The sequence below is a fragment of the Synechococcus sp. CS-1333 genome (assembly GCF_025128015.1).
Classification (GTDB): domain Bacteria; phylum Cyanobacteriota; class Cyanobacteriia; order PCC-6307; family Cyanobiaceae; genus MW101C3.
On the sequence record NZ_JAHLYO010000016.1, the window covers coordinates 109,618 to 157,489 of the forward strand.

The 47,872-nt window shown below is 68.1% G+C and carries 49 protein-coding genes and 2 pseudogenes; 28 read left to right on the forward strand and 23 right to left on the reverse strand.

What is annotated here, in order from left to right; translation table 11 throughout:
* Positions 1–242 precede the first annotated feature (242 nt).
* Both rpmA and rplU read right to left on the reverse strand, forming a co-directional pair.
* Positions 243–506 carry a 50S ribosomal protein L27 gene (rpmA, locus tag KQ303_RS07555; RefSeq protein WP_094512693.1) on the reverse strand — a complete coding sequence of 88 codons (264 nt, stop codon included), beginning with the start codon at positions 504–506 and terminating at the stop codon, positions 243–245.
* Positions 507–557: 51 nt separating this feature from the next.
* Positions 558–956: a 50S ribosomal protein L21 gene (gene rplU, locus KQ303_RS07560; RefSeq protein ID WP_259729814.1), complete on the reverse strand. Its 399-nt coding sequence runs from the start codon at positions 954–956 to the stop codon at positions 558–560.
* Between the two features lie 177 nt (positions 957–1,133).
* On the opposite strand from rplU, the gene KQ303_RS07565 reads away from it, so the two are divergent.
* The 3 genes from KQ303_RS07565 (at position 1,134) to kaiC (ending at position 3,973) form a co-directional block, all read left to right on the forward strand.
* Positions 1,134–2,012, forward strand: a complete 879-nt coding sequence (locus KQ303_RS07565) for a circadian clock protein KaiA (protein ID WP_259729815.1) — start codon at positions 1,134–1,136, stop codon at positions 2,010–2,012.
* Positions 2,009–2,365, forward strand: coding sequence for a circadian clock protein KaiB (gene kaiB, locus KQ303_RS07570; RefSeq protein ID WP_094512690.1), 357 nt, complete (start codon positions 2,009–2,011; stop codon positions 2,363–2,365). The genes KQ303_RS07565 and kaiB overlap by 4 nt, the downstream gene beginning before the upstream one ends.
* 66 nt (positions 2,366–2,431) lie before the next feature.
* Complete coding sequence (gene kaiC / locus KQ303_RS07575; RefSeq protein WP_094512689.1) at positions 2,432–3,973, forward strand: circadian clock protein KaiC; 1,542 nt, start codon at positions 2,432–2,434, stop codon at positions 3,971–3,973.
* Positions 3,974–3,999: 26 nt separating this feature from the next.
* Here the strand turns inward: kaiC and nblS are convergent, their stop codons facing one another.
* Both nblS and purD read right to left on the reverse strand, forming a co-directional pair.
* Positions 4,000–6,036, reverse strand: coding sequence for a two-component system sensor histidine kinase NblS (nblS, locus tag KQ303_RS07580; protein WP_259729853.1), 2,037 nt, complete (start codon positions 6,034–6,036; stop codon positions 4,000–4,002).
* 140 nt (positions 6,037–6,176) lie between these two features.
* Entirely contained in the window at positions 6,177–7,487 is a 1,311-nt protein-coding gene (gene purD / locus KQ303_RS07585) for a phosphoribosylamine--glycine ligase (protein WP_259729816.1), read from the reverse strand.
* Between the two features lie 59 nt (positions 7,488–7,546).
* Here purD and KQ303_RS07590 point away from each other — a divergent pair, with 59 nt between their 5' ends.
* The 9 genes from KQ303_RS07590 to KQ303_RS07630 all read left to right on the forward strand — a co-directional run bounded on the left by KQ303_RS07590 (position 7,547) and on the right by KQ303_RS07630 (position 16,189).
* On the forward strand, positions 7,547–8,674 hold the full coding sequence (locus KQ303_RS07590; protein WP_259729817.1) for a hypothetical protein: 1,128 nt from the start codon (positions 7,547–7,549) through the stop codon (positions 8,672–8,674).
* On the forward strand, positions 8,671–9,426 hold the full coding sequence (gene purC, locus KQ303_RS07595; RefSeq protein WP_259729818.1) for a phosphoribosylaminoimidazolesuccinocarboxamide synthase: 756 nt from the start codon (positions 8,671–8,673) through the stop codon (positions 9,424–9,426). Before KQ303_RS07590 ends, purC begins: the two co-directional genes overlap by 4 nt.
* Before the next feature lie 43 nt (positions 9,427–9,469).
* On the forward strand, positions 9,470–11,875 hold the full coding sequence (locus KQ303_RS07600; protein ID WP_259729819.1) for a BamA/TamA family outer membrane protein: 2,406 nt from the start codon (positions 9,470–9,472) through the stop codon (positions 11,873–11,875).
* Positions 11,875–12,726 (forward strand): UDP-3-O-acyl-N-acetylglucosamine deacetylase, encoded by an 852-nt coding sequence (lpxC, locus tag KQ303_RS07605; protein ID WP_259729820.1) that lies wholly within the window; start codon positions 11,875–11,877, stop codon positions 12,724–12,726. Before KQ303_RS07600 ends, lpxC begins: the two co-directional genes overlap by 1 nt.
* Positions 12,719–13,192 carry a 3-hydroxyacyl-ACP dehydratase FabZ gene (fabZ, locus tag KQ303_RS07610; RefSeq protein WP_369803020.1) on the forward strand — a complete coding sequence of 158 codons (474 nt, stop codon included), beginning with the start codon at positions 12,719–12,721 and terminating at the stop codon, positions 13,190–13,192. The genes lpxC and fabZ overlap by 8 nt, the downstream gene beginning before the upstream one ends.
* A 4-nt stretch (positions 13,193–13,196) precedes the next feature.
* Positions 13,197–14,018: an acyl-ACP--UDP-N-acetylglucosamine O-acyltransferase gene (gene lpxA, locus KQ303_RS07615; RefSeq protein ID WP_094512683.1), complete on the forward strand. Its 822-nt coding sequence runs from the start codon at positions 13,197–13,199 to the stop codon at positions 14,016–14,018.
* Positions 14,018–15,244, forward strand: coding sequence for a lipid-A-disaccharide synthase (gene lpxB, locus KQ303_RS07620; RefSeq protein WP_094512682.1), 1,227 nt, complete (start codon positions 14,018–14,020; stop codon positions 15,242–15,244). The genes lpxA and lpxB overlap by 1 nt, the downstream gene beginning before the upstream one ends.
* Positions 15,241–15,921, forward strand: coding sequence for a peptide-methionine (S)-S-oxide reductase MsrA (msrA, locus tag KQ303_RS07625; RefSeq protein ID WP_259729821.1), 681 nt, complete (start codon positions 15,241–15,243; stop codon positions 15,919–15,921). Before lpxB ends, msrA begins: the two co-directional genes overlap by 4 nt.
* Positions 15,922–16,000: 79 nt before the next feature.
* The gene (locus tag KQ303_RS07630; RefSeq protein ID WP_255145411.1) at positions 16,001–16,189 is read left to right on the forward strand and encodes a hypothetical protein; all 189 of its coding nucleotides are present in this window, start codon (positions 16,001–16,003) and stop codon (positions 16,187–16,189) included.
* Between the two features lie 228 nt (positions 16,190–16,417).
* On the opposite strand, the gene KQ303_RS07635 is transcribed toward KQ303_RS07630, so the two are convergent.
* From KQ303_RS07635 to KQ303_RS07650, 4 genes are read right to left on the reverse strand one after another with little or no spacing between them, the layout of a single operon-like run.
* On the reverse strand, positions 16,418–16,666 hold the full coding sequence (locus KQ303_RS07635) for a hypothetical protein (protein ID WP_094512679.1): 249 nt from the start codon (positions 16,664–16,666) through the stop codon (positions 16,418–16,420).
* A 30-nt stretch (positions 16,667–16,696) separates the two neighbouring features.
* Positions 16,697–18,175, reverse strand: a complete 1,479-nt coding sequence (locus tag KQ303_RS07640) for a leucyl aminopeptidase (RefSeq protein WP_259729822.1) — start codon at positions 18,173–18,175, stop codon at positions 16,697–16,699.
* 59 nt (positions 18,176–18,234) lie between these two features.
* Positions 18,235–18,846, reverse strand: coding sequence for a GIY-YIG nuclease family protein (locus tag KQ303_RS07645; RefSeq protein ID WP_259729823.1), 612 nt, complete (start codon positions 18,844–18,846; stop codon positions 18,235–18,237).
* A 2-nt stretch (positions 18,847–18,848) separates the two neighbouring features.
* Positions 18,849–19,583 (reverse strand): type II secretion system protein GspK, encoded by a 735-nt coding sequence (locus tag KQ303_RS07650; protein ID WP_259729824.1) that lies wholly within the window; start codon positions 19,581–19,583, stop codon positions 18,849–18,851.
* Between the two features lie 132 nt (positions 19,584–19,715).
* On the opposite strand from KQ303_RS07650, the gene KQ303_RS07655 reads away from it, so the two are divergent.
* The 4 genes from KQ303_RS07655 (at position 19,716) to KQ303_RS07670 (ending at position 23,876) form a co-directional block, all read left to right on the forward strand.
* Positions 19,716–20,039 (forward strand): DUF1825 family protein, encoded by a 324-nt coding sequence (locus KQ303_RS07655; RefSeq protein ID WP_094512806.1) that lies wholly within the window; start codon positions 19,716–19,718, stop codon positions 20,037–20,039.
* A gap of 51 nt (positions 20,040–20,090) precedes the next feature.
* Positions 20,091–21,395 carry a tyrosine--tRNA ligase gene (gene tyrS / locus KQ303_RS07660; protein WP_259729825.1) on the forward strand — a complete coding sequence of 435 codons (1,305 nt, stop codon included), beginning with the start codon at positions 20,091–20,093 and terminating at the stop codon, positions 21,393–21,395.
* A complete protein-coding gene (gene pyrF / locus KQ303_RS07665) occupies positions 21,395–22,156 on the forward strand; it encodes an orotidine-5'-phosphate decarboxylase (RefSeq protein WP_259729826.1) in 762 nt (253 codons plus the stop codon). Before tyrS ends, pyrF begins: the two co-directional genes overlap by 1 nt.
* 208 nt (positions 22,157–22,364) lie before the next feature.
* Positions 22,365–23,876, forward strand: coding sequence for a 1-acyl-sn-glycerol-3-phosphate acyltransferase (locus KQ303_RS07670; RefSeq protein ID WP_259729827.1), 1,512 nt, complete (start codon positions 22,365–22,367; stop codon positions 23,874–23,876).
* Here the strand turns inward: KQ303_RS07670 and KQ303_RS07675 are convergent.
* From KQ303_RS07675 to hpf, 5 genes are read right to left on the reverse strand one after another with little or no spacing between them, the layout of a single operon-like run.
* The gene (locus KQ303_RS07675; RefSeq protein ID WP_259729828.1) at positions 23,837–25,108 is read right to left on the reverse strand and encodes a glycosyltransferase family 4 protein; all 1,272 of its coding nucleotides are present in this window, start codon (positions 25,106–25,108) and stop codon (positions 23,837–23,839) included. The genes KQ303_RS07670 and KQ303_RS07675 overlap by 40 nt on opposite strands.
* Before the next feature lie 27 nt (positions 25,109–25,135).
* Positions 25,136–26,635 (reverse strand): MFS transporter, encoded by a 1,500-nt coding sequence (locus KQ303_RS07680; RefSeq protein ID WP_399233213.1) that lies wholly within the window; start codon positions 26,633–26,635, stop codon positions 25,136–25,138.
* Positions 26,607–27,443, reverse strand: a complete 837-nt coding sequence (recO, locus tag KQ303_RS07685) for a DNA repair protein RecO (protein ID WP_259729830.1) — start codon at positions 27,441–27,443, stop codon at positions 26,607–26,609. Before recO ends, KQ303_RS07680 begins: the two co-directional genes overlap by 29 nt.
* Positions 27,440–28,120: a deoxyribose-phosphate aldolase gene (gene deoC / locus KQ303_RS07690; RefSeq protein WP_259729831.1), complete on the reverse strand. Its 681-nt coding sequence runs from the start codon at positions 28,118–28,120 to the stop codon at positions 27,440–27,442. Before deoC ends, recO begins: the two co-directional genes overlap by 4 nt.
* Before the next feature lie 4 nt (positions 28,121–28,124).
* The gene (hpf, locus tag KQ303_RS07695; RefSeq protein WP_094512669.1) at positions 28,125–28,709 is read right to left on the reverse strand and encodes a ribosome hibernation-promoting factor, HPF/YfiA family; all 585 of its coding nucleotides are present in this window, start codon (positions 28,707–28,709) and stop codon (positions 28,125–28,127) included.
* A 51-nt stretch (positions 28,710–28,760) separates the two neighbouring features.
* On the opposite strand from hpf, the gene lipB reads away from it, so the two are divergent.
* The 5 genes from lipB (at position 28,761) to queA (ending at position 34,501) form a co-directional block, all read left to right on the forward strand.
* The gene (gene lipB, locus KQ303_RS07700; protein ID WP_259729832.1) at positions 28,761–29,441 is read left to right on the forward strand and encodes a lipoyl(octanoyl) transferase LipB; all 681 of its coding nucleotides are present in this window, start codon (positions 28,761–28,763) and stop codon (positions 29,439–29,441) included.
* A gap of 27 nt (positions 29,442–29,468) precedes the next feature.
* On the forward strand, positions 29,469–31,427 hold the full coding sequence (locus KQ303_RS07705; RefSeq protein WP_259729833.1) for an AMP-binding protein: 1,959 nt from the start codon (positions 29,469–29,471) through the stop codon (positions 31,425–31,427).
* 46 nt (positions 31,428–31,473) lie between these two features.
* Positions 31,474–31,917, forward strand: coding sequence for a YlqD family protein (locus KQ303_RS07710; RefSeq protein ID WP_094512666.1), 444 nt, complete (start codon positions 31,474–31,476; stop codon positions 31,915–31,917).
* A 63-nt stretch (positions 31,918–31,980) separates the two neighbouring features.
* Positions 31,981–33,345, forward strand: coding sequence for a dihydrolipoamide acetyltransferase family protein (locus tag KQ303_RS07715; RefSeq protein ID WP_259729834.1), 1,365 nt, complete (start codon positions 31,981–31,983; stop codon positions 33,343–33,345).
* A 31-nt stretch (positions 33,346–33,376) separates the two neighbouring features.
* Positions 33,377–34,501 (forward strand): tRNA preQ1(34) S-adenosylmethionine ribosyltransferase-isomerase QueA, encoded by a 1,125-nt coding sequence (queA, locus tag KQ303_RS07720; protein ID WP_259729854.1) that lies wholly within the window; start codon positions 33,377–33,379, stop codon positions 34,499–34,501.
* A gap of 12 nt (positions 34,502–34,513) precedes the next feature.
* On the opposite strand, the gene KQ303_RS07725 is transcribed toward queA, so the two are convergent.
* The 3 genes from KQ303_RS07725 to KQ303_RS07735 all read right to left on the reverse strand — a co-directional run bounded on the left by KQ303_RS07725 (position 34,514) and on the right by KQ303_RS07735 (position 36,343).
* Positions 34,514–35,113: a superoxide dismutase gene (locus tag KQ303_RS07725; RefSeq protein ID WP_259729835.1), complete on the reverse strand. Its 600-nt coding sequence runs from the start codon at positions 35,111–35,113 to the stop codon at positions 34,514–34,516.
* Between the two features lie 150 nt (positions 35,114–35,263).
* Positions 35,264–35,920: an FKBP-type peptidyl-prolyl cis-trans isomerase gene (locus tag KQ303_RS07730; RefSeq protein ID WP_255101150.1), complete on the reverse strand. Its 657-nt coding sequence runs from the start codon at positions 35,918–35,920 to the stop codon at positions 35,264–35,266.
* 81 nt (positions 35,921–36,001) lie between these two features.
* Positions 36,002–36,343 carry a phasin family protein gene (locus KQ303_RS07735; RefSeq protein ID WP_259729836.1) on the reverse strand — a complete coding sequence of 114 codons (342 nt, stop codon included), beginning with the start codon at positions 36,341–36,343 and terminating at the stop codon, positions 36,002–36,004.
* 50 nt (positions 36,344–36,393) lie between these two features.
* On the opposite strand from KQ303_RS07735, the gene KQ303_RS07740 reads away from it, so the two are divergent.
* Complete coding sequence (locus KQ303_RS07740; RefSeq protein WP_259729837.1) at positions 36,394–37,977, forward strand: apolipoprotein N-acyltransferase; 1,584 nt, start codon at positions 36,394–36,396, stop codon at positions 37,975–37,977.
* A gap of 92 nt (positions 37,978–38,069) precedes the next feature.
* Here the strand turns inward: KQ303_RS07740 and KQ303_RS07745 are convergent, their stop codons facing one another.
* Positions 38,070–38,438: an RNA-binding protein gene (locus tag KQ303_RS07745; protein WP_094512660.1), complete on the reverse strand. Its 369-nt coding sequence runs from the start codon at positions 38,436–38,438 to the stop codon at positions 38,070–38,072.
* A gap of 164 nt (positions 38,439–38,602) precedes the next feature.
* Here KQ303_RS07745 and KQ303_RS07750 point away from each other — a divergent pair, with 164 nt between their 5' ends.
* Entirely contained in the window at positions 38,603–39,166 is a 564-nt protein-coding gene (locus KQ303_RS07750; protein WP_259729838.1) for a PAP/fibrillin family protein, read from the forward strand.
* A gap of 61 nt (positions 39,167–39,227) precedes the next feature.
* Positions 39,228–39,485, forward strand: a pseudogene (locus KQ303_RS07755) (cell division protein SepF); the annotation flags it as partial.
* Between the two features lie 30 nt (positions 39,486–39,515).
* Here KQ303_RS07755 and KQ303_RS07760 read toward each other — a convergent pair.
* Positions 39,516–41,768 (reverse strand): beta-glucosidase, encoded by a 2,253-nt coding sequence (locus KQ303_RS07760; protein ID WP_259729839.1) that lies wholly within the window; start codon positions 41,766–41,768, stop codon positions 39,516–39,518.
* A gap of 83 nt (positions 41,769–41,851) precedes the next feature.
* Between KQ303_RS07760 and KQ303_RS07765 the strand changes: the two genes are divergently transcribed.
* Positions 41,852–42,019, forward strand: coding sequence for a hypothetical protein (locus KQ303_RS07765; protein ID WP_399233200.1), 168 nt, complete (start codon positions 41,852–41,854; stop codon positions 42,017–42,019).
* Positions 42,020–42,027: 8 nt separating this feature from the next.
* Here KQ303_RS07765 and KQ303_RS07770 read toward each other — a convergent pair whose 3' ends face one another.
* A complete protein-coding gene (locus tag KQ303_RS07770; protein ID WP_259729840.1) occupies positions 42,028–42,315 on the reverse strand; it encodes a WYL domain-containing protein in 288 nt (95 codons plus the stop codon).
* Positions 42,316–42,992: 677 nt separating this feature from the next.
* On the opposite strand from KQ303_RS07770, the gene KQ303_RS07775 reads away from it, so the two are divergent.
* Complete coding sequence (locus KQ303_RS07775; RefSeq protein ID WP_259729841.1) at positions 42,993–43,352, forward strand: hypothetical protein; 360 nt, start codon at positions 42,993–42,995, stop codon at positions 43,350–43,352.
* A gap of 286 nt (positions 43,353–43,638) precedes the next feature.
* Here the strand turns inward: KQ303_RS07775 and KQ303_RS07780 are convergent, their stop codons facing one another.
* Positions 43,639–44,328: an SDR family oxidoreductase gene (locus tag KQ303_RS07780; RefSeq protein WP_259729842.1), complete on the reverse strand. Its 690-nt coding sequence runs from the start codon at positions 44,326–44,328 to the stop codon at positions 43,639–43,641.
* 68 nt (positions 44,329–44,396) lie between these two features.
* Here KQ303_RS07780 and KQ303_RS07785 point away from each other — a divergent pair, with 68 nt between their 5' ends.
* Both KQ303_RS07785 and KQ303_RS07790 read left to right on the forward strand, forming a co-directional pair.
* Positions 44,397–44,561 carry a hypothetical protein gene (locus KQ303_RS07785; protein WP_259729843.1) on the forward strand — a complete coding sequence of 55 codons (165 nt, stop codon included), beginning with the start codon at positions 44,397–44,399 and terminating at the stop codon, positions 44,559–44,561.
* A 54-nt stretch (positions 44,562–44,615) separates the two neighbouring features.
* Positions 44,616–44,963 carry a hypothetical protein gene (locus KQ303_RS07790; protein WP_259729844.1) on the forward strand — a complete coding sequence of 116 codons (348 nt, stop codon included), beginning with the start codon at positions 44,616–44,618 and terminating at the stop codon, positions 44,961–44,963.
* Positions 44,964–45,244: 281 nt separating this feature from the next.
* On the opposite strand, the gene KQ303_RS07795 is transcribed toward KQ303_RS07790, so the two are convergent.
* The 3 genes and pseudogenes from KQ303_RS07795 to KQ303_RS07805 all read right to left on the reverse strand — a co-directional run.
* Positions 45,245–46,342 (reverse strand): type III polyketide synthase, encoded by a 1,098-nt coding sequence (locus tag KQ303_RS07795; protein WP_259729845.1) that lies wholly within the window; start codon positions 46,340–46,342, stop codon positions 45,245–45,247.
* Positions 46,333–47,469, reverse strand: coding sequence for an NAD(P)/FAD-dependent oxidoreductase (locus tag KQ303_RS07800; RefSeq protein WP_259729846.1), 1,137 nt, complete (start codon positions 47,467–47,469; stop codon positions 46,333–46,335). Before KQ303_RS07800 ends, KQ303_RS07795 begins: the two co-directional genes overlap by 10 nt.
* A pseudogene (locus KQ303_RS07805) lies at positions 47,462–47,872 on the reverse strand (nucleotide-binding protein); the annotation flags it as partial. The pseudogene KQ303_RS07805 and the gene KQ303_RS07800, both read right to left, overlap by 8 nt.

Consider the following 47,872-nt stretch of genomic DNA (forward strand, 5'->3'; position numbering starts at 1 on the left):
GGAGGAGAAAGACTGACCCCGGAGCGAAGCCAGACACCACAGCGGAGCCAGATCCTGTCCCACCCGGGTGTGAGCACGCACCAGGCTGGCACCCGCACCCAAACGAAAAGACCGGGAGGCTGGAGAAACAGCAGTCCCGGTCTTGAGCTGCAGTCCTGTGGCTTTCAGGATAGATGGGCCTTTTACGTTGAGCCCAGCCAGCCCTGGCCTGTGTGTTCAAGGCCAAGGCTGGCCGTTGGCGTTCAGCCCAGGGCCACGTGGATGCGCTTGCGGTTGCGGAGGCCGCGCTTGATGGTCTCGAAGTTCACGACGCCATCGATGAGGGCAAAGAGGGTGTCGTCGGAGCCGCGGCCGACGTTGTTGCCAGGCAGCACGGAGGTGCCGCGCTGACGAATCAGGATCGAACCGGCGCTCACGGTTTCACCGCCATAGCGCTTGACACCCAGCCGTTTGGAATTGGAATCGCGGCCGTTGCGGGTGGAGCCTGTGCCTTTCTTGTGGGCCATGGGGGCGAGAAAACGAAGGGTGGGCGAAAGAAGGAGGAAGTGGAGCCGGGATCAGGCGAGCGCCTTGCCCGCCACGGTGATCGACTCGACCCGCACACGGGTGAGCTCCTGGCGGTGGCCGTTTTTGCGGCGGGTTTTCTTCTTGGGCCGCATTTTGTAGACGATGATCTTGGGGCCGCGGCGATGCTCAAGCACCTTGAGCTGAACGGTGACACCACTCACATAAGGGTGGCCCAGTGTGGTGGCGCCGCTGGCGTCACGCACGAGCAGCACGTTCTCCAGGGTGACGCTCTCGTCGACCTCTGCCGCGATGCGGTCAAGGTCGTAGTAGCGGTTCGGCTGGAGCCAGAACTGCTGGCCTGAGGCCTCAGCGATCACGTAGGAGCCGGCGCCCGGCGCTGGAGAGTCTGTGCTCGGCGCTGAGGTGCCGGTGGCGGGGGTGGTGCTCATGGGTGCGAAGGCGTGGACAGGCTGCCCGCTCCTGGCCAGCGACCCTGTTGGGGATCACCGGACGGCTCGGCATTCAGGCCTGGCGCACATCCTGAAGAATGGACAAGTGTCCATCCTCCACTCCCAGAGCCCCGCCCGTCAACCTTAAGGTCTCCCAAACGTGGTTCCACGCGCCGCATGTCCCAGCCGGCCTTCACGATCGCCTCGCTGATTCGCGATCCCGGCCTTGATGCTGCCTGCGGGCAGTGGCTGCAGGAGGGGCGCTACGACGTGGTGGCGCTCGGCCTGGCCCCTGACCCCTGCGCGTTGCTGGCCGAGAGCTGGGAGAACTTTGACGCGGTGCTGCTGGAACAGGGTGCCCTGCCTGAGGCACTCGATGGTTTACGCCATCAGGGTTTGCTGCTTCCCGCCGTGGTGGTGGGCCCGGTGAGTGGGCAGCTGGATTACCACGATGCCGAGGTGCATCTGCCCGCCGACCAACTGGAACAGCTCAGCTACAGCCTGGATGCGGCGATCTCCCGCTTCCTGCGACGTGGCAACGTGGAGGGGGCTCTACCGAGCGAGCCCGGCGGCGATGGCTCCTGGAGGCTGTCAAGCCGCCTGCAGGAGCGGCTTGGCTATCTGGGGGTTTTCTATAAGAGGGACCCTTCGCGGTTTCTCCGCAATCTGCCTCCCCTGGAGCAGAAGGAGTTGTTTCTCTCCCTGGAGCGCACGTACAGAGATCTGCTGGTGAGCTACTTCAAGGACGAGGCCGCAGCGAATCAGGCATTGGAAAGCTTCGTGAACACCGCATTTTTCAGTGATCTCTCCATCACCAAGACCGTGGCCATCCATGCAAATCTGATCGACGAATTCTGGAAATTGCTCAAGCTCAAAGGACAGAAAGACGATTTCCTTCGTGATTACCGCCTGGCCCTCCTTGACGTGATGGCCCATCTCTGCGAGATGTACCGTCGATCCCTGCCCGTCAACGAGCCGGCCCCAGGGCCGCGCGCCGTCGCTGCCACCACGCTTCAGGACCTTCGATCCAACCAACCTTCTGAGGTGCACCCTTGAGCATTCGCAAGACCTACATCCTCAAGCTCTATGTGGCGGGGAACACTCCCAATTCCATGCGCGCCCTCAAGACCCTGCGCAACATTCTGGAGCAGGAGTTCAAGGGGGTGTATGCCCTGAAGGTGATTGATGTGCTCAAGAATCCCCAGCTGGCCGAAGACGACAAGATTCTGGCCACCCCCACGCTCGCCAAGATCCTCCCACCGCCGGTGCGACGCATCATCGGCGATCTCTCTGATCGGGAGCGGGTGCTGATCGGCCTTGATTTGCTTTACGACGAGCTCACCGAAAATGATCTCTTCAATCCTGAACCCCAGGCTGATGATGCCGGAGGCACGGGCCAGATTCTGTAGATCCTCCTAGTAATTTCCGGGCTTTGTTCAGCTGGGCCTTAGGTTGATGCAGGCACCAGACCAGCCATGACGGATTCTCCTTCCCATCCCCATTCGCAGATGCAGGTTCAGAAGCTTCCGACCGGGGTGGAAGGCCTTGATGACATCTGCCAGGGCGGCCTGCCGATTGGGCGTTCCACGCTGATCAGCGGCACATCCGGCACGGGCAAGACCGTTTTCTCGCTGCACTTTCTCTACAACGGCATTCATCATTTTGATGAGCCAGGCATCTTCGTTACCTTTGAGGAATCGCCCCGGGACATCATCCGCAATGCTTCCAGCTTTGGTTGGAATCTGCAGGAGCTGGTGGATCAAGGCAAGTTGTTCATCCTTGATGCTTCCCCGGACCCCGATGGCCAGGATGTGGCTGGAAGCTTCGATCTCTCGGGATTGATTGAGCGAATCAACTACGCGATCAGAAAATACAAGGCCCGGCGCGTGGCCATCGATTCAATCACGGCTGTTTTCCAGCAATATGATGCTGTGTCGGTGGTGCGTCGGGAGATTTTTCGCCTGATTGCCCGGCTCAAAGAAATCGGCGTCACCACGGTGATGACCACCGAACGCATCGATGAGTACGGCCCGATCGCCAGATACGGCGTCGAAGAGTTTGTCTCCGACAACGTGATCATTCTGCGCAATGTCCTGGATGTGGAGCGCCGCCGCCGCACGGTGGAGATCCTCAAGCTGAGGGGAACCACCCACATGAAAGGAGAGTTCCCCTTCACCATGGGGCCACAGGGTGTAGCGATCTTCCCGCTGGGCGCGATGCGCCTCACGCAGCGCTCTTCAAATGTGCGCCTGAGCTCGGGAGTACCGCGCCTCGATGAGATGTGTGGCGGTGGTTTCTTCAAGGATTCGATCATCCTCGCCACCGGTGCCACCGGCACTGGCAAGACACTGCTGGTGAGCAAGTTCATTGAAAACGCCTACAGAAACAAAGAACGGGCCATCCTCTTTGCCTACGAAGAGTCAAGGGCGCAATTGCTTCGCAATGCCACCAGCTGGGGCATTGACTTTGAGCAGATGGAGCAAGATGGCATGCTCAAGATCATCTGTGCTTATCCCGAATCCACCGGCCTGGAAGATCATCTCCAGATCATCAAAACCGAGATTGCCGAGTTCAAACCCTCCAGAATGGCGATTGATTCGCTATCTGCCCTCTCCCGTGGGGTGAGCCACAACGCTTTCCGGCAGTTTGTGATCGGTGTGACGGGATACGCGAAACAGGAAGAGATTGCTGGCTTCTTCACCAACACCTCCGAAGAATTCATGGGGAGTCACTCCATCACGGATTCCCACATCTCCACGATCACTGATACGATTCTGCTGCTGCAGTATGTGGAGATCCGCGGTGAGATGGCCCGCGCGATCAACGTGTTCAAGATGCGTGGCTCCTGGCACGACAAGGGCATCCGTGAATTCGTTATCACAGGCAACGGCCCAGAAATACGCGATTCCTTCTCCAATTTCGAGCGTATCATCAGCGGCGTGCCCCACCGTGTCACCTCCGATGAACGGGTGGAACTCTCCCGCATTGTGCGTGGTGTGGAGGATGACGCTTTCTGATCGGGATCTCTGTTCTGAGCCAGATCTCAGACAGCGCTGGCAGCGGGTGGTGATGGATGTGAGAACGCAGCACTGAATGTAGACGTGACGGCGGCTGCGTTACTTCGCTCGCCTGCAATCGCCAGTTCATCGCTGTCGGCTTGCTCCAGGGGTAGATCGAACCAGAAGGTGGTGCCAACGCCCAGTTCGCTCACCATGTGGATGCGGCTGCCGTGCTTCTCAATAATGCCTCTCACGATCGATAGCCCCAGACCCGTTCCCACTTCGGTGTGCACGGCATTCTCGACCCGGTAGAAGCGATCGAAGATCCGGGCCTGGTCTTCGCGGGAGATGCCGGCTCCTGTGTCGGCGATCTCCACCCGCAGCCGCGGCAGGGGTGAGGACAGACCGCAGCTGAGGCTGTCTTTGTCATGGACGGGGATGGAGAGGTCGATGTGGCAGGAATCAGGCCACGGATAGGCGCGCAGCCTCAGGCAGCCACCCGGCTGGGTGAACTTGAGCCCATTGCCCACCAGGTTGTCGAAGACCTGAAGCAGGAGGTCCCAGTTGCCACGTACGCGGGGCAACTGGGCATCCACATCCATCGCCAGCGTCACCCCTTTCTCATCGGCATTGAGGCGGTAATTGCGAAGGGTCTGCTCGATCGCCGGGCGCAGTTCAATCGGCTCGAGCACCCAGGTACGGTCGGATTCCAGCCTCGACAGATCGAGAACATCGTTCACGAGGCGTGTGAGACGGTCGGTTTCAGCGTTGGCGATGCCGAGGAACTCCTGGGTTTCCTCCTCACTCAGCTGGTCACGCATGTCGTGGAGGGTTTCCACATAGCTCTTGATGTTGAACAGCGGCGTGCGCAATTCATGCGACACATTGCTGATGAAGCGGCTCTGGGCGGCGTTCAGTTCAACTTCCCGGGTGAGGTCCTGGATCGTCATGGCAATCCCCTTCAGGCTTTCGCCGCTGGCATCACGCACGCTCTGCAGCACGATGCGCAGGGTGCGGGGCGGCTCGCCGAAAGTGCAGCGCACATCGCAGCTGTCCCGCTCACCGGCCAGCAAGCCATCAAGCGGGGCTTGCAGTTCCATCGCCAGGAGATCGGGCAGTTCGCTGCAGAGATCACTGCCTTCCAGGTTGCGGCCTTCCCAGCGGAACAGGCGGCGGGCCGTGGGATTCACCAGCACGATCTGACCATCGCCATCGAGCAGGGCAGCGCCGTCGGCCATGCTGGCGATCAGGGTCTGCTGTTTCACCTGGGCGGCGGTGAGTTCCTCGATGTTGGCGGCGTCGTACACCTCCAGCTGGGAGGCCATGTCGTTGAAACCATTCAGCAGTTCCCCCAGCTCGCCGCCCACAGGCAGGGCGATGCGGGCCTGGAAATCACCGCCGGCGATCGCCCGCACGCCGCGCAGCAATTCCTTCACCGGGCGGGTGATCGTGAGCGCGTTGAACACCGCCCCGAGGATCACCAGCACCCAGATCGAGATGAACACCGCCACGGTGACTTCCCGCGTCAATGCCGCACTGGCCAGCACCGCTTCATTGGGATTGATACCAAGCGCGAGTACGCCGAGGTAGCGCCCTTCGCTCACCATCGGCACGAACACATCGGTGACCTGGCCGTCTGGGCTGAGGTGCTGACGGATCAGCGGATTCTGGGAACGGCGTTGCAGATCGGCGGGCAGTTCAAGCCGGCGGCTGAGCAGCAGTTCACTGCTGCCGTTGCTGCCGCCGATCGGGATGCCGAGGTAGATCACTCCATCGGGATCGGCGAAGAAGATGTAACGCAGACTTCGGCTCGAGCGCCAGAAGCGCTCCGCCACCGCCGCCAGTTCGCGGTCGTTGGCTTCGGCCACCAGCGGGGTGACGTTCGCGGCCAGCAGCAGACCCAGGTCGCGGGCGAAGCGGGTGTCGCTCATGCGCGCATCGCGTTGGATGCCGTTGAGCGCGATGAAGGTGATGCTGGTCATCATCAGGCTCACCACCAGGGTGGCCACAGCCAGCAGCTTGGTCTGCAGGCTGAATTCGGCCCACCACAGGCCGAGCCGCTGCTGCCAGCTGAGCGGCATGGCGGCCGCGCCAGTGGTGGCGCCGCGAGCGGGGGCAGGGGACGGAGGGGTCGGGGCGGAGGCTGGAGAGGCAGACACCGGCCGGTCAGAAGAGGGCGGAAGCTCGGCGGTCACGCGCGGAACCGTCGGATAGACGCACCCTAGGGGCGGCGCACCTGGTGGCCGATGTCACGCCGGAAGCTGAGGCCTTCGAAGTGCACCTGCTCCAGGCCGCCGTAAGCGGCGGCGAAGGCCGCATCGAAATCGTCGGCCTGCGCCACCACCGCCAGCACCCGACCTCCTGCCGTGACGCAGACACCATCGGCGCCGGCCCGGCTACCGGCATGGAAGAGCTGCAGATCCGGATCCGGCGTAAGGCTGGTGGTGATCGCGTCACCGCTGCGCACCGGGCCGGGGTAGCCGGCGGCGGCAGCCACGACGCAGGCGCTGCAGCGGCCCGAGATCGTGAGCGGCGGGGCGGCATCAAGGCGGCCGCTGGCACAGGCCATCAGCACCTCGGCCAGTTCATCGCCCAGCAGGGGCATCAGCGTCTGGCACTCGGGATCGCCGAAGCGGCAGTTGAATTCGATCACCTTCGGTCCGTCGTCGGTGAGCATCAGGCCCGCGTAGATCACGCCGCGGTAATCGATGCCCCGGCCCCGCAGGGTGGCCAGGATCGGCAGCAGCACCTGCTGACGCACCAGCTCGAGCCCGGCCGCGTCCAGCAGGGGGGCCGGCGCATAGGCCCCCATGCCGCCCGTGTTTGCGCCGGTGTCCCCTTCGCCGATGCGCTTGTGGTCCTGAGCGGGAGGCAGCAGCACCATGCGCACCCCGTCGGTGAGCGCGAACACCGACACCTCCGGTCCGCTCAGGCGCTCCTCCAGCACCAGGGCGTCGCCGGCACTGCCGAAGCGCCCCGCAAAGATCTCCTCGATCGCGGCACGGGCCTCCTCAAGGCTGTCGGCCACCGTCACCCCCTTGCCGGCCGCCAGCCCATCGGCCTTCACCACCAGGGGCCGGCCATGGGACTCCAGGGCCTGCAGCGCCTGCTCGCGGCTGGTGGCGGCCCAGTAGCCCGCCGTGGGTACGCCGGCCTCCTGCATCAGCGCCTTCGCCCATTGCTTGCTGGCCTCCAGTTGGGCGCCGCCGGCCCCTGGACCGAACACCGCCAGTCCGGCGGCGCGCAGCTCGTCGGCGAGGCCAGCGGCCAGGGGTGCTTCCGGGCCCACCACCACCAGATCCACCTGCCGCTCCAGGCAGGCGGCGACCAGCCCAGGCCCATCGCTCTCGGCGATCGGCAGCGGCTCGCAGCCCTCCTGTCCGGCGGTGCCGCCGTTGCCCGGGGCTACCCACACCCGTTCCACGCCGCGGCAGCGCCGCAGGGCCCAGCCCAGGGCGTTCTCCCGGCCCCCCGCCCCCACCACCAGCACCCGGCGTGGAGACGGCAGGCCATCGGTCAGGGGTGCGGACATGGAGCGGAGCGGGTGATGGGGGGCGGTTCCCTTAGGTTGTGGCCCGGTGGCCGCCTGCCGTGACCCTTCCTCTTTACATGCCGGTGGGTCCCCGCCGAAGGCTGGCCCTGCTGCTGATGGCCGGGTTGGTCATCGCCGGCAACGTTCCCGTCCAGGCCCAGACCGCGCTCCCAACCCAGCGCCAGCCCGGGTCTGCTGCCCCGGCGGCCCAGGCTCCGCCGATGGCTGCAGAACTGGCAACGCCCCAGGCCCCGGTGACGCCTGCGGTCCCGGGGCCTGGCGTACTGCCGGGAATGCCCGACGAGGACTTCGATGCTGCGCTGCGCTCCGAGGATTTCGCGGCCCTCGAGCGGGCCTGTCAGGACTCCGCCCGGTTCGATCGCAGCGACCGGCTGCGCCTGCTGCGTGAGCGCCTGGTGACCATGCGCCCGGCGCCCCAGCCCTTCGCCGTGATCCTGGTCAATGCCAATGCCCTGATCAGCTGCCTGGCACCAGAGTCGGCGCTCACCGTGCTCGACCGTTACGGCCCCGGGCAGGGCCGCGAGCGGGAGCAGTGGCTGGTGCAGCAGTGGCGCGCCGCCAACGCCGCCCTCGATCACCGCCGGGCCGCCGAGGCGCTGCGGCGGCTGGCGGCGGGCCGCGTCGCCCAGCTGGAAACGATGCCCCTGCCCCTGCGGCTACGCGAAGACGGCAGTCTCGACACCCGCTCGGCCCTTGATGTACTCGCCGGCCACCTGGAGGTGCTGGGCCGCTCGCGGGAGGCGGCGGAGGTGCTGCTGGCCGGACGGCTGCCCGGCACGGTGGCAGCCGAGCGGCTGGAGCGGGCGGTGATCTTGCTGGTGGCGGTGCCGCTGGCTGAGCGCAATGCCCTGCTGGAGCTGGCCCTCAACCAGGCGGCTGCGGATGGGGCCTGGGGGCTGGCGGCGCAGCTGCTGGATCTACAGCAGTTCGTGCAGCGCGCAGCCGGTGCCGATCCGCGCGCGGCCGCCGACCGGCGCCTGAGGCTCGCCCGTCGCATCGACGACGCCTATGGCGAATGGCTGCTGGAGCGCGCCAATCCCGAGGCGAAGCAACGCGCAGCTGCTCTTGAACGTGAGCTGCGCTCCCCCCGGGCCGCCGGTGGGCACGCCAGCCCCGCACCCGCAAACGGCCCTACCCCACCACAACCCAACTCCCTCCTGCCATGACGGCCTTTTCGATCGGTGCGCTCCTGTATGAGGGCAAGGCCAAGCGGGTGTTCGCCACCCAGGACCCCGACCTGGTGGCGGTGGACTACAAGGACGACGCCACTGCCTTCAATGCGCTGAAGAAAGCGCAGCTGCAGGGGAAGGGCGCCCTCAACTGCCGCATCTCCGCGCTGCTGTTCGAAGCGCTCGAGGCCGCCGGCGTTCCCACCCACTACCTGGGTGTGGAGGGCAGCGCCTGGATGCTGGTGCGGCCCGTGGCGGTGATTCCCCTGGAGGTGGTGATCCGAAACCGCGCGGCCGGTTCCCTCTGCCGGGAGATGCCGATCGCGCCCGGTACCCCCCTGGAGCCACCGCTGCTGGATCTTTATTACAAGGACGATGCCTACGGCGATCCGTTTCTGAGCGAGGCACGGCTGGCGAGGCTGGCGCTGGTCACGGCGCAGCAGCGCGCCGATCTGGAGGCCCTCGCCCACCGGGTGAATGGTGTGCTCCGCCCGTTGTTCGCCGGCGTAGGGCTCGAACTGGTGGATTTCAAGCTGGAGCTTGGCTTCACGGCGGATCAGCAGCTGGTGGTGGCCGATGAGATCAGCCCGGACACCTGCCGGCTCTGGGACCTCGCCACTGAGGACGCCAGCGACCGGATTCTGGACAAGGACCGCTTCCGCCAGGACCTCGGCGGCGTGATCGAGGCCTATGGGGAGGTCCTCAAACGGGTCCAAGGGGTTTGCCCTTCCCCCCGGGTCTACGGGTAAGGTCACGCCAATTTGCGGCCCGTCCGCCTTCTTCCGGAGAACCATGGGTGTCCCCCGCAACGCCCTCACCGGCGATCTCCTCTCCGTATTGGCGCGCCGGCCCAACTCCGTGGCCCTCGCCCTGAGTCTGCCGCTGCTGGGCGGCGCCACCTTGCTGGCACCGGCCAGCACTGAAGCCAAGCCGGTTGCTGGTGCTGCAGCTGCTGCCACATCACCGGCCACTTCCAGAACTGCAACCACCTCTGGTGCTCTGGCACCGACGGCCGGGATCCCGCAGGCTCCGTCCGGTGTTCTCCAGGCTCAGGCCACCCCACCGGCCTCCGGAGCCCCGGCCAGCCCAGACCCTGCCGCCCAGCCCGCACCCGCCGAGGCTCCCTCTGCCACTCCGGCCCCGGCCCCGGCCCCGGCGGCGGAGATTGCTCCGCCGGCCTCCCCCAGCGAACCGCGCGTATTGATCAGCGAGGTGGTGGTGGAGGGCCTGGACGGCCACCCGGAGCGGGAGCGGCTTGAACTCGCCGTCTACGACGCCATGACGGTGCGTCCCGGCAGCCGGGTCACCCGCTCTGAGCTGCAGACCGACCTGTCGGCCATCTATGCCAGCGGCTGGTTCTCCGATGTGCGCATCCAGCCCAAGGACGGCCCCCTGGGCGTGCAGGTGGTGGTGATCACCACAGCCAATCCCGTGCTCTCCCAGGTGGCGCTGGACACGCCCAAGGCCAAGCTGCCTCCTCAGGTGATTCAGGAGACCTTCGCCCCCGATTACGGCAAGACCCTGAATCTCAATGTGCTCAAGGGCCGCATCGACGAGCTCCAGAAGTGGTACGCCGACCAGGGCTACTCCCTGGCCCGGATCACCGGCCCCAACCGCGTCAGCCCCGAGGGCGTGGTGGAGCTCACGGTGAGGGAAGGCACCGTGCAGGGCGTGGAGGTGCAGTTTCTCAACAAGGAGGGTTCCGCCACCAACGACAAGAACGAGCCGATCCGTGGCAAGACCAAGCCATGGGTGATCACCCGGGAGATCTCGATCGAGCAGGGCGAGATCTTCAACCGCCGCCAGCTGGAAGACGACATCAAACGCCTCTATGGCACCGGCCTGTTCGGTGACATCAAGGTGACCCTGCGGCCGGTGCCGGCCCAGCCCGGCGAAGTGGTGATCGTGCTCGGGATCGTGGAGCAGTCCACCGGTTCACTCTCCGGCGGCCTCGGCTACAGCCAGAGCCAGGGGGTGTTCGGTCAGGTGCAGCTGCAGGACAGCAACCTGCTTGGCCGGGCCTGGGACCTGGCGCTGAACTTCACCTACGGCCAGTTCGGCGCCCTCACCGATCTCTCCTTCACCGATCCCTGGATCAAGGGCGACCGGTTCCGCACCGCGTTTCGCGCCCGACTGTTCGTCAGCCGCGACGTGCCCCAGATCTTCCAGTCGCAGGACGGCGGCAACATCAACACTGCCTCCGACTTCTACAAAGCGCCGGGCACCGATGTGGCCTTCAACATCAACGATTCCAATAACCCCGCCGACCGCAGCTTCAACTCGGTGGATTCCGCTGAGAACGCCTTCCCCGATACGAGCTGGTTCGACTTTGACGGCAACTCGGTGGTGTTGCAGCGCATCGGCGGCAACTTCCAGTTCGCCCGTCCGCTCAACGGCGGCGATCCCTTCAAGCGGGCCACCTGGAGCGTCGTGGTGGGTGCCAGCGTCCAGGAGGTGCGGCCGATCAACTTCGGCGGTACGTCCATGCCTTTCGGCGTGAGTACCAACAACTTCAACGGCCGCAGTGCCCCCACCGAAGACGTCATCTGCATCGCCTTCAACTGTGCCACCACCAACCAGCTGGTGGGTATCCGCTTCGCCGCCACTCGCAACACCCTCAACGATCCCCGTAACCCAACCGACGGCAACTTTCTCTCTCTGAGCACCGAACAGTTCGTATCGGTGGGCCCCGATTCCCCCACCTTCAACCGGGTCCGGGGCAGCTACTCCCACTTCATCCCGGTCAACTGGCTGAGGTTCTATAAGGGTTGCCGACCGCGGCCAGGTGAGCCCTTCGACTGCAAGCAGGCTCTGGCCTTCCAGGTGTCCGCCGGCTCCACGATCGGTTCGCTGCCCCCTTATGAAGCCTTCTGCCTGGGCGGCTCCAATTCGGTGCGGGGCTTTTTCGACTGTGACCTCGGGGTGGGGCGCAGCTTTGGTGAAGCCACGATCGAGTACCGCTTCCCGCTGTTCAGCGTGGTGAGTGGTGAGCTGTTCATCGATGGCGGCACCACCTTCGGTACCCAGGCGAACGTGCCGGGCAACCCCGGTGGGCTGCTGGGCAAACCCGGCAGTGGCTTCTCGGTGGGCACCGGCCTGATCGTGACCACACCGGTGGGGCCCCTGCGCCTGGAGGTTGCCAGCCGTGATTTCACCGGCGAGTGGCGTTTCAACCTCGGCGTGGGCTGGAAGTTCTGATGAGCCCGTGGCCGGCGGACTATGCCCGTGCCTGGACGCTGGCTTCCCCGGTCGAGATCACCGGGGTGGGACTGCACAGTGGTGCGGTGGCGCGGGTGCGACTGGAGCCCACCGAGCGCCCGGGGTTCGCGGTGGGCTGGCTGGGTCAGCCCAGCCAACCTCCAGTGCCTCTCCATCCCCGCCAAGTGGCCGACACACGTCTATGCACGGCGCTGCGCTTCGATCAGGGCCGCCTGGCCACCGTGGAACACCTGCTGGCAGCGCTGGTGGGCACGGGCCTGAGTCACGTGGACATCCTGGTTGAGGGGGAAGAAATCCCGCTACTCGATGGCTCCGGCCTGCCCTGGGTGGAGGCGATTGCGGCGGCGGGCCTGCACGAGATCGGCGAGCGGGAGCCGCTGCAGACCCTGGCAGCACCGCTCACCGTCCAGCAGGGCGTGAGCTTCGCTGTGGCCCTGCCCAGCGAGCAGCCGCGCCTCAGCGCCGCTGTGGCCTATCCCCAGGCGGCCATCGGCCAGCAATTGTTCACTCTTGAACTCACCCCACCGCGGTTCGTGGCCGAGATCGCCCCCGCCCGCACCTTCGGCTTCCTCGAGCAGATCGAACAGTTGCGCGCCGCCGGATTGATCCAGGGAGGCGCCCTTGACAACGCCCTGGTCTGCGATGGCGAGGGCTGGGTGAACCCTCCGCTGCGCTTCAGCGATGAACCAGTGCGCCATAAGCTCTTGGACTTGCTGGGGGATCTGGCGCTGGTGGGCTTGCCCATGGCCCAGGTGTTCGCCTTCCGCGGGTCCCACGGCCTGCACACGGCACTGGCGGGCGCCCTGGCCTCCCTCCCCCGAACTGCCTGACGCTCCCTTGTCCGTCTTCTCTCCCCCCGAGACCTCGCTGCTGACGAGCGAGCAGATTCTCAACCTGCTGCCGCATCGCTACCCCTTCGCCCTCGTCGATCGGGTGATCGAGCAGGAGATGGGCGTGCGCGCCGTGGCGATCAAGAACGTCACCCTCAACGAGCCCCAGTTCCAGGGGCATTTCCCCGGCCGCCCACTGATGCCCGGTGTGCTGATCGTTGAAGCGATGGCCCAGGTGGGGGGCCTGATCATCAGCCAGATGCCTGAACTTCCCAAGGGGCTGTTCGTGTTCGCCGGCATCGATGGTGTGCGCTTCCGACGTCCGGTGGTGCCGGGTGATCAGTTGCGGATCACCTGCGAGCTGATCGCCCTCAAACGCAAGCGCTTCGGCAAAGTGAAGGGGACCGTCACCGTCGATGGAGACCTGGTGTGTTCAGGGGAACTCATGTTCTCTTTGGTGGACTGAGGGAATGACGAGCTCCGCCGTGACGACCAAGATCCATCCCAGTGCTCTGGTGGATCCCCGCGCCCGGCTGGCCGAAGGGGTGGCGATCGGCCCGTTCGCCGTGATCGGTCCCGATGTCCAGATCGGTGCGGGCAGCACCATCGGCCCACACGTGGTGATCGATGGCCGGGTCACGATGGGCGCGCGCAACCGGGTGTTTCCGGGAGCCTGCATCGGCCTCGAGCCCCAGGATCTCAAGTACAACGGCGCTGACACCGAGGTAGTGATCGGGGACGACAACGCGTTTCGTGAATGCGTCACGATCAATCGGGCCACCGCCGCCGGCGAGCAGACACGCATCGGCAGCGGCAACCTGTTGATGGCTTACAGCCACGTGGGTCACAACTGCGAACTGGGCGACCGGATCGTGGTGGCGAATGGGGTGGCGATCGCCGGCCATGTGGTGATCGGTGATCGGGCCGTGATCGGTGGCGTGCTGGGCATCCACCAGTTCGTGCACATCGGCAAGCTGGCGATGGTGGGTGGCATGAGCCGCATCGATCGCGACGTCCCCCCCTTCGCGATCGTGGAAGGGCACCCGGGCCGGCTACGGGGCCTCAACCGCATCGGCCTGCGCCGCAGCGGCCTTGCCGACCGCGAGGACGGCGCCGAGCTGCGCCAGTTGCGGGAGGTGTGGGACCGCCTCTACCGCGGCGATGAGGTGCTGATGGAGGCGCTGCGGCAATTGCGTCAGCAGCACCTGCTGCCGGCAGCCGAGGAGCTGTGCAGCTTCCTCGAGGCCTCGATTGCGCCCGGGCGCCGCGGCCCATTGCCGCCGCAGCGCTGATGGCGCGGTTGCTGATCAGCACCGGCGAGGTGTCGGGTGATCTGCAGGGGGGGCTGTTGATCCAGGCGCTGCATGCGGAGGCGGAACGCCGCCACCTGCCGCTGGAGATCGTGGCCTTGGGCGGCGAGCGGATGGAGCGTGCCGGCGCCCGGCTGATCGCCAACACGGCGCCGATGGGGGCGATCGGACTCTGGGAAGCCCTGCCCCTGGTGCTCCCCACCCTGCGCCTGCAGCGCAAGGTGGGCCAATGGCTGCGCCAGTCGCCGCCTGATGGGCTGGTGCTGATCGATTACATGGGCGCCAATGTGAATCTGGGCCTGCGCATCCGCCGCGACTACCCCTGGGTGCCGATCACCTACTACATCGCGCCGCAGGAGTGGGCCTTCCGCTTCGGCGATGGCGGCACCACGCGCCTGATCGGCTTCACCGACCGGATCCTGGCCATCTTTCCCCAGGAAGCCAGCTTCTACGCCGCCCGCGGCGCTGACGTCACCTGGGTGGGCCATCCGCTGGTGGACACGCTCACCGAACAGCCCGATCCGGCCGAAGCCAGGCGCGAGCTGGGTCTCACCCCGGACCAGCCCCTGCTGCTGCTGATGCCGGCCTCCCGGCCCCAGGAGTTGCGCTACCTGCTGCCGCCCCTGGCCGCCGCCGCCGCAAGGCTGCAGCAGTTGCGCCCCAGCCTCAAGGTGATCGTTCCGGCCGGCCTGCCCAGCTTCGAGCAACCCCTGGCCAGCCGCCTGGCGGCTGCGGGCGTGGAGGCCACCGTGGTGCCGGCCGCCCGCTGCGACGCGCTCAAGCCCACCCTGTGTGCCGCCGCCACCCTGGCCTTCACCAAGTCGGGAACGGTGAACCTGGAGATGGCGCTGCGGGGGGTCCCCCAGGTGGTGGGTTACCGACTCAGCCGGCCCACCGCCTTCATCGCCAAGCGGCTGCTGGGCTTCAACGTGCCCCACATCTCCCCGGTGAACCTCCTGCTGGGGGAACGGCTGCTGCCGGAACTGCTGCAGAACGACCTCACCGCCGACACGATCGTGGCGGAGGCCTTGCCGCTGCTGGAGCAAGGCCCCGAGCGGCAGCGGATGCTGGACGGCTACAGCCGCCTGCGCGGCATCCTGGGCGAGCCGGGCGTCACACGCAGAGCGGCGGCGGCCATCCTGGATCAGATCGCCGCGGCGGCCACCCACGGCGCCGCCACCGCCCGCAGCGTTCCTGAACCGGCATGAACCCGCTCCCTTCCCCCCCGCCCTCGCGGAGCCTGCTGCAGCGCCCCTGGCACCACTGGCTGGCACCGCTGCTGCTGGTGGTCACCCTGCTGATCGCCGCCGTTCCGCCCGCGCAGGCGGCGGTGGAGGAGGCGGTGTTCGCCGGTGGCTGCTTCTGGTGCCTGGAGCACGACCTTGAGCAGCTCCCCGGTGTGCTCGATGCGGTGAGCGGCTACAGCGGCGGTGCCCAGGCCAACCCCACCTACAAGCAGGTGTCGGCCGGTGGCACTGGGCACCTCGAAGCCGTGCTGGTGCGCTTCGACGCCGACCGGATCAGCTATCCGGCGCTACTGCGCTCCTTCTGGCGCAACGTGGATCCGCTGGATGGGGGCGGCCAGTTCTGCGATCGCGGCTCGTCGTATCAGCCGGCCATCTTCGTGCGCGGTGCCCGTCAGGACCAGCAGGCCCGTGCCAGCCAGGCCGCGGCCGCCCGCGAACTGAAGCGCAAGCCCGCTGAGCTGCGGGTGCCGGTGCGGCCGCTGCAGCGCTTCTGGCCCGCCGAGAGCTATCACCAGAATTACGCGGAACGCAACAAGGCGAAGTACTCCTATTACCGCTGGTCGTGCGGCCGTGACCGGCGCCTCGACGAGCGTTGGGGCAAGGCCGCCCGCAGCGGCACGCCCTGGCGTTCCCCCTGACACCCCGGTGGGGGTTTCAGCCCTTCCCAGAAGCGGGCCGCCTGCTTACGTTGACTGCAGGCGACATGTCGGTGCCTGTATGTATCTGCTGACGATCAAGGACGGCCTGGCCACCCGCCACATCGGCCCCTACGAAAGCCCGAAACAGGCGGTCGACGATCTCGACCGCCTGTTGATGAGCTTCGGCGACCGGGCCCGCTGGCAGATCCACGAGCTTGAATCGCCCGCCGTGCTCCTGGGCGGCGCTGCGCCGGTGGCGGCGGCCTGAGGCGCCACCACCACGAGGTTCCAGCACTGCAGCGATCCAGCGGATCTTGGCAGGGGAGCAACCGGAACAGCACAGCGCCGAAACGATGCCGCACCCGTTCGGACCAGTCCTCAAAGGGCTCCCAGGGTTGGGTGCATGGACACACCGCCTGCGTCGTGCTGCTCTGTCCGTGCTGTTCAGCCTCTGTGTGGCCGCTCCGCCTCTGACCTGATGAACAGACAGGCAGGCCTACCGGGCCTGGCGGGGGTAGCCGCTCAACAGGCCGCTCTCCACCATCAGGCCCACACCCGCGGTCACGCAGATCAGCCCCAGGGCGCCGTACCAGAACCAGGGGCCGGTGGCGGGCGCTTTCACCAGAAGGGCCACCTGCTGCACCGTGCGCCGGCTGATCGCTTCACCGACCAGGCAGAGGCCCAGCGGCAACAGCAGCACGCCCAGTTGCGCGCGGATGTACCAGCGGATCTTCTTGGCGGCCATGGCGTCGGCAAGCGGCGTCAGTGGACAACCCTAAGCCGGGCCCCCGAGGCACACCCAGTTCACCAGGGTGCGCACGCCGAAGCCGGTGGCACCGGCGGGGTCGAGCCCCCGGCCCTTGTCGCTCCACACGGTGCCGGCGATGTCGAGATGGGCCCAGGGGAGATCGGGCGTGACGAAATCCTTGAGGAACAGGGCCGCCGTGATCGACCCTCCCGGCCGTGGCCCGGTGTTCTTGAGGTCCGCCACCGGGCTTTTCAGGCCCTGCTTGTAGGCGGCATGCAGCGGCATGCGCCAGAACAGCTCGCCGCCCTGCTGACCGGCGTCCACTAGGGCCGCCGCCAGCGAGTCGCTGACAGACCAGAGCCCGGCGATCTCCTCGCCCAGGGCGATCACGCAGGCACCGGTGAGCGTGGCCAGATCCACCACCGCATCCGGTTCGAGGTTGCAGGCGTACACCAGGGCATCGGCCAGGGTGAGCCGCCCTTCGGCATCGGTGTTGTTGATTTCGATCGTCTTGCCGTTGGAGGCGGTGAGGATGTCGCCGGGGTGGATGGCGTTGCCGCTGATCATGTTTTCGCAGGCGGCCACGATCACGTGCACCTCCACATCCGCCGGCTTGAGCTCGGCGATGGCCCGCGCCGCACCCAGCACCGCCGCGCTGCCGCCCATGTCGTACTTCATCATCTCGATCTGGGAGCCGGCGGTTTTGAGGTTGTAGCCGCCCGAATCGAACGTGAGCCCCTTGCCGATCAACACCAGCCGTCGGCTGGAGCCCCCGGCGGGGCGGTAGGTGAGGTGGATGAACTTCGGCGGCAGATCCGAGCCCTGTGCCACGCCCAGGTAGGCCCCCATGCCGAGCGCTTCGCAGTCGTCGCGCTCCAGCACCTTCAGCTCCAGGCCGAAGTCGGTGGCGATGCGGGCGGCGGTGTCGGCCAGGGCCTGGGGGGTGACCGCATTGGGCGGGGCGGCCACCAGTTCGCGGGCCAGCTCCACACCGGCGCAGGTGGCGGCCACGGCGCTCAGGCCAGCACCGGCCGCTTCCTGCAGGCCCAGCAGGGTGACGCTCTCCGGCAGCGGCTGGGGCTCGGCCTCGCTCTTGAAGCGTTGATCCTTGTAGAGGCTCAGCCGCACCGCTTCGGCGATGGCCGTGGCGGCCGCGGCGGGATCAAGGCCCTCGCTGGGAAGGGCCAGCCCCAGCGCGCCCCCGGCGGCGGCGGCGGCCTTGGCGCTGGCGGCTGCGGCGCTGCGCAGGGCGGCCCCGTCGAGGCTGCCAGCCTCCCCCAGTCCCACCAGCACCAGCAGGCTGGGGGTGTGGGCGGGCAGATGCAGGGCCAGGCAGTCGCCGGGTTTGCTCTTGAAGCGTCGCTTCTCCAGCAGCGCGGGCAGGTCGAGGCTGAAGCGGGCTGACAGGAGCGGCAGCCAACCGGCGGGATCCCCCTGCAGCACTCCCACCGCCAGGGTGTCGCCTTCCCACTGCGTGAAGGCGGTGGGGCTGGTGCGGAACTCCATGGAGCGTCAACCTTGGAGGCGCGATCGTAGCCATGCCGCCCCGGACTCCCCGCTGGTGCTCAGGCCGGATCGGCGGTGAAGGGGGTGGCCCAGCGCTGCCGCGTTTCCTTGTTGAAAGGGGGCTGCCAACGGCGGATCAGCGCCTGCTCCAGAGCCCGGCGCGGCCTGACCGCCCCGGGTACGTCGCTGCAGAAGCGGATGCTCAGCCCGCTGGCGAGCCCGCAGCGGCGCAGGGCTTCGTCGTAGGCCGCCAGGTAGGTCTTGCAGTCGTGGTCGCCTTTCCAGCGACGATCGGCACAGCCGGTCTCACCCACGTACAGCAACAGGGGGTGCTCCAGCTGGGGTTGGCGGTCCATCACCACATACAGGGCCGCCCCCTGCTGCGGCGGCTCCGGCCAGCGCCAGAACTGCAGGTTGAGCGGCGCCAGCGCCAGCGGGTCGAAGACGGCAGCCTGCGCGGCGGCGGTATCGGCCCCGCCGGCTCCGAACAGCGAGCGCTGCGCCACTCCGGCCCCGCTGCCGTGCAAGGGACGCTGAAAGTCGGCCAGGCCCTGCTGCCAGCGCAACAGTTGGTGGCGCGCCAACGGCAGAGCCGTGGGCACGTGCTCGCCGGCGGCGGACGCCGGCCCGGCGCCGAACAGGTCGAGCTGGCCCTGGCGCGGCAGGCCCATGCTCAGGGCCGCTGCCGCTGTGGCGCCGGTGTCGGCCGTGGCAGATCCGGCCCCACCGGCCCCCGGCCGAAACTCACCTTGCCGATCAGGGCCTCCACCAGGTGGGGGGGCAGTTGCAGCCGTTGCTGCAGATCGGCGAGATCCTGAAAGGGCCCCCGCCCCCGTTCGCGCACCAGCCGCTGGCAACGGGGGGGATCAAGCGGCAGCCGCGCCTGCAGCTGTTCGGCGCTGCAGCGGTTCACATCCAGCGGCACCGGCCGCAGCGGAGCGGGCTCCCCATACCAGCGGAACTCCAGCAGTGGCAGCCAGCACTGCAGCTGGGCGTCGCTGAGGCCCAGCAACCGTTGCAGGTCGTCCTCACCGCTGAGCTGCACACCGCCGGCCTGCAGACGCAAGAGCAGATCCACCTGGTGGGGCTCACAGCCGGGCAGCCGCAGCCAGTCGGCGGGGGTGGCGCGGTTCACATCCAACCGCCAGCCCAGGGCGGCGGCGTGGCGCACCTGGGCGGCATCCCGCAGCCGCAGGCCAGGGTTCTGCTTCAGCTTCAAGGCCATCAGCTCCCGTTCCACGGCCGCGTCGGCGCCGACAGGCTCAGGGCCGCCACCGGCCCCGGCCGTATCTGTTGCGGCGTTCGATGACGCCGGCTCACGACGAAGCGGTGGTGGCGGCGGCGCAATCTGCCCAGTGGCGATCAGCAGGCGGCGCGCCAGTGGATCCAACCAGTGCCCTCTGGCCATGGCGGCCCCCTTCAGCCACGACGGACTGGGCCGAAGTTAGCGGCAGGGGGCGGTCGATACGTCAATCCGTACTCACCGGCAGACAGGCAGGCGCCGCAGAATCGTTCCGATCGCTCTGTGTTCGGCAGCTTGATGGGCTTCTTTGAATCCGAAATCGTGCAGGACGAAGCCCGGCGCCTGTTCACCGATTACCAGCAGCTCACCCAGCTGGGCTCCGACTACGGCAAGTTCGACCGCGAGGGCAAGAAGCTCTTCATCGAGCGGATGGAGGAGCTGATGGACCGCTACCGGGTGTTCATGAAGCGCTTCGAGCTCTCTGAGGATTTCCAGGCCAAGCTCACCGTCGAGCAGCTGCGCACGCAGCTGGGCCAGTTCGGCATGACGCCTGAGCAGATGTTCAGCCAGATGCATCTCACGCTCGAGCGCATGAAGAGCGAGCTGAGCTCGTCCTGCTGACGCCTGCCTACGATCCGCCGCGACGGGTCGTGGCACGGGTGGGGTGAACGGATGGGGCAGGCGCAGGTGTGGCCGGACGTGCCGGCATGGCTGAGCCGGGGCCTGGCGGATCTCTTTCCGCACGAGGCGGGTCCGTTGGCCGGCAGCGCCACCTCCCTGGCCGCGCGCCTGGCGGAAGCCGAGCGGGAGGGCATGCCGCTGCGCATCAAGCTCGGCATCGATCCCACCGGCTCCGACATCCATCTGGGGCACAGCCTGCTGTTCCGCAAGCTGCGGGCCTTCCAGGACGCTGGCCACACCGCCGTGCTGATCATCGGCGACTTCACCGCCCGCATCGGTGATCCCACCGGCAAGAGCGCCACCCGCGTGCAGCTCAGCGCCGAGGCGGTGGCCGCCCATGCCACCACCTATCTGGAGCAGCTGGGCCAGGGACAGCCGCGGCAGCGCGCCCTGCTCGACTTCGAAACCCCCGGCCGGCTGGAGGTGCGCCGCAACAGCGAGTGGTTGGCGGCCCTGGATCTGCCGCAGGTGATCGAGCTGCTGGGCACCAGCACCGTGGGGCAGATGCTCGCCAAGGACGACTTCTCCAAGCGCTATGGCGGCGGCACGCCGATCGCCCTGCATGAGTTCCTGTACCCGCTGCTGCAGGGCTATGACTCAGTGGCGGTGCGCTCCGACCTGGAGCTGGGCGGCACCGATCAGAAGTTCAATGTGGCCATGGGCCGCGATCTGCAGCGCCACTTCGGCCAGCCGCCCCAGTTCGGCCTGCTGCTGCCGATCCTGCCGGGGCTCGATGGTATGCAAAAGATGAGCAAGAGCCTGGGCAACACCGTGGGGCTCCAGGACGACCCGCTCTCGATGTATTCAAAGCTGGAGAAGGTGCCCGACGCTGCGGTGAACGCCTACCTCACCCTGCTCACGGATCTCGAGCTCGAGGCGCTGCCGGCCAATCCGCGGGAGCGCCAGAAGGCGATGGCCCTGGAGGTGACCGCCACACGCCATGGCCAGCAGGCGGCGCTGCAGGCCCAGGCCGATGCCGCCGGACTGGTGGGAGTGGGGGCAGGGCGGAACCCCGGGCTCGATGGTGAAGCAGGCGGCTCGCCCCGTGCCGAGGCTGTCGACGTGCTGGAGGCGTCACTGGCGTCGGTGAGCTTTCCCGCCAAGGCCTTTTTCCTGCTCAGTGCCATCGGGGTCTGCGCCAGCAGCAGTGAAGGACGGCGCCAGATCCAGGGGGGCGGCGTGAAGCTGGATGGCGAGAAGCTGAGCGATCCCAACCTGGAATTCAGCAGCCCGGCGGAGCTGGACGGCAAGGTGCTGCAGCTCGGCAAGAAGACCTTCCGGCGGCTGGTGCCCTGATGGCCACCACAGTGCGAACCACGGTGGGCACCACGGCGTTGGCCGATCCTGCAGAGCGGATCATCGTGGCCCTTGACCGGCCCGATGCCGGCAGCGCCCTGGCATTGGCCGCCTCGATTCCGGAGCTGCGCTGGGTGAAGGTGGGCCTGGAGCTGTTCACCGCCGCCGGGCCGGATGTGGTGCGCGAGCTGCGCCGGTGTGGCCTGCGCGTGTTTCTGGATCTGAAGTTCCACGACATCCCCGCCACCATGGCTGGCGCCTGCCACAGCGCCGCCGCTCTGGGTGCCGAGCTGATCACCGTGCATGCCAGCGCAGGTCGCCGGGCTCTGGCGGCGGCCCAGGCGGCGGCGGAGCAGGGTGCTGCTGCCCAGGGCATGGCTCCGCCCACCCTGCTGGCGGTCACGGTGCTCACCAGCTGGGAGGCCGACCGCTTCGCCGCCGAACTGCAGGTTCCGGTGGCGATGGCCGCCCACGTGAGCCACCTGGCGGCCCTGGCGGCTGCCGCCGGGCTGCGCGGTGCCGTGTGTTCACCGCTGGAGGTGGCCGAGCTGCGCGCGCGGCATCCACTGCCCTTCACCCTGGTGACCCCGGGCATCCGCCCCGCCGGCGCCGCCACGGGCGACCAGGCCCGCGTGCTCACGCCGGCCCAGGCGATCGCCGCTGGTGCCAGCCAGCTGGTGATCGGCCGGCCGATCACGGCAGTACCCGATCCGGCGGCGGCGTTCGCGGCCTGTTGCGCCGAACTGACCGCATCGCCCTGAGCCACCGCCCCGCTGTCTGAGGCTTGGCCTGGCCCAGCGGCCCACACCAGACCCACTCCCGCCGGCTGCCCCGCAGACCACCCACCCAGCCCGCCAGGAGCGGGTCCCGTTTTCCCCTGGTCCGCCAGCCGCTGATCCCGCCGGCCCGTGGCGCACAGACAGCCGGGCCGCAACGGGGGATGCTGCAGGCACGCTCTGCCCCCCGACCATGCCCCGCGCCGGGATCCAGCCGGCCCAGTCGGGCCTTCGCTTCCTCCCCGCCCACTTCAGCCCCTGGGTGCACCGGCTCAGCCGCTGGGCGCTGCCGCTGCTGTTGCGCACGCGGGAGATTGTGGACTGTCAGGTGGAGGGGGCGGAGCGGCTGGCTCAGCTGTTTTCGGAGCACCAGCAGGGCCGCGTGCGGCTGCTGATCGCCTTTCGCCACCCCACCACCACCGATCCGCTCACGATGGCCAGGCTGATCTGGGAGGAGGTGCCCCGGGCCGCCCGGGCGGCAGGGCTGACCCTGCGCAGACCGGTGCACAGCCAGTTCCTCTACGACCGAGGCATTCCCCTGTGGGCGGGAGAGGCTGCCGGCTGGATCCTGGGCGCGCTGGGAGGCATCCCGATTCAGCGCGGCAAGCTCGACCGGGTGGCGCTCAAGGCCGCCCGCGAGGTGCTGGCCCAGGGCCCGTTCCCGCTGGCGATCGCTCCGGAGGGTGCCACCAACAACCACGGCGAGCTGCTTGGCCCCCTGGAGCCGGGGCTGGCCCAGATGGCCTTCTGGTGCTGCGACGACCTGGCGGCCGCCGGCCGTCAGGAGCGGGTGCTGATCGTGCCGATCGCCCTCAAGTACGTGACGCAGGGCCGCGACTGGCCGGCGATCGATACGCTCCTCGATCGCCTCGAAGCCCAGCTCCGCCGGCGTCCGGGCCGGCATGGTGCCGAAGGCTCAGAAGGTGCGGAAGGTTCAGAAGCATCAGACAACACAGCACACCCTGCAGGAGCAGGCAGCTCCATGGGAGATGGCAGCGTGGCGGAAGCGCTGCGCTACCGCCGCCTGATCCAGCTGGGCGACAACGTGATCACCCTGCTGGAGGCCTTCTACCGGGAGGCCCATGGCCTGGACCTGCCTCCTCTTTCGGCCCCGGCGCTGTACCCGTCCTGCCTCGAGAACGGCTTCATCACCAGGCTCGAGCGGATTCGCAACGCGGCGCTGGGGGTGGCTGAAAGCCGTTTGCAGCTCTTGCGTCCGAAGGGGAGCCTCGGTGAGCGCTGCCGGCGCGTGGAGCAGGCGGGCTGGGACCGCATCTACCGCGACGACCTGAAGGCGATGACGCCCCTGGAGCGCAGCCTGGCCGACTGGCAGGCCACCGAGGCCCGCCTGGCCATGGACCATATGCGCCTGGTGGAATACTTCTCCACGCTCAGCGGTTCCTACGTGGCTGAGAAGCCCAGCTTCGATCGCTACACCGAAGTGCTGCAGATCCTGTGGCGAGCGATCACCTGGATCAACGGCACCAGCCACGACAAGACACCCGAGCTGGGCTCCCGGCTCGCCCGGCTGTCGGTGGGGGAGCCGATCGATGTGACCGAGCGGCACGGCCGCTACCTCAGCGGTCGCCGTGAGGCTGTGGAGGAACTGATGGCCGACCTGCGCGCCCGCATGCTGGCGGAACTGGAGGGAGCCGGCCCTGGCTCTCAGGCCGCCAGGGCGGGACGAGGAACCAGTTCGGCGTAAACGCGCTCCAACGCCTCGATGTTGCGTGTGAGCGTGTAGCGCTGCAGCGCCCGCTCCCTGGCACGGCGCCCGAGTTCGGCGGTGAGCACCGGCTGGTCGCGCAGCACCGGCAGCAGGGTGCGCAGCTGGGTGGTGACCCCCTGGGTGCTGATCACGATGCCGGCCCCTCCCTCCAGCACCTCACCATCGGCGCCAGCATCGGTGGCCACACAGGCGGTGCCGCTGGCCATAGCTTCCAGCAACGACAACGACAACCCCTCCACCAGCGACGGCAGCAGGAACACCTCCGAGGCCTGCAGCAGCGCCACCCGTCGCTCCAGCGCAGGTTCATAGCCCCACCAGAGGATGCCCGGGTCTTCATGGGCGGCCTGCAGCGATCCCCGCAGCGGCCCATCGCCCACGATCACCAGCACGCAGCCGGCTGGCCGCACCAACCGCCAGGCGCGCAGCAGGGCCTCCACGTTCTTCTCGGTGGCCAGCCGGCCCATGTACAGAAACGGGCGGCGGCCTTCGCAGCGCGCCTGCACCTCACGGCGCAGAGCGCTGCTGCCACGCTCGGAGCCTCTCCGCTCTGAACCTCCTCGCTCAGAGTCCGCGGGCTTCCACACATCGGTGTCTACGCCGTTGGGGATCACCGCCAACCGGTCTTCCTTGACCCCCAGCCGGGACAGCACCTCGGCCTGCAGCTCGGAGAAGACGATCACCCGGTTGAAGCGGGCCAGAGCCGGGGCATAGAGCTGGTAAGTGAGCTGCTGGGTACCGCCCGCCAGGTTACGAAGGCCGGCGTCGAAGGCGGGATGGAAGGTGGCGACAAGCGGCACGCCCAGCTGCTGGCAGAGATCGGGCAGCAGGAAATCGAGCGGCGAGAGCGTGAGGCTGGCGTGCACCAGATCCGGTTTGAGCTGCTCCAGCGATTCCCGCAACTCCCGCTGGGCGCCCGGCGCGGGGACCGTGTACACCTGCGACTTCAGCAGGTAGGGCAGGGCTACTTCGCTCTCATCGCCCGCCAGCGCGGCCCGGCGCGAGGCCCGCAACGCCTCCTTGGTGAGCGTCAGGCCTTTGCCGTTGACGCTCGGAGGATCCCAGGGCAGCCCGGGGCCCGTGGCGGGTGTGTCGAAGTGGATGAAGCTGATGCGGTGGCCCCGTTGCCGCAACTGCTCCGTGGTGGTGAGCCCGTAGGTGACGTTGCCGCAGAAGGGTGATTTCTTGCCCAGCCAGGCGATATGCGCCAACTGCTGTCGCCCATTTCTGCCAAAACGCTAGCAGCGCTGCCAGGGACGCTCCAGCAGGGCCGCCAGCAGGGTGATGCCCGCAAGTACCCAGAGCACGGGCTGCAGCCCGTAGCGGCTCACCACCGTGCCCGCCAGCACAAGCGGCAGGCTCAGGGCAATGTTGATCAGGTTGTTCTGCAGGCCAAACACCTTGCCGCGCAGTTCTTCCGGGGTGTCTTCCTGGATGGTGGTCTGGGCGGGGATGGCCAGCAGGGCGGCGCCCACCCCCAGCGCCACGCACAAGCCGAGTGTGAGCGACAGGCTGCCGCGCACCTGGCCCAGCAGCACCAGCGCAAAGGCGATCAGGCCCAGGCCCGAGGCCGAGAGCAGGCGGCGGGTGAAGCCGCGGCCGAGCTGGGCCACCGCCAGTGCACCGACGGCCATGCCCAGGCCGCTCATGGCCAGCAGGGTGCCGAACTGGGTGGGTCCGAGCCCCTTGATCGCCGAGGCCAGGCTGATGGCCAGGACATAGAGCGCCGCCAGGATGCTGTACAGCAACACAAGATGCACCAGGGCATTTCGCACGCTGGAGCGCTCGCGAAGCACCTGGATTCCTTCCAGGATCTCGCCCCACACCGAGGTGCCGCGGTCTTGCCAGGGGGCTTCCACCACGCGGATGCGGGCAATCGACAGCGCCGCCAGCCCGTAGCAAAGCGGGAGCAGCACGAACTCACCGCCTTCGATGCCGAGCGTGGCGAGTCCGTTGCGCAGCAGGCGCAGCACCGGGTCGCCGAGCGCGAAGCCCACGATCGTGGCGCCCATGCTGGTGGCCTGGTAGAGCGAGATGGCAGCGAGCAGAAGCGGTCGCGGCACGAGCAGGGGAATGGCCGCCTGCTCGGCGGGCGCAAAGAACTGGGTGAGCACCGACTCGAGGAAGGTCATCGCCACCAGGCCCCAGTAGCCCCAGCTGAGGCCGAGGAAAAAGGGGCCGGGGATCAGTAGCAGCGGGGCCAGCAGCACCAGGCCCGCGCGCAGGGCGTTGGAGGCCACCATCACCTTGCGTTTCGGCCAGCGGTCGGCCCAGACCCCCGCCACGGTGCCGAGGGCCATGGCGGGCACGGTGTTGGCCACATAGATCCCCGTGGCCAGCAGGGTGATCATCTGGGCGCGGGTCTCGAAATCGAAGCGCAGGCTGGCGGCCGCTTCAGCCAGCAGCGCGTTGGTCTGGGGGGTGTCCGTCACCCAGTACTGGGCGATCAGGAACACCATCAACACGATGTAGAACTTGTCGGCCAGCTGGGAGAAGATCTGCCCCAGCCACAGGCGCCGGAAGTCGGGCAGGGCCAGCACCGCCTGCAAGCCCTGGCCCCGGGCCGTGCTGGCCAGCTCCTCGCTGGCGGCCGCCTCCGGGCAGGCTGCCGGACCTCTGGACGCATCTTCGCCGGCGCTGCCTCCGCTGGGGCCGGCCTCCGGCATCGGCGGAGGCGGGGGGGTGGCTCGGGACAATCCGCTCAAGGTTCTATCCGTTCCGCCGCAATGATGGCTCAGGGGATGGTGCCTCCAGCGCGTGACCCGGCTCGAAGCAGTCACGCAGAAGACGCAACGCACGGCAGCGGCGTCCGCCGTGCTCCTGGGTCCACAGTTCCACCAGCTGCAGCAGCCGCAGCCACACCGCCAGCGGCCCCATCAATTCCCCGTCCCGGCGGCGCGGTGGAGCCGGGCGTGTCAGCCGTTGCAGCAGCGCCAGTTCAGAGGCATTGAGCACGAGCATCGCCCCGGGCACCGCGCCGATCAACAGCCCTTCGCTGGGCACCAGGCTGCAGCGCCAGTCCCAGTTGCCGATCGGTGGCTCCAGCGGCTGCCCGCTGCGGCCGCAGCTCTGCAGCGGCAGGCCGTAGCCGCCTAGGGCCAGCAGATGCACGCTGCCCTGCACCGCGATCGCCAGGGCCTCAACGCTCTCCTGCCGCTCGCGCACCACGGTGTCTAGACGCCCCAGCTGCATCAGCAGATCCTCCAGCACCCCGTGGACGCCATCGCCGCCCGGCACCAGCAGCAGGGCCAGCTCCGCCAGCGCCTGAGCGGCAGCGAGCGTTTCCAGCCGCTCCGCCAGCTGGCTATGGGTGCGCTGCACCTGCAACTGCCGAACCCGCCGCAGGCCGCGGCCACCGCCCACCTGCAGCTGGAGCAGGGCCAGCGGCACCGCTGCCGCCAGGCTGCTGCGCGGCCGGCGCGCTCCCGGCACCGCCAGCCGCACCAGCCCTTCGGCGTCGGTGAGCAAGGTAATCAGACGGTCGTTTTCGCCGAGGGGCCCGCTCTTGAGCACGAGCCCCTCCAGGCGCGCCGCGCCGCCGCTCACGAGCCAGGGGGTGTGGCGGGGCTGCGCAGCGCCTGCATCAGTGCCACTCCACGGCTGGTGCCGAGCCGGCTGGCGCCGGCCTCCACCAGCTCGAAGGCCTGCTCCAGCCCAGTGATGCCACCGGAGGCTTTCACGGCCACGCGGCCGCGGGCCAGCTCGCGCAGGTGCTGCACCTGGGCCACGCTCACCGGCGGACCGAAGCCGCTGCCGCTCTTGAGGAAGGCGGCGCCGGCATCGATGGACGCCTCCACCAGCAGGGCCAGGGCGGGATCACTCAACCTGCCGGCCTCGAGAATCACCTTCACCGGCAGGCCCAGCTCCACGATCGCGCCGATCTCCTCGTAGACGGCGCTGCCGTTGCCATCGGCGAGGGCGCCGAAGTCGGGCACGATGTCCAGTTCGTCGGCGCCCGCGGCCGCGGCGGCTTCCGCCTCGGCCCGTTTGATCGCCGCCGGCACCGCGCCGAAGGGGAAGGCCACCACCCCGATCAACCGCACGCGGCTGGCACTGCCCAGCCGTTCCCGGCCGCAGGCCAGCCAGCGCGAGGCGAGGCAGACACCGGCGAAGCCGAAGTGGCGGGCCTCGTCGCAGCAACGATGCACGGCTTCGATCCCATGATGGGGATCGAGAAGCGCGTGATCAATGAGCGGTGCCAGGTCGGGGCGTTCGTGGCGCAAGAGTTCAGGAATCCCGCGGTTGAATCACTCCGAAGCCACCATGATTGCGGCGGTAAAGCACCTGAATTCCTCTCGTCTTCTCATCACGAAACACGTAGAAATCGTGATCGATCAGATCAAGCTGGTGCAGCGCCGCTTCCAGGCTCATCTCCGGCATGGCGAAATACTTGCGCCGCACAGCGGGCACCGGCAGTTCCGGTTCGCGGCCGGCCAGAAGATCGGCCGTGAGCGCCGTGGTGTCGGTGGTGCCGTCTTCGAGGCCGACCGCCTCCTGCACGTCGCTCTGGTGGTGATCGGTGAGGCGCTCCTTGTAGCGGCGCAGCTGGCGGCTGAGTTTTCCCGCCACCATATCGATGCTGGCGTAAAGGTTTTCGCTGCGTTCCTGGGCGCGAATCACGAGGCCGTTGGCGAACACGGTGACCTCCGCCGTCTGCTGGGGAACCCGGGGGTTGCGGGCCACCGACAGATGAACATCCGCCTCCTTGACCAGCCCCTCGAAATGATTGATCGCCCGGGTCAGTTTGTCTTCCGTGTACTCCCGGATGGCTGGGGTGACGTCGAGATTGCGACCGTGGATCAACAGCTTCATCGAACCGCTCCTTTGGCGATCGGATTGCAATAAGCCTAGGAAGCCAGGCGCATGAAACCACTTCTCGATGCAATCCGTTTTGAACCCCCGGCGCCGGTGGAGTTCACTCAGGCGTGGCACTGGCAGCAGCAGCTGCGTGATCGCCTGCTGACCAACCCCGCGGCTCCGGAAGCGCTGCTGCTGCTCCAGCACCTGCCCTGCTACACGCTCGGTCGCGGGGCCAGCTCAGAATTTCTGCGCTTCGAACCCCAGGCTCCGCCTGCGCCCCTGCACCGCATCGATCGCGGCGGGGAGGTGACCCACCATCTGCCCGGCCAGCTGGTGCTCTACCCCGTGCTCGATCTGCAGCGGCACGGCGCTGATCTCCACTGCTATCTGCGCGCCTTGGAGGGGGTGGTGATCAGCGTGCTGGCGGAGCTGGGCCTGGTGGGGGAGCGGATCGAGGGGCTCACCGGTGTGTGGCTGGAGGGGCGCAAGCTGGCGGCGATCGGGGTGGGGGCGCGCCGCTGGATCAGCCAGCACGGCCTTGCCCTGAATGTGAACTGTGACCTGGGGGGATTCGAGGCGATCGTGCCCTGCGGTCTGGAAGGGCGGGCGGTGGGCCGGCTGAGCGACTGGTGCCCCGGGATCACCCCCGATCAGGTGCAACCGCTGCTGAGTCGGGCGGGTGCCGAGGCGTTCGGACTCACGCTCCGACCACCGGAGCCCGCCGAACGGCTCTGGGGGTGTTAAGCCTGTGCCACCATCGGCTGCAAGGCAGTGAAAGCACGGGCGGAGATTTCCTGGTCGGGTGACCGGAAGGACTGTCAGGCGCTGGCCGCTCGCGAGGACCTCAGCCAGATCACCGGGCTGGAGCAGATCTGGCCGGAGGCGGCCCAGCGCTACGGCACAGCCGTGGCCCTGGAGGCTCCCCACACCACCCCGCCCGAGCAGCTCAGCTTCTGCGACCTCAACGCCGCGATCCTGGAGGCCGCCGCTGCCTTTGCCTCCCTGGGCGTGGCCGCCGGCGATGTGGTGGCCCTGTTTGCCGAGAACTCGCCGCGCTGGCTGATCGCCGACCAGGGGCTGATGCGGGCCGGCGCCGCCGATGCGGTGCGGGGCAGCACGGCGCCGGTGGAGGAGCTGCGCTACATCCTCGAGGACTCCGGCGCGGTGGGGCTGGTGGTGGAATCGGCCGCGCTGCTGCAGCGCCTGGCCCTGCCACCCGAGCAGCTCGCCCGGCTGCGTTTCGTGGTGCTGCTGGAGGAGCCAGCCGGCGCGGGCGCACTGCCGCTGCACGAGCAGGTGATGGGCCTCAGCTGGCCAAACTTCAGCGCCCGCGGGGCCGGCGTGGCGCCACCGCCGCTGCCACCGGTGGCGCCGGAGCGCCTGGCCACGCTGCTCTATACCTCCGGCACCACCGGCCGGCCCAAGGGCGTGCCGCTCAGCCACGCCAACCTGCTGCATCAGCTCCGCACCCTCGGGGTGGCGGTGAATCCCCGCCCCGGCGACCGGGCGCTGAGCGTGCTGCCGATCTGGCACGCCTATGAGCGCACGGCCGAATACTTCCTGCTGGCGGCCGGCTGCCGCCAGACCTACACCACGCTCAAGCACCTGCGCGGTGACCTGCAGGCGGTCAAGCCGCACTACATGATCAGCGTGCCCCGCCTCTGGGAAGCGCTTCTGGCGGGCTTCGAGGATGCGCTGGCGGCCATGCCCGCCAAGCGCCGCAGCCTGATCGAGAAGGCACTGGCGGCGAGCCGCTTCCATGGGCTGCAGCGCCGCCGCGCCAGGGGCCTCACCCTGCAGGTGGAGCCGCCACTGGCCCGGCTTACGGCGGCGCTGCTCAGTGCGGTGAGCTGGCCGGTGGATGCGCTGGCCGCTGCGCTGCTGTGGCCGAAGGTGAGGCAGCAGTTGTCGGGAGGGGTGCTGCGCACGGCGATCAGCGGCGGCGGTGCCCTTTCCCTGCACGTGGACAGCTTCTTCGAGGCGATCGGCATCGAGCTGCTGGTGGGCTACGGCCTCACCGAAACCAGCCCGGTGCTTGCCTGCCGCCGGCCCTGGCGCAACCGCCGCGGCAGCGCCGGCCAACCCCTGCCGGACACCGACTTGAAAATCGTCGATCAGGAGAGCGGCGCGCCATTGGGCTGGGGCGAGCGGGGCCGGGTGCTGGCGCGCGGTCCGCAGGTGATGGCCGGCTACTTCAACAAGCCGGAAGCCACCGCTGCCGTGCTCGATGCCGACGGCTGGTTCGACACCGGCGACCTCGGCCACCTGCTGCCCGATGGCTCCCTGGTGCTCACCGGCCGCGCCAAGGACACGATCGTGCTCAGCAGTGGCGAGAACATCGAGCCCGGCCCGCTGGAGGAGGCCCTGGTGGCCCATCCGCTGGTGGAGCAGGTGATGCTGGTGGGGCAGGACCGCCGCCAGCTGGGCGCCCTGGTGGTGCCCCGCGCCGAGCCGCTGGCGGCCTTCGCGGCGGCGGCCGGTCTGCCGGCGCCCGCTGGTGCCGGTGCCGCTGTAGAGGCCGATGCCCTGTTGCTGCGTGCCCTCAAAGGTGAGTTCAACCGCTTGCTGGCGGCCCGCCCCGGTTCGCGCCCCGACGAACGCCTGGCCGGGGTGGCACTGGTGGAGCCGTTCACGATCGACAACGGCCTGCTCACCCAGACGCTGAAACAGCGGCGTGACCGCATCACCCAGCGGGACCAGGCGGCAGTGGAGGCCATCTACGCCGGTTGACCCCCGCTCCACCGGCTGACAGCCTGGTAGCTGCTACCAACCCCCCATGTCCGACGGCCAAACGCTGACCATCAAGCGCACCATCACGGTGCGGGCGGTGGTGACACCGCGCTGGAAGGAAGATGCCGAGCGAGAGCTCAGCGGCGCTGTCGCCAACACCGATCAGCAGCTCGCTCAGCTGGAGCAGGAGGGCCAGCAACTGGTGGATGAGATCCGCCGCCAGAGCATGAATCCGCTCGATCCACGGGTGCAGGAGCAGGTGGGCTCAGTGCAGCAGCAGGTGGCGGCCAAGCGCAGTGAACTGGAGGAGCAGAAGCGCGCCATGCTCGAACAGCAGCGCCAGGTACGCGAACTGGAGTTCGAGCAGATCGTGGATCAGGGCCAGATCGAAGGCGCCTGCAAGATCAAGGTGGGCGACAACCTGGTGCAGAAGCTCCAGGTGGCGGTGCTGGTGCGCGATGGCGTCGTGGAGGCGATCGAGGGGGGCTGAGCTCCGGGGTGGCGACGGCGTGGCGCGTAAAATCCCGTCGCCGGCTGCATCGGGACCAGGACTTTGGCGACCTACGAAATCTTCATGCCCGCCCTGAGCTCCACGATGACGGAGGGCAAGATCGTGGAGTGGCTGAAGCAGCCCGGCGACCGCGTCGAGCGCGGTGAGTCCGTCCTGGTCGTCGAATCCGACAAGGCCGACATGGACGTGGAGGCCTTCCAGGAGGGCTTCCTGGCCGCCGTGTTGATGCAGGCCGGTGGCACGGCACCGGTGGGCGAAACGATCGGTCTGATTGTGGAAACCGAAGCGGAGATCGCCGCTGCCCAGGCCGGTGCCCCCAGCGCGCCCGCTGCAGCCCCCGCTCCTGTGGCCGCCCCTGCCTCGCCCTCACCCGTTGCCGCACCGGTTGCGCCGGCGGCTCCGGTCGCTGTGGCTCCCCCGGCGCCAGCGGCTGTTGCCGCTGCCAGCCTGCCTGTGGCTGCTGCTCCGGCGGCGGGCAACGGCCGGGTGGTGGCTACTCCCCGCGCCCGCAAGCTGGCCAGCCAGCTCGGGGTCAAGCTGGAAGCGCTCAAGGGCAGCGGCCCCCATGGCCGCATCCAGGCCGAGGACGTGGAGCGGGCTGCCGGCCAGCCCGCCTCGGTGGCCCGGGTGGCGGAAGGCAGTGCCCCCTTCACGGCCGCCGCTCCCGCTGCCGCTGGGGCTTCGGCCGGTGGCGGTGCCTCGGCCGCACCCGCGGGCCAGAGCTTCGGCCGCCCGGGAGAGACGGTGGCCTTCACCACCCTGCAGGGGGCGGTGAACCGCAACATGCTCGCCAGTCTCGCGGTTCCCTGTTTCCACGTGGGCTACACGATCACCACCGATCGGCTCGATGCCTTCTACAAGCAGGTGAAGAGCAAGGGCGTCACGATGACGGCCCTGCTCGCCAAGGCGGTGGGCGTGGTGCTCGCGCGCCATCCCCAGGTGAACGCCGCAGCGAGCGAAACCGGCATGGTGTACCCCGCCTCCGTCAATGTGGCGATCGCCGTGGCCATGGATGACGGCGGCCTGGTGACGCCGGTGCTGAAGGAGGCCGATCGCACCGATCTCTACAGCCTGTCGCGCAGCTGGGCGGACCTGGTGGCCCGCTCCCGCACCAAGCAACTCAAGCCCGACGAGTACAGCACCGGCACCTTCACCCTCTCCAATCTCGGCATGTTCGGGGTCGACCGTTTCGATGCGATCCTTCCGCCCGGCACCGGCGCGATCCTGGCGGTGGCGGCCTCCCGCCCCACGGTGGTGGCCAACGCCGATGGCTCGATCGCCGTCAAGCGCCAGATGCAGGTGAACCTGACCGCCGACCACCGGGTGATCTATGGCGCCCACGGGGCGGCGTTCCTCAAGGATCTGGCCGACCTGATCGAACACCGGCCCGAAAGCCTGGCGCTCTGAACCGACGGTGTCGAACCCTGCCGCCGGCTCCCTGAGCCATCCGGACACGCTGCTCTCCAGCTACAGCTTCCATCTGCCCGAGGAGCGCATCGCCCAGCGGCCGGCGGAACCGCGCCATGCGGCCCGCCTGCTGGCCGTGGAGCCGGAGCCGGCTCCGCCGCGGCATTTAACGGTGTGGGATCTGGCCGAGGAGCTCAAGCCCGGCGATCTGCTGGTGGTGAACAACACCCGCGTGCTCAAGGCGCGGCTGGCGGCACGGCGCCGCACCGGCGGGGCCGTGGAACTGCTGGTGCTGGAACCCCGCGGGGAAGGGCGCTGGTTGTGTCTGGCACGGCCCGCCAAACGCCTCCACCCCGGTGAGGAGCTTGAGCTGCAGGCTGCTGGGGGACTGTCGCCGCAGGCCACTGATGGACCACCGCTGGTGGTCACAGTGCTGGAGGTGGATCAGGCCAGCGGCGGCCGGGTGATCCAGTTCCCGCCCCACTGCGTCGATGCCGCAGCTATCGAGGCGCTCCTGGATCGTTACGGCAGCATGCCCCTGCCGCCCTACATCCACCAGCAGGACAGCAGCGACGACGAGCGCTACCAGACGCGCTACGCCGACAAACCCGGTGCCGTGGCAGCACCGACGGCGGGGTTGCATCTCAGCGACGCGCTGCTGGCGGCTCTGAAGGCCCGCGGGGTGCGCCTCGTGGCGATCACGCTGCACGTGGGGCTGGGCACCTTCCGGCCGGTGGAAACGGAAGATCTCAGCGCGCTCGAACTCCACAGCGAATGGGTGGAGGTGTCGGCGGAGGTGGTGGAGGCGGTGGCCAGCACACGCGCCGCTGGCGGGCGGGTGATCGCGATGGGAACCACGAGCGTGCGGGCGCTGGAAGGGGCTGCCGCCGCGTCAGCGGATGGAGTGCTGCAGCCTTTTCAAGGGCCGGTGGCCCTGGTGATTCAGCCCGGGTTCCGCTTTCGGGTGGTGGAAGGGCTGATCACAAACTTCCACCTGCCGCAGAGCTCTCTGCTGCTGCTGGTGAGTGCCCTGATCGGGCGTCCCCGGCTGCTGGAGCTCTACGCCACGGCGATCAACGAGGGTTACCGCTTCTTTTCCTATGGCGATGCCATGTGGATTGCCCCGGCAGCGGTGCTGCCGGGGGCCAGGCCCTGAGGCCCTGAGGGTTCAGGCGGCAGCCAGATTGGCGGCCACGAACTCCCAGTTCACCAGCTTGTCGAGGAAGGTGGAGATGTAATCCGGGCGGCGGTTCTGGTAATCGAGGTAGTAAGCGTGCTCCCACACATCCATGGTGAGCAGGGCCTTCTGGCCATGCGCCAGGGGCAGATCGGCATTGCCGGTCTTGGTGATCTTGAGGGTGCCGCCATCCAGCACCAGCCAGGCCCAGCCGCTGCCGAACTGAGTGGCGCCGGCAGCTTTGAACTGCTCGGTGAACACATCAAAACCGCCGAAATCAGCATTGATCTTGTCGGCCAGAGCGCCGCTTGGGGCACCGCCGCCGCCGGACTTGAGACCCTGCCAGTAGAAGGTGTGGTTCCAAACCTGGGCGGCGTTGTTGAAGATGCCCGCCTTGCTGGCGTCGCCGGCCACAGCCAGGATCACCTCTTCCAGGGATTTTCCTTCCAGATCGGTGCCTTCCACCATCTTGTTGAGATTGGCCACGTAGCCCGCGTGGTGCTTGCCGTGGTGGAACTCCAGGGTCTGGCGGGAGATGTGCGGCTCGAGCGCGTCGAGTTCGTAGGGAAGCGCGGGCAGCTGGTGAGCCATTGGTGGGTTCGAAAGAAGATGAAGAGCGGAGACGGGCTGACGCGTGGAGCGATCCGCGGAGCGAACCCTTCCGCCGGTGTGAACCCGCCCGCTGGTGTGATCATTTTAACAATCACACCCATCATCACGCCGTAAAGGCGGGGGGGCGAATCAGCCGCCGACGCGCAGCAGCTCCACTTCGAAGGTGAGGGTGGCGTTGGGGGGGATGACGCCGCCGGCGCCGCGCTCGCCGTAGGCCAGATCAGGAGGGATCACCAGCTTGCGCTTGCCGCCCACCTTCATGCCGGCCACCCCTTCATCCCAGCCCTTGATCACCCGGCCAGCGCCGAGCGGGAAGCTGAAGGGCTGATTGCGGGAATAGCTGCTGTCGAATTCCTTGCCATTCTCGAGGGTGCCGCGGTAGTTCACCAGCACGTTCTGGCCGCTGATCGCTTCAGCGCCTTCACCGATGCTGACGTCAATGATGCGCAGCCCGCTGGGGGTGACCCGTTCCTTGGCTGCCACCATCTCACCGCCGAGAGCGCCGGCGCCGCCTCCCTGGGCTACGGAGGAATCGGTGCTGGAGTCAGAAGCCATGGCAAAAAGTGTGGGGTTGGGGTCGTCGGGGTCGAGTTCGAAGCGGTTCACGGCCATGGCCGCAGCAGGCTGCGCGGTGCCGGCTGCCGCAGCATTGGCGGTGGGGGCCGCAGTCGTGAGCGCGGCACTTGTGCCTGCCGCCTCCACCGTGCTGGGGGCCACCAGCTGGCTGACAAGAGCCACCAGCAGGAAGGCGACGCAGAGGGTCGAGCTGATCAGGATGTCGCGCATGGCGGACGGGCGGGTCAAGGCACAAACGGTGGCAGGCCCGATTCTGCCAGCGGGCACTGCGGTTTCCGGCCGAGGTCGCATTCAGTCGCTGCTGTCCTCCGTCTCCCGGCGGGCGCGCAGGGCCTGCTCGAGCCGGTCGATGCGACCACGCAGCTCGTCCACTTCCCTCTGCCGCGCCAGCCCCAGGTCCTGGAGAAACGACTCCACGTTGCGCTCCACCGCGCGGCCTGCCTGTTTCTCCAGCTCGGGGTTGTCTCCCCGCAGGGCTCGCAGCACGTCATCCACCAGGGCGGTGGCCTGGCCGGGATCGAGCCGGCCGCTGGTCACCCACGACTGGGTGACGCTGCGCAGCCGCTCAGCCACCATCGAACTGGTGCCGAGCCCACGCAGCAGCAGCTGTTGCAGCAGATTGTCCCGTTCCATGGCGACAACGTTCGGTGCCCCATCCTGGTCTCCCGCCCTGGACCCAAACCATGGGCGATGACCGGCCGCTGCCCTGGGCCACGCGCCCGCTCACGGCTCCCTTCACCGCCGTCTTGGCGGGTGCGCTGGCGGGCGTGACGTTCGCCCCGTGGGGCTTTCCGCCCCTGCTGTGGCTGGCGTTGGTGCCGCTGTGGGGGCAGACCACGCCGGCTGGCGCTGCCCTGTGGGGGGCGGCGGCGGTGCTGGTGAGCCACCGCTGGCTGCTCTGGCTCCATCCGCTCGACTGGGTGGGGGTGCCGCTACCGCTGAGCCTGCCCCTCTGCCTTGCCCTGTGGGGTGCCCTGGCGGTGCTCGGTGCCGCCCTGGTGGCGCTGTGGAGCCTGCTGGTGCGCCGCCTCGATCCGCGTCGCTGGAGCACGGCTTTGCTGGCGGCCGCGCTCTGGGGTCTGGCGGAAGTGACCCTGGCCACCGGGCCGCTGTTCTGGATCGGGCTCGGGGCCTCGGCCCTGCCCGGCGACCGGCCTCTGGCCGGGCTGGCGGCACTGGGCGGCAGTGGCCTGGTGGCGGCGGTCCAGCTGTTGATCGGCTGGGGTCTCTGGCGGGTGCTGGCCGGCGGCCCGCAGCGGCGGCGTCGCAGCGGTGTGCTCCTGGCGGCCTCGATCCTGCTGCTGCACCTGATCGGCTGGAGCCAGCTGGGAGTTTTGGAAGGTCAGCGCCAGAGCACCGGTCAGAAACCGGACCAGCGACTGAGCCAGATCCCGGCTAAGCACACTGCAATCCAGCACAGCGAGGCCGTAGACCTGCGGGAGCTCGTGCTGGTGCTGCAGCCGGCTATTCCCACGCGGCGCAAGTTCGACGCCGATCAGCAACTCCTCCTACGCCGCCGTCTGGCCGCCGCTCAGGCGGAGGCGATGCAGCGGCAGGTGGATCTGCTGGTGCTGCCGGAGGGGGCTCTCGCCCTGGGGCAACACCTGCCGGCAACGGGGCCGGTGGAGGTGCTCAGCGGTGGCTTCCGGCAGGTGGGAGAAGAGCTGCGCAGCAGTGTGCTGCGCTTCCCGCCGGGCTCCCTCCAGCCCGTCTCCGCCCTCGACAAGCACCGGCTGGTGCCGCTTGGGGAATGGGTGCCGCTGGCGCGTTGGTGGCGCTGGGCCGGCCTGTCGGCGGTGGGCGGGGTGCAGCCCGGGGCGCCCTCGCGCCTGTTGCAGCGGCCGGGGGGCGCGCTCGCTGTGGCCATCTGTTACGAGCTGTCGGACGGCCGGGGGCTGGCGGCCGCCAGCCGCGCCGGAGCCGGCTGGCTGCTGGCCACAGCCAACCTCGATCCCTATCCCCCGCTCTTGCAGCACCAGTTCGCGGCCCTCAGCCAGCTGCGTGCGATCGAAACGGGCCGCTGGCTGGCCAGTGCCGCCAACACCGGTCCGAGCCTGGTGGTGGACCACCACGGAGTGATTCGCCAGCGGCTGGCCGCCGGGCATGCCGCCACCGGCCTGTTCGCGCTGGAGCACCGCACGGCGTGGACCCCCTACGTGCGCTGGGGCGAACTGCCCCTGCTGGTGCTGGCGCTGGTCGGCGGCGTCTGTCGGGCGGCAGCCACGAACCGGCCTACCGCCACAAGCCGCACTGGGCGGCAGCCATGAAAAAAGCCCCGCACAGGGCGAGGCTTGAAGGTTGATCAGGAAGCGACCGAAGGCGCTTCGTTGAATCAGCAACGGGTGAATTCAGTACCAGCTCAGTAACGGCTGCGGCCGCCACCACCACCGCCGTAGCCGCCGCCGCCACCACCGCCGCCGTAGCCACCGCCACCGCCGCCGCCGTAGCCGCCGCCACCACCGCGGTTGCCGCCGCCACCGCCGCCGCCACGCGGCTCAGCTTTGTTGACGCGGATCATGCGATTCATCCATTCGACGTTCTGGAGATCGTCGATGGCTTTCTGTTCTTCGGCATCATTGGCCAGTTCGACAAAGGCAAAACCGCGCTTCCGGCCGGTTTCCCGATCGAGAGGCAGGCTGCACTGGCGAACTTCCCCGTACTGACTGAAGAGGTCACGGAGATCCTCCTGTTCGGCATCGAACGAGAGGTTGCCTACGTAGATTGTCATTGAGCTGAGAAAAAACTTGAACGGATCCGTCGACGTCTTGAACAGACTTGTGGACTGGCCAGGGATCTAGGAATCAACCAAATCGTACAGGAGCTCGCCCCGTACGTCCGTCCAAGTCTTCCCGTCGTCGCGGTGTGTTTTCCACCCATTGCCAGCCCTCCTCCATGCCACTACGCCAGCAGCTTCTCGACGCCCTGGAGCGGCCCGGATCCCTGGCCGACGACGCACTGCTGGCCCTGATCCAGGGGTTGGAGCAGGAGGCGCCCGCCGATCTGGACCACCAGCTTGAGCAGCTGACAGGCGTGTGGGAACTGCGCTGGAGCAGCAGCCAACTGCCTTATCTCAAAGTGGCGCCCTGGCTGGAGAACCTGCAGGTGCTGCTGCCGCAACGGGGCCAGGCGATGAACCTGCTGCGACTGGCGGGTCCCCTGGGGCCACTGGCAGCCATCGGCGTGCAGGCCCGCATCGCCGTCACCGGCGCCCAGCGGGTGAGCGTGACCTTCGAGCGGGGTGGTTGGCGCGGGCCCGAGCTGGCGGGCCGTCGGCTGGAGCTGTTCCGCGCCGTTCAGCAGGGATTTCCCGCCTGGCTGGATGTCACGTTTCTTGATGATCAGCTGCGCCTCAGCCGCGGCAACGCCGGCACCGTGTTTGCGCTGCGCCGCCGGCCCGATCTGGATCCCGACATGTTTCTGGGCGCCCTGGACCACCAGGCGGACGCCGCCCCATGACCCCCGCCACCCGGCCGGGCCACACGCCAGCGTGCTGGCACCGGCCGGCTGACCATGTCAGGTTGTGACCATGAACCGGTTCCCCGACCTGCCACCCGAGGTGCTGCTGATGGAGCCCCGGCATTTCGAGGAGTCGCTCGACGCTGTTCAGGCGGTGCGTGAACGCAAGACGGTGGTGCTCAACCTCACCGCGATGGCGCCCGAGGAGGCGCAGCGGTCGGCGGATTTCGTCTCCGGTGGCGTGTTCGCGCTCGATGGCCACCAGGAGCGGCTTGGCGAGATGGTGTTCCTGTTCGCTCCCAAAGGGGTGGGGGTGACCCGCGACGTGGGCGGTGGCGGCTGATCTGTCTCAGTCCTCCAGCACCTGCTCGCGCAAGGTGAGCTCCACCGCCAGGCCGGGTGCCTCCGCGTGAGGCGCCACCAGCACGCGGTGGCAGCCCGCCTCCAGCACGAACGCGTCGCGGGCCTCATCGAAGTAGGCCAGACGCCGCAGCGGAATCCGCAGGGTGAGCGGCAGCGTCTGCCCCGCTGCCAGGGTCAGGCGCTGAAAGCCCACCAGCTGCCGCGCCGCCCTCGGCAGCCGCAGGCCCGGGGGCTCCACGTACACCTGCAGCACCTCGTCGCCTGGCACTGCCGCAGTGTTGTGCACCACAAGCGACACGGCCAGCATCTGCACGTCGGGCCCTTGAGCCTGTGGCACCTGCTCCTCCGGCACGAGCCGGGCCACCAGCCCTTCATGGGTGAAGGCCGCGTAGGACAGACCCCAGCCGAAGGGGTAGGCGGCGGCGTGTCCCTGGCGGCGCAGGCGGCGGTAGCCGTGCCAGAGGTCATAGGTGAGGCGCCGGGCCCGTGGATCGAATGGCGGCAGGTGCGCTTCGCTGCTGGGCAGGGCGAACGGCAGCCGGCCTGAGGGGGACACCCGCCCGAAGATCACATCGGCCAGGGCCGCGCCCCCCTGCTCGCCGGGATACCAGAGCAGCAGCAGCGCCGGCACCAGCTGCCGCCACTCCTCACACAGGATGGCGCCGCCGCCCATCAGCACCACCACGGTGCGGGGGTTGGTGGCGGCCACGGCCCGGATCAGGCGCAGTTGCGCTGCAGGCAGGCCCAGGCAGGTGCGGTCGCCGGAGGCGAAGTGACTGCCGGGCCGGGCCGAGCCCAGCCGCGCCAGGGCCGCGATCAGCCGCGTCAGCTGGCGCCAGAGCGGCGTGAGCCGCCGCCAGCCCAGCCAGCGCACCAGCGCGGCAGGGGGCGGCACCTGCTCCAGCACCGGGGCGATGTCCCCCGGGTGGATGTGCTCGCCTTCGTTGCGCCAATCCAGACCCACCACCACCACGGCGGCGTCGCTCGCGGCGGCCAGGGCGGCGGCGGCAGCCAGGTTCCGCCCCTCCTCGTGACGGATGGCCATGGTGGGAGCCGCCGCCCGCAGACCCGCCAGCGGTGTCACGATGCTGCCGGCTGCGGGCCGGGTGTCGGAGGAGCCCCGGTCGCCCAGGTTGGGCAGCGCCGCCAGCCGGCCGATCACCGCCAGCGAGCCAGTGGCGGCCAGCGGCAGCAGCGGCCCCTCATTGCGCAGCAGCACGATCGCCTTGGTGGCCGCCTCCCGCGCCAGCGCCAGGTGATCCGCGCAGCGTCGCAGTGTGACCGGGTAGCGGCCGGCGGGCACGGCGAGTTGAACCCGCAGCTGGCGCAGCACCGCATCGTCAATGCGCGCCTGCAGGGCGGCGCTGAGGGGGTGGCCCGCTGCCGGCCCCAGGCTGCCCGCCAGGATCATCGGAAAGGGCATCTCCAGGTCGAGGCCCGCCTGCAGGGCGCGTGGCCCATCGCGCAGCCCGAAGATGAAGTCAGTGACCACGAACCCGCGGAAGCCCCAGCGGTCTTTGAGGATGGCCTGCAGCAGCAGCGGGTGCTGGCCGCACCACTCGCCGTTCACGCTGTTGTAGGCGCTCATCACCGAGCCGGCGCCAGCGTCGACGCAGTCGCGGAAGTGGGGCAGGTAGAGCTCATGCAGCACCCGCGGGCTGGCCTGCACATCCACCAGGAAGCGGCAGCCATCGATGGAGTTGAGCGCGAAATGTTTGACGCAGGCGATGGTGTGGCGCTGCAGTCCGCGGGTCAGGGCGGCGCCCATGGCCCCCACGTGCACCGGATCCTCGCCATAGGTTTCCTGGGCGCGTCCCCAGCCGGGATGGCGCAACAGGTTCACGCAAACGGCTCCCACCCAGTTGGCGCCGAACGAGCGGGCCTCAAGACCGATCGCCACGCCGATCCGTTCCTCCAGCTCCGGATCCCAGCTGGCGCCACGGGCGATCGGCACCGGGAAGGTGGTGGCGCCGCCTTCGAGCACCACCCCACGCGGTCCATCGACGAAGTGCAGCCCGCCGATCCCCAGCCGGGGCACCACGCCAGCCGGCCATGGATGGCGGTGGGAGGCGTCCTGGGTGGCGATTTCCGCCATCCCCGACCAGAACGGGGTGTCGCCATCGAGGCAGCCGAGCTTCTCCGCCGGGCTCATGCGCTCCAGCAGGGCGCGGGCTGTGCGCTCAATGGCCGCGGCGGGTCCGGCACGGCCATTGAACAGGTGGGGGCGAGGCGGCGCCATGGCAGGGGGGTGGGCTCACTGTTCATGGTGCAGCCATTCCCAGCGGCAGGCCGCAGGCCGGCACCACCATCGGCCTGGCGCTGGTGGAGAGCGGCCACGCCCTCGTGTTCCGCCGCTTTATGAGTCAGTGCGACGCCAAGGCCTACCTGGCAGCGGAGCAGCTCGCCATGCGGCGCCGTGCCGGGCTCTGGCAGGTGCCGGTGGCCTCACCCGCCCGTAGGGCTTCCACCGCCAACAGCGCAGCGGCGTGACTTCCCCCTCAGTGGGGGTCTTGGTCAATCGCCAGGACCTGCTGCGCCCGCTCCACCAGCTCCTGGCGCAGCGCCTGAGGGCTTTCGGTGCGGATGCCGGCCCCGAAACCGAACAGCCAGTTGCGCAGCTCCACGTCCTGTCGCAGGGTCCAGACGGGTAGGTCCAGCTCCACCGGGTAGGGGTGGCTGTCACAGGCGTCGTTGGGCGCCAGCACGTGCGGGGCGTTCGGGTGGTGCCACCACTGGTCGCCGCTGAGCGGATCCTGTTGGTGGAGAGCAGCACCGGCGGCAGGCATCGGGGCCGGGCAGGGGGCAGCGGCGTTCAGGCCTGGGCCCAGTGTGTTGAACGGGCGCCGGCGGCCAGTGCCTGGCTGCAGACCAGGGCGACCCAACCGCCGACGGCGATCCAGGACAACGAAGAGGCGGGCATGGCTGATGGGAAGCGCTCAGGAGCACCAGCGTGGGAGGGTTCGGCTGCGCCAGGCGGGCGCTTGCTGCGAACGACCAGGGAGGGGGTGTTGGGACGCATGGGTGGCGAGGCGCCAGCGAGAGTGAAACACTCGAGGTGGCCCTACTGGTTCTCAGCAGAGTTCAGGATTTTCACGGAACAATGACAGCCACCAAAGGGATCATTGAGGATTGATTCCACCTTCAACAGCGGATCTGCCTGGCTGGTGATTCGGTGGGGCGTTGGGTGAGTGATGACGAGCGGCTTTCCTTTCTTCAGGCGTTGTTCTGAAAGACAGGGCCTTGCCCATCGTGAACGTCAAAGCTCAACGGCTGCAAAAAACTTTGCCACGCCACTAGCACTCACCGACAGTCCGTTGCAGCGTCTTGCTAGCTTGTACTGAAAGGCGATCGCCCGCTGGTGCAACAACTGTCACAACATCGATATGGCTTTCTGCGATGACTATAATCTGTTCTATATCCACAAACTTTGCGAATGGGCTCCACCTTCGCTCTTTAGTCAACCATGTCTCACGATTCTTCATCGGCGCGATCACCCCTCGTTAAATTCATTCTGGTTCTCTGCCTCAGCCTACTGAGCCTGTTTTTACTGCTTTTAAGCACCGGCATGATGGCTCTTTGCAGTTTCTTTATCACTAATCCTGGCCTCTATCCCGGTGACATCGGCGATCGTGCGGCAACCTATCTTGGCTTCATGGCTGTCGGAGGCTCTTTATTGGTGTGGGTCTTCGTTTGGCTGTTGGTTCGCTACCGCTGGATGGCTCGTTCAACCGGGAAGTGGTTAGGTTACTGTTGCTGGGCGATCGCCGCTTTGAATGGGGTGCTGTTGCTCATTCCCTTAGTCGCCTGGAAGAGCGCGCTCTAGTCGATGCAAAGTGGATCTTTATGGCACTGGAGCGATCGCTTAGACACTAACGCTTGAGGACTTCAGACTTGGGTGATCGCCTTGATGAGCGCAACCTCTCGCTGTGGTGGCGATCGTCCCTCGCCGTTACCGTTGACATACCAAGGATTTCCGCTTCCCAAGCCCTCGATCAGCCAATTGCGAAAGCTGGCCAACGCTTGCGACCACTTGGCCGCGGAGCGGCTTCGCGTACCAAGAATAACCGGGTAGCACATCTCATTGGTGTCGGATCAGGTGCATGGCGATGTTAGGCACCCTTGCTGGACATAGCAGGCACATCGATCTCCTTGATACAGGTTTGGCGAGATAGGCACAGAACGCAGTCGATAATCATAAGTAGATCTTCAAGCGGAATCGCATCTGCTGGGGGAGCTCCAATCTCATCCAGGTCCGAAAGCACCTCTGGTGTTCCCACATTACCTGGATTGATCACTGTCACAGATATCCGATCATGCCGAAGCTCTACACGCAAGGAGTGGGCAACACCTCGGAGCCCAAACTTAGAAGCAGAGTTTGCGACCTCTCTGCTCGGAAAGTTGTCACGTCCGGAAAGCGCTCCCATGAAGATGATCTTCGGATTGCTGGACTTTCGCAAAGCAGGCAGCAATGCCTTGACTATTCTGATTGGAGTCAGGAGATCAACATTCAAAACTCTTGCAATGTCATCATCAGAGCAATTTGCGAATGAATATGATGAGGTAAAAGCATTGAATTCCCAAGTGCCTCCCATGTAGAGAAGTGAATCTAGAATTTCTTTCCCAGCAGCTTCGGCAACCGTATTGACTCCCTCAGGAGTCGAGACATCAGCCTTAATCCACTCACCATGCTTTGAGATGGTGCGCGATACAGACAATACTCGCTCTGATTTCGGCACTAGATGTCGCGCAACAGCCTCCCCAATGCCTCTGCTCCCTCCAATGATTGCGACGTTTGCCATGCCAGGAATTCCAGGTGTGCCCAACACTCATTCTACTGACCCGCATAAGACAGGAAGCCTTCTCCACCTTGCCGCTCAAGCAACTGTTCTCTGTTGCCAATCTCTCATTTCCCCCTGCCGCTGAACTCCCTGCTGCCGATGTTGCGCCGGCCAATCATTTTGTGGCCATTGTTTCTGAAGCCCATCATGCTGCGGCCGACGTTCCTGTTGATCACGTTGCGGTGCCCTGTTGAGCCCCGCCATCCCAGCTCTTCCATACCGCTGGTCTGCCCCGACGCCAATTGCGCATGACGTTCTCCTCCAGCACCGTGCCCGCCGAGATCAATGGCGTGCTGATGCAGGCCTTTCACTGGTACACCCCTGCCGATGGGGGCCACTGGCTACGGCTGGCGCAACAGGCTCCCGCTCTTGCTGCCGCCGGCATCACGGCCCTGTGGCTGCCGCCGACGGGCAAGGCGCTGGCAGGCAGCCATGACGTGGGCTACGGCATCTACGCCCCCTACGACCTGGGCGAATTCCATCAGCAGAAAAGCGTGGCCACCAGGTACGGCACCAGGCGGAGTTCCTGGCGGCCGTGGCCGCCTGCCATGCCGCCGGCTTGCAGGTCTAGGCCGATGCGGTGTTCAACCACCTGATGGGCGCTGATGCCGAGGAGGACTTCAACGCCACCCCCTACGACCCCCAGAACCGCTTCCAACCGATCGGTGAGCAGCGGCCGATCCGCAGCTGGACCCACTACAGCTACCCGGCCCGCGCCGGTGGTTATTCCGCCATGCAACAGCCACGACCACGGCTTCAACGCGGTGTGGCGGAGCAAAGGCAAGGCCTTCGACGACAACGTGGACCTGGAGCGCGGCAACGCTGCATGCCGCGGAGCCGTCAGAAGCCGGCACCCCCAGCCGCAGGGTCCTGTGATTCAGCCCAGCAGGCTGGCTTCCACGGTGAGGCCAGGCCCGAAGGCCAGGGCCACCCAGGGGCGGGGAGCGTTGCTGCGGCGCAGCCGCTCAAGGATGAACAGGATCGTGGCCGACGACATGTTGCCGAACTGGCGCAGTACGGCGGCCGAGGGCGCGATCTGGTGGGGCTCCAGCTCCACCGCCGTGGCGACCGCCGCCAGGAGGCGTGGCCCGCCAGGGTGCAGGGCCCAGGACCCGATGGCGGCGAGGGGTTGCCCTCGGGAGCTGAGCCATCGTTCCAGCCAGGGGCGCAGGTGGGCAGCGACGGCCGCCGGCACCTTGGCGGAGAGGGTCATCTCGAAGCCGTGGTCGGCGATGGTCCAGGACATCAGATCGCTGCTGCCCGGAATCAGGGTGGAGCCGGAAGCCAGCACCTGCAGCGGCGGGGCGTCAGCGGCTGCCCCTGCCGCTCCGGCAGCGCCCGTGGCCACCAGCGCACCGGCCCCGTCGGCGAAGAGGGCGTTGGCCACCACCTTCTCCGGATCCCAGCCGTAGTGCATGTGCAGGCTGCAGAGCTCCACGGCGCAGAGCAGCACGCAGGCGTTCGGATCGGCTTCCACGAAGGCCCGCGCCACCCGCAGGCCGTTGAGCGCGCCGTGGCAGCCCATGAAGCCCACATGGGTGCGTTCCACATCGGGGTGGAGGTGCAGCTGGGCCATCAGGGCCAGATCGAAGCCCGGCGCCTGGAACCCCGTGCAGCTCACCGTGACCAGGTGGGTAATCCGCTCTGCAGCCAGGTCGGCATCCGCCAGAGCCCGGCGTGCCGCCTCCAGCGCCAGGGGTTCAGCATGGGTTTCGAAGGCCCGGAGGCGCGCGCCGGTGGAGGGGCTGCTCTCGCCGTAGAAGGGCATGCGGCCATCGATGCCCGCCTCGTGCTCCGCCGACTCCAACAGCACGCTGTGGCGCAGGTTCACCCCGGAGCGCCGCTGGATGCGCGCCAGCAGGGCCGCCCGCTCCGGGGTGGAAGCGGAGATGCGCGCGGCCATCGCCGCCGATTCCGCCGGGCTGATCCGGTGGCGGGGAACGCTGGTGCCGACGCCGAGGATCGTCAGGGGCATCGCAGCAGCCGTTGCGGCAGGGAAGGCAGGCGAGACGCTGCCCAGAACAGGCCCCGGCTGCTGGTGGGGTGGCGCAGCGCCAGGGCCAGGCCACGACAGAGCAGCTGCCGGCGGCCGATCCGTTGCCGGTGCAGCTCACGCCAGCGGCGCTCGATCGCCGGCTGCCAGCTGCCGGTGCCCTCGAGCACCAGCGGCGTGGCGGCGACGGCGGCGGCGAGGGCCCAGCCCATGCCTTCTCCAGTGAAGGGCTCCACATAGCCGGCGGCATCGCCGAGCACCAGGAAGCGATGGCCCGCCAGGGGGGTGGTGCGGCGACTGAGCGCCGGTGTGCTCTGCCAGGCGGCCTCCGCCAACTGGGGAATGGCGGGAAAACCGGCCTCCGCCAGCACCTGCCTGGCCGCGGCCGCGGCACCTCCGCACTCCTGCAGCAGGGCGCGATCGAAGGCCGCCGCCAGGTTGAGGCTGCCGTCCTCCACCCGCACCAGGCCCACGTATCCCTGGCGGCCCACCGCCATGTGGATGGTGCCCTCCTCCCAGCGGCTGTGGCTCCCCGCCAGCACGCAGCCGGCCCCCAGCCGGGAGCGGGGGCTGATGCGGGTGTGGGCGGAGGGCTCGTGCTCCAGGCTGCGGTTGGCCAGCCCCGCCGCCACCAGCACCACGGCCGCCTGCACCAGCTCCTGCCGCTGTCCCTGCCGTAGGCAGACGCTGCGGGTTTGGGTACGGGTGCGGGGGGTGACGCCACCCAGCTGCGCGGTGGTGCAGGGGCGGAACACGGCACCGGCGTTGACGGCCGCCTCCACCAGCGCCTGATCGAAGCGACCGCGGGAGAGGGCCCGCCCCGGCGGCAGGGCGCAGGTGGTTTCCCGTCCGCCCAGGCCGAGCCGCAGCCGCCGCAAGGGTCGCCCGCCCAGGTGTTCGAGCAGGTGGCCCTGGCCCACGGAGGCGAGGGCCGCCTGGGCCTGGGCGTTGAAGCAGGAGCCGCACACCTTCCAGCGCGGGAAGCTGCGCTTCTCCACCAGCAGCACCGTCAGACCGCGACGGGCCAGATCCAGGCTGGCCAGGGCGCCGGCAGGCCCGGCCCCGATCACCAGCACGTCCCAGGGCTTGCCCGGTTGGCGTTCAACCACGGGACCAGCTCAGCAGGTAACGCTCCGGCCAGCAGCGCTGGATCCTGGCGCCGCTCAGCCCGGCCCGATCAGCCATGGCCGCCACCTCAGCGAGCTGGAAGGCCCCTTGCACCGACAGCGGTCCATCGGTGTGGACGATCCAGGAGCGGCTGAGCAGCCGGGTGCCGGCCCAGGCCAGGCCATAGCCGAGCGGGCTGCGGATCAGGTCGTTGACGAGCACGAGGTGACGGGCCCGGCGGGCCATCAGGGCCAGCAGTACCTCGGCGTCGTGGTCGCCCAGGTGGTGCAGGAACAGGGAGGTGATCACCACGTCATAGCCAGCGGGCGCGGCTCCGTCCGGACCGGAGGGCAAGGGATCCGCCAGGGCATCGGCCTGGAAGAAGCGCGCCGCGGCGCCGCGGCG

Coding starts and splice junctions, on each gene's coding strand:
- KQ303_RS07745 (WP_094512660.1), bottom strand. CDS start 38,438: ATGACAATCTACGTAGGCAACCTCTCGTTCGATGCCGAACAGGAGGAT.
- KQ303_RS07710 (WP_094512666.1), top strand. CDS start 31,474: ATGTCCGACGGCCAAACGCTGACCATCAAGCGCACCATCACGGTGCGG.
- nblS (WP_259729853.1), bottom strand. CDS start 6,036: ATGCCGCTCAGCTGGCAGCAGCGGCTCGGCCTGTGGTGGGCCGAATTC.
- KQ303_RS07795 (WP_259729845.1), bottom strand. CDS start 46,342: ATGCCCCTGACGATCCTCGGCGTCGGCACCAGCGTTCCCCGCCACCGG.
- purD (WP_259729816.1), bottom strand. CDS start 7,487: ATGTCCGCACCCCTGACCGATGGCCTGCCGTCTCCACGCCGGGTGCTG.
- KQ303_RS07780 (WP_259729842.1), bottom strand. CDS start 44,328: ATGGCAAACGTCGCAATCATTGGAGGGAGCAGAGGCATTGGGGAGGCT.
- KQ303_RS07725 (WP_259729835.1), bottom strand. CDS start 35,113: ATGGCTCACCAGCTGCCCGCGCTTCCCTACGAACTCGACGCGCTCGAG.
- KQ303_RS07790 (WP_259729844.1), top strand. CDS start 44,616: ATGACGTTCTCCTCCAGCACCGTGCCCGCCGAGATCAATGGCGTGCTG.
- tyrS (WP_259729825.1), top strand. CDS start 20,091: ATGGGGCAGGCGCAGGTGTGGCCGGACGTGCCGGCATGGCTGAGCCGG.
- KQ303_RS07640 (WP_259729822.1), bottom strand. CDS start 18,175: ATGGAGTTCCGCACCAGCCCCACCGCCTTCACGCAGTGGGAAGGCGAC.
- kaiC (WP_094512689.1), top strand. CDS start 2,432: ATGACGGATTCTCCTTCCCATCCCCATTCGCAGATGCAGGTTCAGAAG.
- KQ303_RS07760 (WP_259729839.1), bottom strand. CDS start 41,768: ATGGCGCCGCCTCGCCCCCACCTGTTCAATGGCCGTGCCGGACCCGCC.
- hpf (WP_094512669.1), bottom strand. CDS start 28,709: ATGAAGCTGTTGATCCACGGTCGCAATCTCGACGTCACCCCAGCCATC.
- KQ303_RS07655 (WP_094512806.1), top strand. CDS start 19,716: ATGGGCTTCTTTGAATCCGAAATCGTGCAGGACGAAGCCCGGCGCCTG.
- KQ303_RS07630 (WP_255145411.1), top strand. CDS start 16,001: ATGTATCTGCTGACGATCAAGGACGGCCTGGCCACCCGCCACATCGGC.
- lpxC (WP_259729820.1), top strand. CDS start 11,875: ATGAGCCCGTGGCCGGCGGACTATGCCCGTGCCTGGACGCTGGCTTCC.
- purC (WP_259729818.1), top strand. CDS start 8,671: ATGACGGCCTTTTCGATCGGTGCGCTCCTGTATGAGGGCAAGGCCAAG.
- KQ303_RS07740 (WP_259729837.1), top strand. CDS start 36,394: ATGGGCGATGACCGGCCGCTGCCCTGGGCCACGCGCCCGCTCACGGCT.
- KQ303_RS07770 (WP_259729840.1), bottom strand. CDS start 42,315: ATGCCTGCCGCCGGTGCTGCTCTCCACCAACAGGATCCGCTCAGCGGC.
- KQ303_RS07650 (WP_259729824.1), bottom strand. CDS start 19,583: ATGGCCAGAGGGCACTGGTTGGATCCACTGGCGCGCCGCCTGCTGATC.
- lpxB (WP_094512682.1), top strand. CDS start 14,018: ATGGCGCGGTTGCTGATCAGCACCGGCGAGGTGTCGGGTGATCTGCAG.
- KQ303_RS07730 (WP_255101150.1), bottom strand. CDS start 35,920: ATGCGCGACATCCTGATCAGCTCGACCCTCTGCGTCGCCTTCCTGCTG.
- msrA (WP_259729821.1), top strand. CDS start 15,241: ATGAACCCGCTCCCTTCCCCCCCGCCCTCGCGGAGCCTGCTGCAGCGC.
- KQ303_RS07670 (WP_259729827.1), top strand. CDS start 22,365: ATGCCCCGCGCCGGGATCCAGCCGGCCCAGTCGGGCCTTCGCTTCCTC.
- rplU (WP_259729814.1), bottom strand. CDS start 956: ATGAGCACCACCCCCGCCACCGGCACCTCAGCGCCGAGCACAGACTCT.
- KQ303_RS07775 (WP_259729841.1), top strand. CDS start 42,993: ATGTCTCACGATTCTTCATCGGCGCGATCACCCCTCGTTAAATTCATT.
- lpxA (WP_094512683.1), top strand. CDS start 13,197: ATGACGAGCTCCGCCGTGACGACCAAGATCCATCCCAGTGCTCTGGTG.
- KQ303_RS07750 (WP_259729838.1), top strand. CDS start 38,603: ATGCCACTACGCCAGCAGCTTCTCGACGCCCTGGAGCGGCCCGGATCC.
- KQ303_RS07635 (WP_094512679.1), bottom strand. CDS start 16,666: ATGGCCGCCAAGAAGATCCGCTGGTACATCCGCGCGCAACTGGGCGTG.
- KQ303_RS07645 (WP_259729823.1), bottom strand. CDS start 18,846: ATGGGCCTGCCGCGCCAGGGCCAGCTCGACCTGTTCGGCGCCGGGCCG.
- KQ303_RS07735 (WP_259729836.1), bottom strand. CDS start 36,343: ATGGAACGGGACAATCTGCTGCAACAGCTGCTGCTGCGTGGGCTCGGC.
- KQ303_RS07600 (WP_259729819.1), top strand. CDS start 9,470: ATGGGTGTCCCCCGCAACGCCCTCACCGGCGATCTCCTCTCCGTATTG.
- rpmA (WP_094512693.1), bottom strand. CDS start 506: ATGGCCCACAAGAAAGGCACAGGCTCCACCCGCAACGGCCGCGATTCC.
- pyrF (WP_259729826.1), top strand. CDS start 21,395: ATGGCCACCACAGTGCGAACCACGGTGGGCACCACGGCGTTGGCCGAT.
- lipB (WP_259729832.1), top strand. CDS start 28,761: ATGAAACCACTTCTCGATGCAATCCGTTTTGAACCCCCGGCGCCGGTG.
- KQ303_RS07565 (WP_259729815.1), top strand. CDS start 1,134: ATGTCCCAGCCGGCCTTCACGATCGCCTCGCTGATTCGCGATCCCGGC.